Origin of the sequence: Pseudomonas sp. S06B 330, assembly GCF_002845275.2 — a bacterium.
Lineage (GTDB): Bacteria > Pseudomonadota > Gammaproteobacteria > Pseudomonadales > Pseudomonadaceae > Aquipseudomonas.
Genome location: NZ_CP088149.1, coordinates 3493646 through 3550094, shown reverse-complemented (window position 1 = coordinate 3550094; position 56449 = coordinate 3493646). Strand labels below are relative to the sequence as shown.

The 56449-nt window shown below is 60.3% G+C and carries 55 protein-coding genes and 1 pseudogene (2 of these 56 cut by a window edge); 26 read left to right on the top strand and 30 right to left on the bottom strand.

Annotated elements, in window-relative coordinates; translation table 11 throughout:
* A protein-coding gene (gene nhaB, locus CX511_RS15740) for a sodium/proton antiporter NhaB (RefSeq protein WP_101293539.1) crosses the window boundary here: on the bottom strand, positions 1-761 show its 5' portion. The gene continues 742 nt to the left of window position 1, outside the view; 761 of the gene's 1503 nt are visible here — the first part of the coding sequence; it begins with the start codon at positions 759-761; its stop codon lies beyond the left edge, outside the window.
* A 190-nt stretch (positions 762-951) separates the two neighbouring features.
* On the opposite strand from nhaB, the gene CX511_RS15735 reads away from it, so the two are divergent.
* Together CX511_RS15735 and nudC are read left to right on the top strand one after the other, a co-directional pair.
* Positions 952-1764, top strand: a complete 813-nt coding sequence (locus CX511_RS15735; RefSeq protein ID WP_045183450.1) for a crotonase/enoyl-CoA hydratase family protein — start codon at positions 952-954, stop codon at positions 1762-1764.
* A gap of 33 nt (positions 1765-1797) precedes the next feature.
* On the top strand, positions 1798-2628 hold the full coding sequence (gene nudC / locus CX511_RS15730; RefSeq protein WP_101293538.1) for an NAD(+) diphosphatase: 831 nt from the start codon (positions 1798-1800) through the stop codon (positions 2626-2628).
* Here the strand turns inward: nudC and CX511_RS15725 are convergent.
* Positions 2596-3375 carry a TSUP family transporter gene (locus tag CX511_RS15725; protein WP_045183199.1) on the bottom strand — a complete coding sequence of 260 codons (780 nt, stop codon included), beginning with the start codon at positions 3373-3375 and terminating at the stop codon, positions 2596-2598. The genes nudC and CX511_RS15725 overlap by 33 nt on opposite strands.
* 286 nt (positions 3376-3661) lie before the next feature.
* Between CX511_RS15725 and CX511_RS15720 the strand changes: the two genes are divergently transcribed.
* From CX511_RS15720 to CX511_RS15710, 3 genes are all read left to right on the top strand, one after another.
* On the top strand, positions 3662-4273 hold the full coding sequence (locus tag CX511_RS15720) for an SCO family protein (RefSeq protein ID WP_045183198.1): 612 nt from the start codon (positions 3662-3664) through the stop codon (positions 4271-4273).
* Positions 4273-4752 (top strand): copper chaperone PCu(A)C, encoded by a 480-nt coding sequence (locus tag CX511_RS15715; RefSeq protein ID WP_045183197.1) that lies wholly within the window; start codon positions 4273-4275, stop codon positions 4750-4752. The genes CX511_RS15720 and CX511_RS15715 overlap by 1 nt, the downstream gene beginning before the upstream one ends.
* 370 nt (positions 4753-5122) lie before the next feature.
* Complete coding sequence (locus CX511_RS15710) at positions 5123-7237, top strand: TonB-dependent receptor (protein WP_045183196.1); 2115 nt, start codon at positions 5123-5125, stop codon at positions 7235-7237.
* A gap of 2 nt (positions 7238-7239) precedes the next feature.
* On the opposite strand, the gene CX511_RS15705 is transcribed toward CX511_RS15710, so the two are convergent.
* The 7 genes from CX511_RS15705 to ybiA form a co-directional block, all read right to left on the bottom strand.
* Positions 7240-7767 (bottom strand): cytochrome b/b6 domain-containing protein, encoded by a 528-nt coding sequence (locus CX511_RS15705; protein WP_101293537.1) that lies wholly within the window; start codon positions 7765-7767, stop codon positions 7240-7242.
* 1 nt (position 7768) lies between these two features.
* A complete protein-coding gene (locus CX511_RS15700) occupies positions 7769-8032 on the bottom strand; it encodes a PepSY domain-containing protein (protein ID WP_045183193.1) in 264 nt (87 codons plus the stop codon).
* 58 nt (positions 8033-8090) lie between these two features.
* The gene (gene glcF, locus CX511_RS15695; protein WP_101293536.1) at positions 8091-9326 is read right to left on the bottom strand and encodes a glycolate oxidase subunit GlcF; all 1236 of its coding nucleotides are present in this window, start codon (positions 9324-9326) and stop codon (positions 8091-8093) included.
* Between the two features lie 3 nt (positions 9327-9329).
* Positions 9330-10391 carry a glycolate oxidase subunit GlcE gene (glcE, locus tag CX511_RS15690; RefSeq protein WP_101293535.1) on the bottom strand — a complete coding sequence of 354 codons (1062 nt, stop codon included), beginning with the start codon at positions 10389-10391 and terminating at the stop codon, positions 9330-9332.
* Positions 10391-11890, bottom strand: a complete 1500-nt coding sequence (gene glcD, locus CX511_RS15685; protein ID WP_101293534.1) for a glycolate oxidase subunit GlcD — start codon at positions 11888-11890, stop codon at positions 10391-10393. The genes glcE and glcD overlap by 1 nt, the downstream gene beginning before the upstream one ends.
* A 160-nt stretch (positions 11891-12050) precedes the next feature.
* The gene (locus CX511_RS15680; protein WP_045183183.1) at positions 12051-12275 is read right to left on the bottom strand and encodes a hypothetical protein; all 225 of its coding nucleotides are present in this window, start codon (positions 12273-12275) and stop codon (positions 12051-12053) included.
* Positions 12276-12343: 68 nt separating this feature from the next.
* Positions 12344-12919, bottom strand: coding sequence for a riboflavin biosynthesis intermediates N-glycosidase (ybiA, locus tag CX511_RS15675; protein WP_101293533.1), 576 nt, complete (start codon positions 12917-12919; stop codon positions 12344-12346).
* A gap of 260 nt (positions 12920-13179) precedes the next feature.
* On the opposite strand from ybiA, the gene CX511_RS15670 reads away from it, so the two are divergent.
* The 3 genes from CX511_RS15670 (at position 13180) to CX511_RS15660 (ending at position 16180) form a co-directional block, all read left to right on the top strand.
* Positions 13180-14373 carry a sugar transporter gene (locus CX511_RS15670; RefSeq protein WP_045183179.1) on the top strand — a complete coding sequence of 398 codons (1194 nt, stop codon included), beginning with the start codon at positions 13180-13182 and terminating at the stop codon, positions 14371-14373.
* Positions 14374-14404: 31 nt separating this feature from the next.
* Positions 14405-15178 carry an AraC family transcriptional regulator gene (locus tag CX511_RS15665; RefSeq protein WP_218248963.1) on the top strand — a complete coding sequence of 258 codons (774 nt, stop codon included), beginning with the start codon at positions 14405-14407 and terminating at the stop codon, positions 15176-15178.
* A 99-nt stretch (positions 15179-15277) separates the two neighbouring features.
* Positions 15278-16180 carry an alpha/beta hydrolase gene (locus CX511_RS15660; protein ID WP_045183177.1) on the top strand — a complete coding sequence of 301 codons (903 nt, stop codon included), beginning with the start codon at positions 15278-15280 and terminating at the stop codon, positions 16178-16180.
* Here the strand turns inward: CX511_RS15660 and CX511_RS15655 are convergent.
* The 7 genes and pseudogenes from CX511_RS15655 to fdnG form a co-directional block, all read right to left on the bottom strand.
* Complete coding sequence (locus CX511_RS15655) at positions 16174-17694, bottom strand: FAD-dependent oxidoreductase (RefSeq protein WP_101293532.1); 1521 nt, start codon at positions 17692-17694, stop codon at positions 16174-16176. The two genes, CX511_RS15660 and CX511_RS15655, sit on opposite strands and share 7 nt — an antisense overlap.
* 12 nt (positions 17695-17706) lie before the next feature.
* A pseudogene (locus tag CX511_RS15650) lies at positions 17707-17846 on the bottom strand (LysE family translocator); the annotation flags it as partial.
* A gap of 131 nt (positions 17847-17977) precedes the next feature.
* A complete protein-coding gene (locus CX511_RS15645) occupies positions 17978-18205 on the bottom strand; it encodes a hypothetical protein (protein WP_045183173.1) in 228 nt (75 codons plus the stop codon).
* A gap of 83 nt (positions 18206-18288) precedes the next feature.
* On the bottom strand, positions 18289-19200 hold the full coding sequence (gene fdhE / locus CX511_RS15640) for a formate dehydrogenase accessory protein FdhE (protein WP_045183171.1): 912 nt from the start codon (positions 19198-19200) through the stop codon (positions 18289-18291).
* Positions 19197-19841, bottom strand: coding sequence for a formate dehydrogenase subunit gamma (locus CX511_RS15635; protein WP_045183169.1), 645 nt, complete (start codon positions 19839-19841; stop codon positions 19197-19199). Before CX511_RS15635 ends, fdhE begins: the two co-directional genes overlap by 4 nt.
* Positions 19838-20728 (bottom strand): formate dehydrogenase subunit beta, encoded by an 891-nt coding sequence (fdxH, locus tag CX511_RS15630; protein ID WP_269216855.1) that lies wholly within the window; start codon positions 20726-20728, stop codon positions 19838-19840. The genes CX511_RS15635 and fdxH overlap by 4 nt, the downstream gene beginning before the upstream one ends.
* A gap of 16 nt (positions 20729-20744) precedes the next feature.
* Complete coding sequence (gene fdnG, locus CX511_RS15625) at positions 20745-23795, bottom strand: formate dehydrogenase-N subunit alpha (RefSeq protein WP_082071311.1); 3051 nt, start codon at positions 23793-23795, stop codon at positions 20745-20747.
* Between the two features lie 556 nt (positions 23796-24351).
* Between fdnG and CX511_RS15620 the strand changes: the two genes are divergently transcribed.
* Positions 24352-24567 carry a TOBE domain-containing protein gene (locus CX511_RS15620; protein ID WP_010227092.1) on the top strand — a complete coding sequence of 72 codons (216 nt, stop codon included), beginning with the start codon at positions 24352-24354 and terminating at the stop codon, positions 24565-24567.
* Positions 24568-24645: 78 nt separating this feature from the next.
* Here CX511_RS15620 and CX511_RS15615 read toward each other — a convergent pair whose 3' ends face one another.
* Both CX511_RS15615 and CX511_RS15610 read right to left on the bottom strand, forming a co-directional pair.
* Positions 24646-26067 carry a purine-cytosine permease family protein gene (locus CX511_RS15615; protein WP_101293531.1) on the bottom strand — a complete coding sequence of 474 codons (1422 nt, stop codon included), beginning with the start codon at positions 26065-26067 and terminating at the stop codon, positions 24646-24648.
* Positions 26068-26212: 145 nt separating this feature from the next.
* Positions 26213-27100 carry a LysR family transcriptional regulator gene (locus CX511_RS15610; protein ID WP_045183161.1) on the bottom strand — a complete coding sequence of 296 codons (888 nt, stop codon included), beginning with the start codon at positions 27098-27100 and terminating at the stop codon, positions 26213-26215.
* Between the two features lie 240 nt (positions 27101-27340).
* Between CX511_RS15610 and moaB the strand changes: the two genes are divergently transcribed.
* Together moaB and CX511_RS15600 are read left to right on the top strand one after the other, a co-directional pair.
* The gene (moaB, locus tag CX511_RS15605; protein ID WP_101293530.1) at positions 27341-27880 is read left to right on the top strand and encodes a molybdenum cofactor biosynthesis protein B; all 540 of its coding nucleotides are present in this window, start codon (positions 27341-27343) and stop codon (positions 27878-27880) included.
* Positions 27877-28902: a molybdopterin molybdotransferase MoeA gene (locus CX511_RS15600; protein WP_101293529.1), complete on the top strand. Its 1026-nt coding sequence runs from the start codon at positions 27877-27879 to the stop codon at positions 28900-28902. The genes moaB and CX511_RS15600 overlap by 4 nt, the downstream gene beginning before the upstream one ends.
* Positions 28903-29151: 249 nt before the next feature.
* On the opposite strand, the gene CX511_RS15595 is transcribed toward CX511_RS15600, so the two are convergent.
* Together CX511_RS15595 and moaA are read right to left on the bottom strand one after the other, a co-directional pair.
* Positions 29152-30051, bottom strand: coding sequence for a bestrophin family protein (locus CX511_RS15595; RefSeq protein WP_045183157.1), 900 nt, complete (start codon positions 30049-30051; stop codon positions 29152-29154).
* A 26-nt stretch (positions 30052-30077) separates the two neighbouring features.
* The gene (moaA, locus tag CX511_RS15590) at positions 30078-31082 is read right to left on the bottom strand and encodes a GTP 3',8-cyclase MoaA (RefSeq protein ID WP_082071310.1); all 1005 of its coding nucleotides are present in this window, start codon (positions 31080-31082) and stop codon (positions 30078-30080) included.
* 414 nt (positions 31083-31496) lie between these two features.
* Between moaA and CX511_RS15585 the strand changes: the two genes are divergently transcribed.
* The 6 genes from CX511_RS15585 to CX511_RS15560 all read left to right on the top strand — a co-directional run bounded on the left by CX511_RS15585 (position 31497) and on the right by CX511_RS15560 (position 37545).
* Entirely contained in the window at positions 31497-33821 is a 2325-nt protein-coding gene (locus CX511_RS15585; protein ID WP_045183153.1) for an FdhF/YdeP family oxidoreductase, read from the top strand.
* A gap of 103 nt (positions 33822-33924) precedes the next feature.
* Positions 33925-35316 (top strand): cytochrome ubiquinol oxidase subunit I, encoded by a 1392-nt coding sequence (locus tag CX511_RS15580; protein ID WP_101293528.1) that lies wholly within the window; start codon positions 33925-33927, stop codon positions 35314-35316.
* A 13-nt stretch (positions 35317-35329) separates the two neighbouring features.
* On the top strand, positions 35330-36346 hold the full coding sequence (gene cydB, locus CX511_RS15575; protein ID WP_101293527.1) for a cytochrome d ubiquinol oxidase subunit II: 1017 nt from the start codon (positions 35330-35332) through the stop codon (positions 36344-36346).
* A gap of 82 nt (positions 36347-36428) precedes the next feature.
* Positions 36429-36749 carry a YbjQ family protein gene (locus CX511_RS15570; protein ID WP_045183147.1) on the top strand — a complete coding sequence of 107 codons (321 nt, stop codon included), beginning with the start codon at positions 36429-36431 and terminating at the stop codon, positions 36747-36749.
* Between the two features lie 162 nt (positions 36750-36911).
* Positions 36912-37100: a hypothetical protein gene (locus CX511_RS15565; RefSeq protein ID WP_045183145.1), complete on the top strand. Its 189-nt coding sequence runs from the start codon at positions 36912-36914 to the stop codon at positions 37098-37100.
* A gap of 142 nt (positions 37101-37242) precedes the next feature.
* Positions 37243-37545, top strand: a complete 303-nt coding sequence (locus tag CX511_RS15560; protein ID WP_045183143.1) for a hypothetical protein — start codon at positions 37243-37245, stop codon at positions 37543-37545.
* Here the strand turns inward: CX511_RS15560 and CX511_RS15555 are convergent.
* Together CX511_RS15555 and CX511_RS15550 are read right to left on the bottom strand one after the other, a co-directional pair.
* Positions 37536-37958, bottom strand: a complete 423-nt coding sequence (locus CX511_RS15555; protein ID WP_045183141.1) for a group II truncated hemoglobin — start codon at positions 37956-37958, stop codon at positions 37536-37538. The genes CX511_RS15560 and CX511_RS15555 overlap by 10 nt on opposite strands.
* A gap of 224 nt (positions 37959-38182) precedes the next feature.
* Positions 38183-38515 carry a hypothetical protein gene (locus CX511_RS15550; RefSeq protein WP_082071309.1) on the bottom strand — a complete coding sequence of 111 codons (333 nt, stop codon included), beginning with the start codon at positions 38513-38515 and terminating at the stop codon, positions 38183-38185.
* Positions 38516-38875: 360 nt separating this feature from the next.
* Here CX511_RS15550 and CX511_RS15545 point away from each other — a divergent pair, with 360 nt between their 5' ends.
* Complete coding sequence (locus CX511_RS15545) at positions 38876-40366, top strand: DASS family sodium-coupled anion symporter (protein WP_045183139.1); 1491 nt, start codon at positions 38876-38878, stop codon at positions 40364-40366.
* 149 nt (positions 40367-40515) lie between these two features.
* On the opposite strand, the gene CX511_RS15540 is transcribed toward CX511_RS15545, so the two are convergent.
* Together CX511_RS15540 and CX511_RS15535 are read right to left on the bottom strand one after the other, a co-directional pair.
* Complete coding sequence (locus CX511_RS15540; protein WP_045183137.1) at positions 40516-41064, bottom strand: cupin domain-containing protein; 549 nt, start codon at positions 41062-41064, stop codon at positions 40516-40518.
* A gap of 58 nt (positions 41065-41122) precedes the next feature.
* On the bottom strand, positions 41123-42352 hold the full coding sequence (locus CX511_RS15535) for an MFS transporter (protein ID WP_045183136.1): 1230 nt from the start codon (positions 42350-42352) through the stop codon (positions 41123-41125).
* Positions 42353-42500: 148 nt separating this feature from the next.
* Here CX511_RS15535 and CX511_RS15530 point away from each other — a divergent pair, with 148 nt between their 5' ends.
* Positions 42501-44762: a KAP family P-loop NTPase fold protein gene (locus CX511_RS15530; RefSeq protein WP_101293526.1), complete on the top strand. Its 2262-nt coding sequence runs from the start codon at positions 42501-42503 to the stop codon at positions 44760-44762.
* A 9-nt stretch (positions 44763-44771) separates the two neighbouring features.
* On the opposite strand, the gene CX511_RS15525 is transcribed toward CX511_RS15530, so the two are convergent.
* The gene (locus tag CX511_RS15525) at positions 44772-45299 is read right to left on the bottom strand and encodes a cytochrome b (protein WP_045183132.1); all 528 of its coding nucleotides are present in this window, start codon (positions 45297-45299) and stop codon (positions 44772-44774) included.
* Positions 45296-46342, bottom strand: coding sequence for a catalase family peroxidase (locus CX511_RS15520; protein WP_101293525.1), 1047 nt, complete (start codon positions 46340-46342; stop codon positions 45296-45298). The genes CX511_RS15525 and CX511_RS15520 overlap by 4 nt, the downstream gene beginning before the upstream one ends.
* A 131-nt stretch (positions 46343-46473) precedes the next feature.
* Here CX511_RS15520 and CX511_RS15515 point away from each other — a divergent pair, with 131 nt between their 5' ends.
* The 4 genes from CX511_RS15515 (at position 46474) to CX511_RS15500 (ending at position 48970) form a co-directional block, all read left to right on the top strand.
* A complete protein-coding gene (locus tag CX511_RS15515) occupies positions 46474-46983 on the top strand; it encodes a sigma-70 family RNA polymerase sigma factor (RefSeq protein WP_045183128.1) in 510 nt (169 codons plus the stop codon).
* Complete coding sequence (locus CX511_RS15510) at positions 46980-47732, top strand: anti-sigma factor family protein (RefSeq protein WP_101293524.1); 753 nt, start codon at positions 46980-46982, stop codon at positions 47730-47732. Before CX511_RS15515 ends, CX511_RS15510 begins: the two co-directional genes overlap by 4 nt.
* 77 nt (positions 47733-47809) lie before the next feature.
* The gene (locus CX511_RS15505) at positions 47810-48145 is read left to right on the top strand and encodes a DUF2790 domain-containing protein (protein WP_045183124.1); all 336 of its coding nucleotides are present in this window, start codon (positions 47810-47812) and stop codon (positions 48143-48145) included.
* Positions 48146-48217: 72 nt separating this feature from the next.
* Positions 48218-48970 (top strand): FecR family protein, encoded by a 753-nt coding sequence (locus tag CX511_RS15500; RefSeq protein WP_101293523.1) that lies wholly within the window; start codon positions 48218-48220, stop codon positions 48968-48970.
* A 42-nt stretch (positions 48971-49012) separates the two neighbouring features.
* Here the strand turns inward: CX511_RS15500 and gloA are convergent, their stop codons facing one another.
* The gene (gene gloA, locus CX511_RS15495; RefSeq protein WP_045183122.1) at positions 49013-49534 is read right to left on the bottom strand and encodes a lactoylglutathione lyase; all 522 of its coding nucleotides are present in this window, start codon (positions 49532-49534) and stop codon (positions 49013-49015) included.
* Between the two features lie 215 nt (positions 49535-49749).
* The gene (locus CX511_RS15490; RefSeq protein ID WP_101293545.1) at positions 49750-50109 is read right to left on the bottom strand and encodes a histone-like nucleoid-structuring protein, MvaT/MvaU family; all 360 of its coding nucleotides are present in this window, start codon (positions 50107-50109) and stop codon (positions 49750-49752) included.
* Between the two features lie 364 nt (positions 50110-50473).
* Between CX511_RS15490 and CX511_RS15485 the strand changes: the two genes are divergently transcribed.
* Both CX511_RS15485 and cobF read left to right on the top strand, forming a co-directional pair.
* Positions 50474-51763 (top strand): OprD family porin, encoded by a 1290-nt coding sequence (locus CX511_RS15485; protein ID WP_101293522.1) that lies wholly within the window; start codon positions 50474-50476, stop codon positions 51761-51763.
* A 68-nt stretch (positions 51764-51831) separates the two neighbouring features.
* Positions 51832-52581: a precorrin-6A synthase (deacetylating) gene (cobF, locus tag CX511_RS15480; protein ID WP_101293521.1), complete on the top strand. Its 750-nt coding sequence runs from the start codon at positions 51832-51834 to the stop codon at positions 52579-52581.
* On the opposite strand, the gene CX511_RS15475 is transcribed toward cobF, so the two are convergent.
* Together CX511_RS15475 and CX511_RS15470 are read right to left on the bottom strand one after the other, a co-directional pair.
* Positions 52547-53866 (bottom strand): glycosyltransferase, encoded by a 1320-nt coding sequence (locus tag CX511_RS15475; RefSeq protein WP_045183114.1) that lies wholly within the window; start codon positions 53864-53866, stop codon positions 52547-52549. The genes cobF and CX511_RS15475 overlap by 35 nt on opposite strands.
* Positions 53867-53939: 73 nt before the next feature.
* Entirely contained in the window at positions 53940-54302 is a 363-nt protein-coding gene (locus CX511_RS15470; protein WP_045183112.1) for a response regulator, read from the bottom strand.
* Between the two features lie 278 nt (positions 54303-54580).
* Here CX511_RS15470 and CX511_RS15465 point away from each other — a divergent pair, with 278 nt between their 5' ends.
* A protein-coding gene (locus CX511_RS15465; protein WP_101293520.1) for a response regulator crosses the window boundary here: on the top strand, positions 54581-56449 show its 5' portion. Its footprint extends 1626 nt past the window's final position; 1869 of the gene's 3495 nt are visible here — the first part of the coding sequence; the start codon lies at positions 54581-54583; its stop codon lies beyond the right edge, outside the window.

The following is a 56449-nucleotide window of genomic DNA, read 5'->3' as shown; positions in this document are numbered from 1 at the left end:
GCCAACACTGGCAGTGATACCGGGGCGACCTTGAGGAAGAAATCAGCGAAGTGCCAGCCCATCTCATGCCCAATCAGTAGGTTCTGTGGCTCACCGACCAAGGTGCAGACACCACCCAGGGCGGTGCCGACAGCGCCATGCATCAGCAGGCTGCGCAGGAACGCGCGAAACTGTTGCAGATCATCGCGCTGCAGTTGGGCGATGTCCTGATCGCTGTCCAGGTCCGAGTCCTCGCGCGGGTTATTGCCCGAGGCGACGCGGTGGTACACCGAGTAGAAACCGACTGCGGCGCTGATGATAACGGCGGTTACCGTCAGGGCATCGAGAAACGCCGAGAGAAACGCGCAGAGAAAGCAGAACAGCAACGCCAGCAGCGCCTTGGAACGCACCCCCAGGAGGATCCGCGAGAACACAAACAGCAGCAGGTCCTTCATGAAGTAAATACCAGCGACCATGAACATCAGCAGCAGGATCACCGGGAAGTTGTGCTGCAGCTCATCGTACAGCGCCTGCGGCGTGGTCATGCCCAGCACCAGGGCCTCAGCGACCAGCAAGCCACCGGGCATCAACGGGTAGCACTTGAGGGCCATACCCAGGGTGAAGATGAACTGGATCACCAGGACCCAACCAGTCACCACTGGGCCGAGGGTGAATAGCAACAGGGGGTTGAGCAGCAGGAACAGGCACAGGGTGGCCTTGTACCAGCGCGGCGATTGTCCGAGGAAGTTGTGGGCCAGGGCGCCGGCCAGGGAGCGGGACATGAAAATGTATCCTAATAATTCAACAGGAGCGCAAGGTGCCGGATACAGGCCGTCAGATCAAGGTAAAAGTCCCGGATTTGGCACAAGCGCGGTCTTGGTCGCAAGACTAGCCTTGATATAGTCACGCGCTTAGTCCCAGCCACTCTCAAGGAAAACAAGTGTGAGCGACTACCAAGCACTCGAAGTCGAACTGACCGAATACCAGGCATTCAAGGTCGAGCTGAAGAACAGCATCGCCCACGTTCAGATCAATCGCCCGGAAAAGTACAACGCGATGAACGCGGCGTTCTGGAGCGAAATCGTCGAGATTTTCAAGTGGATCGATGAGGCGGATGCCGTGCGCGCCGTCGTGATCAGTGGCGCGGGCAAGCATTTTTCTGCTGGTATTGACCTGATGATGCTGGCTTCGCTGGCCAACGAGCTGGGCAAAGATGTGGGCCGCAATGCCCGATTGTTGCGTAAGACCATCCTGCGTCTGCAGGCCTCGTTCAATGCCGTCGACAACTGCCGCAAGCCAGTGCTGGCGGCGATCCACGGTTACTGCATCGGCGGCGCCATCGACCTGATCTCGGCCTGTGATATGCGTTATTGCAGCAGCGATGCCCAATTCTCGATCAAGGAAATCGACATGGGCATGGCCGCCGACGTTGGCACCTTGCAGCGCCTGCCACGGATCATCGGCGATGGCATCCTGCGCGAGCTGGCCTACACCGGGCGCAACGTCGAGGCTGACGAAGCCCAGCGCATCGGTCTGGTCAACCGCGTCTACGCTGACCCTGATGCATTGCTCGAAGGCGTCTTTGCCATTGCCGCTGAAATTGCGGGAAAATCCCCCATTGCCGTGGCCGGTACCAAGGAAATGCTCAGCTATATGCGCGATCACCGCATCGACGATGGCCTGGAGTACATTGCCACCTGGAACGCCGCCATGTTGCAATCCACCGATCTGCGGGTAGCCGTGGCTGCCCACATGAGCAAACAGAAACCCGAGTTCGCCGACTGATTGCAGCGGCGGGCCCGCGCAAGGAACCGGAACATGGCTGTGCGTTGGACCACCGCGGTACTGGACACAAACCTCGCTGGCGGCTGGGCCGTCGCTCGCTGCAGCGAGGGCTTTCTGGTTGACGACAACGGCGCGCTGTTTGCGCGTGACTGGCTCAAGCGCCAGGATCTGGAGGTGCTGTTCGAGCATGGCATCGGCCATTTCGACGGCCAGCCGGTGTACTTGCTCGAGCTCAAGGGGCCACGGGCCGTGGCCGGTTGCAGCTGGCGCGGCTTACGCCAGTTCATGCTCGAAGGCGATTTCGACACCTACAAGATCCTCGGTTATGCCGCGCAGATCGCCACCTGGGCCCGCGAGCACCGCTTTTGTGGCAGCTGTGGCCAGGCCATGCGGCAGATTCAGTGGGAACGGGCGATGTACTGCCAGCCCTGTGACCTGCGTAGTTACCCGCGCATCTCGCCGAGCATGATCGTGCTGATCACCCGTGGTGACGAAATTCTTCTGGCCCGCTCACCGCGTTTTGTCACGGGGGTCTACAGCACCCTGGCCGGTTTTGCCGAGCCCGGCGAGTCGGCCGAGGATTGCCTGGTGCGCGAGGTGCGTGAGGAAGTGGCGATCGAGGTGCAGAACATTCAGTACGTCGGCAGCCAGTGCTGGCCGTTCCCTCATTCGATGATGCTCGGTTTTCATGCCGAGTATGCCGGGGGTGAGATTGTCATGCAGCCGGACGAGATCGAAGATGCCCAGTGGTTCCGGGTCGATGCGCTGCCGCCGTTGCCGGCGGGGCGCTCGATTGCCCGTTACCTGATCGATCTTTACGTGGCGCGGCGCTTAGGCCTGGCCGAACCAGTGCTGCCACGCTAGGCGCACGGTCAGCGCCAGCACCACGGTGATAAAGACCGGGCGGATGAACTTGCTGCCACCGCTGATGGCGGTGCGGGCGCCGAAGAAGGCACCGACCATCAGCGCGGAGCCCATCGACAGGCCGACCAGCCAGTCGACCTGACCGGAAAAGATGAACACCGACAGTGCTGCAGCGTTGCTGACAAAGTTCATGCTGCGCGCCACGCCACTGGCCTTGACCAGGTCGATGGGGTAGAGCAGCAGGGTGCTGACGGTCCAGAACGCGCCCGTGCCAGGGCCGGCAACACCGTCATAAAAGCCCAGGGTCAGGCCCTGGGGCAGCTGCCATTTTTTCTTCACCGGTACATCGGCATCCAGCGGTGCCTTGGGCGTGCCGCCGAACAGCAGGTACACGCCGCAAAGGAAGACGATCACCGGCAACATCTTGTTCAGCCACTCCGCCGGCAAGTAATGCGCGACTACGGCACCGATCAGCGCACCGACGAAGGTGCCGACCAAGGCGTGGCGCCACTGCGCCGGATGGAACAACTTGCGCCGGTAGTAGGTGAAACTGGCCGTGGCCGAGCCGAAGGTTGAACTCAGCTTGTTGGTGCCCAGCACCAGGTGCGGCGGCATGCCGGCGGTGAGCAGGGCAGGGGTGGTCAGCAAGCCGCCGCCACCGGCGATGGCATCGATGAATCCGGCAACAAAGGCGACGGCGGCGAGAATGGCGAGGGTGGTCAGATCTACGCTAAGTTCGAAAGGCATGGCATGGACTTAAATCGTTGGGCGCAGAAGGGGCTGCGCCCGAAGGCCGTTATGGTAATGGAGATGAAGTGGGCTGTCAGGCCATGCTGCGCTCATCTGTGGATGCCTGCGTCGCTTTCAGGTTCTTGTCACAATCTGCGACAACCGGCCGCACCCCGAAAATAAAGGGATACAGACGTACGGGACGATAGAAGCTGGAACCTTGGCCGAGCGGCATGACAAAATGTCGCGCTTTCACGACAGGCCTCGCGTGCGAGGCGCAACACCTTCCCAAAAGGATGGTTACATGACTGATTTACTGACCCGGCGCCAGGTCATGGCCGGGATCAGCCTGCTGAGCCTTGGCGTTCTGGCAGGTTGCGACCCCCGTTCCGGTGGCGCGCTCGATTTCAAGTACGGCAAGGACATGAGCAACAAGATCCTCGGTCGCTCGTTCAAACTCAAGGATACTCAAGGTAACGAGCGTACCCTGTCCAGCTTCTGGGGCAGCATGCCGATGGTGTTCTTCGGCTTCACCCAGTGCCCGGCGGTATGTCCTACCACCTTGGCGCGCGCCGCGCAGATCAAAAAACTGATGGGCCGCGATGGTGGTTTCTTGCAGGTGGTGTTCATCAGCCTGGACCCTGAGCGCGATACGCCAGAAGTGCTCGATGCCTACGTCAAGGCGTTCGATCCTTCGTTCGTGGCACTGACCGGCACGCTTGAAGAGACCGCCGCAGCCGCCAAGGAATTCGGTGTGTTCTACGAGAAGGTGCCAAGTGGCGATACCTATACCATCTCGCACACCTCGACCAGCTACGTCTTCGATTCCCGTGGCCAATTGCGCCTGGGACTGTCCCATTCACTGACCGCCAAAGAGTGTACGGAAGATCTGCTCACGGTCATGGAGGTATGTTGATGCGTTACCCAGCCCAACCGTTCAAACGCACCCTGGCTGCCCTGGCCCTGATTGGCCTGGCGTTGCCAGCCATGGCCGACACCAGCGTTAAAGATGCCTGGGTTCGTGCCACTGTGCCGCACCAGCAGTCGACCGGTGCGTTCATGACCCTCACTGCCAGCAGTGACAGCAAGCTGGTGGACGTGCAGTCGCCCGTGGCTGAAATCGTCCAGGTGCACCAGATGACCATGGACAACGATGTCATGGGCATGAAGCAGGTGCACAGTGTTGACTTGCCTGCTGGCAAGGCGGTGAGCCTCGACCCTAACGGGTATCACGTGATGCTGATGAAGCTCAAGCAGCAGGTCAAGGAAGGCGAGCAGGTGCCGCTGACCCTGGTGATCGAAGATGCCAAGGGTCAGCAGCAGACCCTGGAGATCAAGGCGCCGGTACGTGCGCTTAACGCTGAGGCCATGCACGGCCATGAGCACATGCATTGATCACCCGCTAATGGCCCTGCGCACCCCGATCCTGTGGGAGCTGGTCTTGCCAGCGATGCAGGCGCCGCGCACCTGCTGACACCGCGTCGATGCTATCGCCGGCAAGACTGGCTCCCACAATGGACCTGTGCACACCGATCCTGTGGGAGCTGGCCTTACCAGCGATGCAGGCGCCGCGTACCTGCTGACATCGCGCCGATGTCCCTTACATAGTCTGTGAACAACCGCTAAACCCAGGCCGCCGTCAAGGATTCGCGGCAGGCATTACTGTGCGCGCGATCAAAATAATCACTCGTATTAGTATGTAGTTCTTATTTACAAAACGTTACCATTTACGTTCTTCTTTACAATCTTTACAAAAAAGGAACACATGGTGGCATTTTCGCGCATTCGCCCGGCTTCCCTTTCTGTGCTCAGCGTGCTGGTTTCACCCGCATTGCAGGCCGAAACCCTGGCCATACCGGCGACTTCGGTCAACAGCAATTACGAAGAACAAAGCTACAAGGCCAGCGAAAGCAAAAGCGCACTGAGAATTGACGCACCGCTGCGCGATATCCCGCAAACCGTTAACGTCGTGCCGCAAAGTGTGATCAAGGACCAGGGCGCGCAGTCGATGGAAGACGTGCTCAAGAATGTACCGGGCATCGGCCTGTCCAACGGTGACGGCCAGCGCGATCAGGTCACTATTCGTGGTTTCAGCGCCATTGGTGACATGTACGTTGATGGCCTGCGTGACGATGCGCTGTACTACCGTGATCTTTCCAACGTCGAGCGGGTAGAGGTGGTCAAGGGCCCGGCGGCAGTGCTGTACGGGCGTGGGTCATCCGGCGGCTTGATCAACAGCGTGAGCAAGAAGCCTACCTTCAGCCCGGTGCAGGAAGTCGGCGTGAGCGTTGACAGCGAAGGTAAGCGCCGCACCCAGTTTGACGCCGGTTGGGCCGATCAGCAGCAGGGCGATAAAGCCTTTCGCATCACCGGCGCCCTGGAAGACAGCGACACCTTCCGCGATGACGGTTACATCGACCGCAAGGCCATTGCGCCAACTGCCTACTTCAAGCTGTCCGATGACCTCGACCTGACCGTGGGGGCCACTTACCTGTACGACAAGCGCCTGATCGATTTCGGTATTCCAGCCCTGGGCGACCGCCCGGTGGATGTCGACCGTGACAAGCGTTTTGGCGCTGGCGACCCGGACGATGACTACGCTCGAAGTGAAGTGTTCTCTTTCACCGCTGGCGTTGATTACCGCCTCAATGACGACTTCACCCTGAGCAACACCAGTCGCTATTACCATTACGACCTGGACCGTAACAACACCCTGGCCGACACCAGCCCTACACGTTTTGTTACCGGTGCTAACGGTGAACTGCTGATCAAGTTGAACCGCGGCAACGTGCAACGCACTGAAGACGGCTGGTTCAACCAGACCGAACTCAAGCACCAGACACAGGTGGCCGGGATGAACCACAACCTGTTGTACGGCGTCGAGCTGGGCCGCCAGGTCAAGGACCAGTCGGTGTTCAGCCAAAGCAACGTGGCACAGGTACCAGTGTTCGAGGACGGCCTGAAGGACGTGCCGTTCCAGGCTAATCGCCAAACCGCCAAAGGCACGACCACACAGGACACTGCCGGCTTCTACGTGCAGGACCTGATTGAGCTGGCGCCACAGTGGAAAGCCCTGGTCGGGGTTCGCTATGACGTATTCGACCAGGAATATGCCGACGACCTCAGCGGCGCCGACCTGTCGCGTACCGACACCACCTGGAGCCCGCGTGTTGGTCTGGTCTTCCAGCCGGATCAGGTCCAGTCCTACTATGTGTCGGTGAGTCGTTCCTATCAGCCGTCTTCTGAAGTGTTTGCCTTGAGCACTGGCAACCAGGGCCTGGAGCCAGAGGAAACCACCAACTATGAGGTCGGTGCCAAGTGGGACCTGCTCGACAGCCGACTGGCGGTGACCGCCGCGTTGTTTCGCCTGGAACGCACCAACATGAAAACCGCCGATCCAGCCAACCCGGCCAATCTGGTGTTGTCCGCAGAGCAGCGTACCGATGGTTTCGAAGCGACGGTCAGCGGCCAGTTGACGGACAAATGGCAAGTGTATGGCGGTTTCGCCTTCCTCGATGCCGAGATCACCAAGTCCAATAGCCGCACCAATGGCGTGGCGAACGAAGGCCAGACGCCAACCTTGACCCCACGTACCAGTGCCAACCTATGGCTGGTACGCTCCTTGACTGAGACTTGGCGAGTGGGTATGGGCGCTAACTATGTGGATGAACGCTACACCTCGCTGGACAACGTAGTGGTAATGCCCTCTTACACGACCGTGGACGCCGCCTTGCTCTACAACCAGCCAAAGTGGGACATGGCGCTGCGCTTGCGCAATGTCTTTGACCGCGACTACTACGCTTCGGCCCACGGCTCGGTCGACCTGATCACGCCAGGTGCGCCGCGCACCCTGGAACTGAGCACTAACTACCGTTTCTGAGGCTAACGCTTGCGACGCCTGCCGGTGATCATCGACAACGGCAGGTTCTCTTTCAGGCGCAGGCTTTCGAACACGGCCGCGGTGATATGCACGCAGACCAGCGCCAGCAGGGCGTTGGCCATGTACTCATGGATATCCCGCGGTCCGTCTTCGCCCCAGAAGTAGTCGATTTCCTCCATCAGAAAACCGCTGATCCCCAAGCCGAGCAACAGCGCCAGCATCAGTACCATGACCAATGCACCGAGAGGGGAATGGCCCAGGCGATGGTAGTCCTCGCCGCTGAACAGCGCACGCAGGTGCCACTTCAACCGCGCCGGGGTTGGCCAGAAGTCGCGCCAGCGTGCTGCGGGTGTGCCGACAAAGCCCCAAACCGTGCGGATCAGCACAATCGCCACGGCGTAGTAGCCCAGCCAGCGATGCCAACCATCGCCTTCTTCGGTAAAGAAGTAGCAACTGACAAAGGCCAGCACTAACGACCAGTGACAAAACCGCAGCAAAGGATCCCAGAGGCGCAAGGTTTCGTCGTGCACGTCAGTCGATCTCTTCTTTTACCTTCTTGCCGGTCACCGGATCGAAGTAGATCTCGACTTTTTTCCCCTCTTTGTTCTTGCCATAGATCTCGTAGCAATTGCCGTCAGTGACCTTGAATTTTTTGATCTCATAGCCCTGGTTTTTCAGGTCTTGCTGAAAGTTGTCCTCATCCTGCCACTGGACCTTGTCGGCCGTGGAACATTCGGTTTTGGCCAGCACCAGTGGGCTGGCGACGAGCAGTGCAACAAGCAGAAGAGTACGCATGACGAGCCCTCGTGATAATGGAAACACGCGGCAGCACAGCCATGAAGCCTGATTGAGCTTATGTCACAGATGGCGTCTTCGCGAGTGCCTCGTCCACCAACTCGATCCAGTGTCGTACCGGTGTGCGCCCGGCGCCATCAAGATGGGCCTGACAGCCGATGTTGGCGCTGACGATCAGATCGGGGTGACCGCTTTCTAGTGCATCGAGTTTGTTATCGCGCAGCTGTTGGGCCAACGCCGGTTGCGTTAGCGAATACGTGCCAGCAGAGCCGCAGCACAGATGACTGTCGGGCACCATGCTGAGGGTGAAGCCCAGGCGCTTGAGCACAGATTCCACGGCACCGCCAAGCTTGAGAGCATGCTGCAGGGTGCAGGGGCAATGAAATGCCAGCACTTGATCACTGTGGCACACCAACCGCTCCAAGGGTTCGGCGCTGATAACCTGTACCAGGTCTTTGGCCAGCTCGCTGACGCGTCGGGCCTTAAGGGCGTAGTCCGGGTCGTGGTACAGCAGTTTGGCGTAGTCGTTGATGAAGGCGCCGCAACCGCTGGCGGTCTGCACGATGGCTTCAACGCCGGCGTCGATGGCTGGCCACCAGGCGTCGATCAGCCGTCGGGCACGTTCAAGGCCTGCGTGTTGAGCGTCGAGGTGATAGTCGACGGCACCGCAACAACCGGCCGCGGCGATTGTGACGACACTGATGCCGAGGTGGTTCAGCACCCGTGCCGCCGCCGCATTGGTGTTTGGCGACAGGCCCGGTTGTACGCAGCCTTCAAGCATCAGGACCTGTCGCGCATGGCGTAGCGGTGGACGCGGGCTGCCAGTCAGGGGGCTTCTGGGCAGTTTGGTCTTGAGTGCGGCGGGCAACACGGCATTGAGCCCGCGCCCCAGTTGGACCAGGTGGCTGAAGGTTGTCGGTCGGGCGGCCAACAGCCGCAAACCACTGCGCAGGGCACGCTGCAGCGGCGGGCGCGGTACGGTCTGCTCGACGATGGCACGGCCGATATCCAGCAGGTTGTGATAGTCGACGCCCGAAGGGCAGGTGGTCTCGCAGTTGCGGCAGGACAAGCAACGGTCCAGGTGCAATTGAGTCTTGCGCGAGGCCGGATGGCCTTCCAGCACTTGTTTGATCAGATAAATGCGCCCGCGAGGGCCATCGAGTTCATCGCCCAACAGCTGATAGGTTGGGCAAGTGGCATTGCAGAAGCCGCAGTGCACGCACGTGCGCAGGATGCTTTCGGCTTCTTCGGCGCGGGCCAGGCGTTTGGCGGCATCGCACAGGGTGGTTTGCATGGTTCAGACCTCCGGGTACATCCGCCCAGGGTTGAAGATTCCTTGCGGGTCAAGGCGCTGCTTGAGCTGTTGGTGATAATGCAACAGTGGGCTGGGCAGGGGCTGGAACGGGCTATCGGTATGCCCCGGGGTGTAGCAGGTGACATGCCCACCCAGGCGGCTGGCGAGGGTACGCAGTTGATCAGGCGTGGCATCAGATTTCAGCCAGCGTTGCGCACCGGCCCAGTCAAGCAACTGCGGGCCGGGCAGGTCCAGGTGTTCGCTGGTGTTGGGCAGCGACAGACGCCAGAGTGGGCGTGGGTCGTTGAAAAATGCCAGGCGCCGATGGTTCAGGTCCTTCCACCAGTTGGCCGCGAAGGTTTCACCCCCCAGGCGTTCGCTAGCGGCCCGCACGGAACCTTCACCGCCTTCCAGACGCAAGCGCAGTACGCGGCCGTCATGGCATGCGGCACTGATTGGGATCGGCTGCTGGCCCCATTGGGCTAATGATTGCAACGCGTGTTGGCTGTCCAGCTCAAGGGCGATATGGGCCTGGCAGCGCGGGATTGGCAGTACCTTGAGTGACACCTCAGTGATCAATCCCAGGCACCCGAAACTGCCGGCCAGCAGACGTGACAGGTCATAACCGGCGACGTTCTTCATGACCTCGCCGCCAAAGCGCAGGTGTTGACCCAGGCCAGTGATCACGCGAGTGCCAAGGACGAAGTCGCGCACCGAGCCGACCCAGGGGCGCCGGGGGCCGGACAGCCCGGCAGCGACCATGCCGCCCAGGGTGGCGCCGTCATCGCTGTGCGGGGGCTCGCAGGGCAGCATCTGTTGGTTGGCCTGCAGCGCGGCAACGACGTCACTGAGCCGGGTGCCGGCACGCGCGGTGATCACCAGCTCCGTGGGGTCATAGTTGACGATGCCACAATGGCTGCGCGTGTCGAGCCGCTGCCCTTGCAACGGGCGGCCAAGCCAGGCTTTGCTGGAGCCCCCGTGAATCTGCAGCGGTGTGCCCTGGGCACGGGCCTGATTGACCTGCTCAAGCAGGAGGGCGCTGGTGTCCCGGTTCAGAGCGGCCATCAGAAGCGCTCCAGCTCAGGGAAGGGCAGGGCACCGGCGTGCACGTGCATCGCACCGAATTCTGCGCAGCGGTGCAGCGTCGGAATGTTCTTGCCAGGGTTGAGCAGGCCAGTGGGGTCGAATGCGGCTTTGACGGCATGGAACAAGGTCAGTTCATCGCTGTTGAACTGCGCGCACATCTGATTGATTTTTTCCCGACCGACACCATGCTCGCCGGTAATACTGCCGCCGACCTGCACACACAGTTCCAGAATCTCGCCGCCAAACGCTTCGGCCCGCTCCAGTTCACCAGGCTGGTTGGCGTCGAACAGAATCAACGGGTGCATGTTGCCGTCACCAGCATGAAATACGTTGGCTACCCGTAGCGCGTACTTGCGCGACAGTTCGGTGATAGCCAGCAGTACAGGCGCCAATTCACGACGCGGAATCGTGCCATCCATGCAGTAGTAGTCCGCCGAGATGCGTCCGACGGCCGGGAAGGCATTCTTGCGTCCGGCCCAGAACCTGACACGTTCGGCTTCGTCCTGGGCCTGACGTACCTCAGTGGCACCGGCGCATTGCAGCAGTGCACAAACACGCTCGCAGTCATCGTCTACATCGGCTTCAACGCCATCGAGCTCGCACAGCAAAATGGCTTGGGCCTCGACCGGATAACCGGCATGGATGAAGTCTTCGGCGGCGCGGATGGCCAGGTTGTCCATCATCTCCAGGCCACCCGGGATGATCCCTGCAGCGATGATGTCAGCCACTGCGGTGCCCGCCTTCTGCACTGAATCGAAACTGGCGAGCAGCACCTTGGCCATCTGCGGACGTGGCAGCAACTTGACGGTGATTTCGGTAATCACCCCGAGCATGCCCTCGGAACCGGTGAACAGCGCCAGCAGGTCGAAGCCAGGCGCGTCGAGGCTGTCGGCACCGAGGGTCAAGCACTGACCGTCGACACTGAGCACCTCGAGTTTCAGCAGGTTGTGCACGGTCAGGCCGTATTTAAGGCAGTGCACGCCACCGGCATTTTCGGCGACATTGCCACCGATCGAGCAAGCAATTTGCGACGAGGGGTCGGGGGCGTAGTACAGGCCATAAGGGGCGGCAGCCTGGGAGATAGCCAGGTTGCGTACCCCAGGTTGCACGCGGGCGGTACGCGCCGCGGGGTCAATCTCGAGGATCTTGTTGAAGCGAGCCATCACCAGCAACACCCCCTGGGCCAATGGCAAGGCGCCGCCCGAGAGCCCTGTGCCTGCACCGCGCGGGACAACTGGCACCTGGTGGTGATGACACACAACAAGGATCGTCTGGACCTGCTCGATCCGCGAGGGCAGAACCACGAGCAGCGGCGTGGTGCGATACGCCGACAAGCCGTCGCACTCATAGGGCTTGAGGTCTTCATCCTCAGACAGGATATCCAGGTCCGGCAGTCGCTTACGTAGCGCTTGCAGCAGTGCCGGCTTGTCGACAGGGGGCAGGGCACCGTCGAGGCGTTCGTCATAGAGGATATTCATAAGTGGCTGACGATCCTTGTAGTGTTCTTATTGTTGGACGTTACTCAAGGTTTTGATCGCGAGGGGGCAACGACAGGTGGCGTAAATCGAAGGCATAGCACAGCGCCAGGTACGAGCGGCCCGGCGTTGCAAGGGGTGGTGCGATAGCCTGCGCCCTGGCTTAACGGAAACGGGGCAATGGGCGTTCGACGTTGAGTGAGGTCAGGGTTTTCTTGACCAGTGCCTCGTCCGCTTCGACGGCCTTGAGGCTGGCGCGGATCTTGCCGGCGACCGGCACATCACCCTGACGGTCGATCCAGTCGGCAATTTCCTTGCAGGCACTGGCCAGCGTGGTTTGCCGATGGTCGATCAGTTTCAGCAAGGTGGTGATTTCTTTATCGGACATGATGCAATCCTCCGTTCACCGGATTCAGTGTAGCAGTGCCTACCGAATCTGCCCCGAGGCGCAGCACATCAGCTCGCCAGTTGCTCGCGCACCCTCATCAGGGCATAGCCGAGCAGGTTAAGCCCTTGCCACTGGCGAGGATCAGCGGCCTCAGGCGCCTTGGCATCCAGGCCGATGCCCCAGATCCGGTCTACCGGGCTTGCTTCGACGAGCACACGGCCAGCAGTGGAAAGCAAGAAGTCGCGCAGTGCCGGGTTCTGTGCAAATTTCAGGCGGTTAGCCTGCTCGACAATCGCCTGGCGCTGAGCGTTCCAGACCTGCTCGTCAAAGCCACTGACGCTACGGCCCAGGGCCTTGGCCTTGAGCGGGGTATCGGCGCTGAGGATCTGCGTGAGTGAATGTTGGTCGTCAAACAGGCGGGCTTTGCCAGCCATCATGTAATGCTCTGCACTGGGGTAATGCACGCCATCTTCACTGAAGTGCGCTTCGAACCATTGGCTGAAGCAGCTCTTATCAGGTTTGCCAACGACGGCCTGGCGGTGGCCCCAGAAGTACAGGTAATCGGGTGCCAGGTGCTGGTCGAGTGCCGCGATCAGGCTGGCATTGTCGATTATCGTGGTAAGTGATTGCGCAGTGGAGGTCATGGTCAGGTGTCGTCCTTGAGGCGAAGCAGTTACGCCATAGTAACCTGCCAGGGCCTGCTTGGTGCAGGGCAGGATGCGTTGTGCGGTTGTGACAGGTTGGGGCCTGACGTACTATCCTTGCCAGCAAGCGATACCCCGCATACTTATACCCATTCCTCAGCGAACACGCTTCCACTCAGGCCCGATGGGCGTGGGTGCATCAGGCTGGGCGCACTGTTGTGCCTGGCGACTGCAACCGATCTGGAGTAACACCCCCACCGATGAACAACCCTGTGGATGCGCGAGCCGGCAGCTGGCTCAGTGTGATCGCTTTGGCCCTGGCGGCTTTTATCTTCAATACCACCGAGTTTGTGCCGGTGGCGCTGCTCAGTGACATTGGCGCCAGTTTTGAGATGTCCACCGCTCAAGTCGGTTTGATGCTGACCATCTATGCCTGGATCGTGGCGCTCACCTCGTTGCCGATGATGCTGCTGACGCGCAACATCGAACGGCGCAAGTTGCTGATCATCATTTTTCTGTTGTTCATCGTCAGCCATCTGGTGTCGGGTGTGGCGCAGAGTTTCGGCATGCTGTTGCTCAGTCGCATTGGCATTGCTTTGGCGCATGCCGTGTTCTGGGCGATTACCGCGTCCCTGGCGGTGCGGGTAGCGCCGCCGGGGCAGCAGGCCAAGGCGCTGGGGCTGCTGGCGACTGGCACCACCTTGGCGATGGTGATGGGGATTCCGTTGGGCCGGGTGGTGGGTGAGGCATTGGGCTGGCGCACCACCTTTCTAGCGATCGCCGGTGTGGCGCTGGCGACCTTGATCTGCCTGGTCAAATCGCTGCCGTTGTTGCCGAGTCAGAACTCCGGTTCACTGCGCAGCGTGCCGGTGTTGTTCAAGCGTCCGGCACTGGTGACGGTGTATGTGCTGGTGGCGTTGGTGATTGCTGCGCAGTTCACCGCGTACAGCTACATCGAGCCGTTTGCCTTGAATGTTGCGCAGATCAGTGGCGAGCTGACCACCGTGCTGCTGTTGCTGTTCGGCGGTGCCGGGGTATTCGGTTCGGTGCTGTTCAGTCGTTACAGTGAGCGCTTCCCTAACGGCTTCCTGCTCGCAGCCATCGCCATGCTGGCAACCTGTCTGCTGCTGTTGTTGCCGCTGTCGGGTCAGTTCGGGCTGCTCGGAACCTTGAGCGCGTTCTGGGGCGTGTCGATCATGTGCTTTAGCCTGGCGCTGCAATCGAAAGTGCTGATCCTTGCCTCCGATGCAACCGACGTGGCCATGGCGATGTTTTCCGGGATTTACAACATCGGGATCGGCGCAGGGGCGTTGATCGGCAGTCTGGTCAGTGTACACATGGGGCTGGCCAATATTGGCCTGGTAGGGGGATCGCTGGCGATGCTGGGGCTGATGCTGTGCGCCGTGGCCAGCTATCGTTTTGCCCGTGCTGATGTGCGTGTCCAGCGCCCATAATGATTGTTCCTGAAGCGGCGGGCCGAGGATTGTGAAGGACTCCAGTACGCGTCATCTGGCTGTTTTTACTCGTGCCGATGAGCGGGTCAAACCGGTATCCCGGGAGTACGCTGAGGGGCAAGTGCTGCCTGAACACTGGCACGAGGCCGGGCAACTGATCTACGCCAGCCAGGGCATCATGGAGCTGCATTGCGACCAGGACTTCTGGGTAATCTCGCCGCAACAAGCACTGTGGATGCCGGCCGGGCGGGCGCACAGTCTTCGCGCCCGCAGCCAGGTCAGCTTGCGTACCCTGTTCGTGCATGCGCAACTCGACAGCCATGCACTGGCACGGGAGCCACAGAGTTTGCTGGTGACCCCGCTGCTGCGCGAGTTGATCTTGCGTGCCTCGCCGATCGATCACGACACGCCAGCCGACAGTCACCAAGCGCATTTGATTACCCTGTTGCTTGATGAGGTGCGTTGGGCTCAGCGACTTGAGTTGCGCCTGCAGATGCCCCGCGATTCGCGCTTGCAAAAACTCTGCAGTGGCCTGCTCAGCACGCCAGGTGACAAACGCAGCCTGGCCGAGTGGGGCCAGCAGGTGGGGGCTTCAGCGCGGACGTTATCGCGCCTGTTTCACACCGAGCTGGGGAGTCACTTCCTGCTCTGGCGTCAACAGGTACGGGTGTACACGGCGATTGCCCGGCTGAGCCAAGGCGAGCCCATCGTGCGTATCGCCACTGATTTGGGTTACGACTCGGCGGGGGCATTCTCCAAGGCGTTTCGCCGATTGCTCGGGTGTTCGCCACGCGACTATCGCTGATTGGCCGATTCGAACCCTGAGCTGGCGTGTTGCAGGCAGAAGCCTGGAGCGCCCGTAGCTATCCTGTACTTCACTATCAACGCGTGTGTGGAGTGCAGTATGGACTACCGTTATACCCGCCAGGACCTTACGATTGCGGTCAATGGCATCCGATTGGCGGGCTGGTTTTACCGACCAGATACCCCACAACCCAGCGCACTGGTGGTAATGAGCCCGGGCTTTGCTGCGGTCAAGGAACAGTACCTGGACCGGTTCGCCGAGTCCTTCGCGGCCGCGGGGCTGGCGGTGGTGGTCTACGATCAGCGCAACTTCGGTGCTAGCGGCGGCGACTTGCGTGGCGACATTGACCCGCATCAGCAGATTGAGGACATGCGCGAAGTCATCACCTGGGCGAGTGCCCAGGCCGAAATTGATCCGCAGCGCATTGGTGTATGGGGCTCGAGTTACAGCGGCGGGCATGCCATCTGCCTCGGTGCCTTGGATAAGCGAGTGCGTTGCGTGGTGGCGCAAGTGCCGACGATTAGCGGCCATCAAAGCTTCCTGCGTCGTGCTGGCGAGCAGATACATGCCGTGAGAGACGCTTTCCAGCGCGACCGTGCCGCGCGCTATCGTGGAGAGCCTGCGATCTATCGGCGAGTGATTGCCGAGGCGGGTGAAGCCGGCATTTACCCTGGCGACGATGCTCAGGCGTTTTATGGTGCGGCGCGAACCCTGGCACAAGGCTGGGAAAACCGCGTAACCCTGCGTTCCAGTGAGCGTGCCAGCGAGTATGAACCGGGCATGCTGATCGAGCGTTTGAGCCCGACACCACTGCTGATGCTGGTCGCCGAGCGCGATACGGTAACGCCTGCGGACCTGGCGCTGGCCGCCTATACCCGGGCGGGTGAGCCCAAGCGCCTGTGCCTGTTGCCGGACGGGCATTTCGATCCCTACACACGGCATGCGCAGCAGGCCATCAGTGTTGCCCGAGACTGGTTCGTCCAGCATCTGCAGGTTCAATAGCGCAGGCCGTGCTCGTTAAAGTAGTTTTCGAGGACCTCGGCGCCGGCATTGCTCCAGGCCAGCGCAATGTAGGTATCCGGCCGTATGAGGTAGACCGCATCTCGCATCAAGCCCGCCGCCTGATGGGCTGGGCTCCAAATGAACACATCCACCGGTATGCCCCGGCCACTGCACCATTGCACCAGGCTGGCACTCACCGCGCCATAGACCTGCACTTGCCAGCATATGCGGTTCAGGCCGCTGTAGTTGTCGCGGCCATCTACCGCCACCCAGGGCAGGCGATCCCCACCCAGGATGTGCCCGGCGTCGCCACTGCTCAGGGGCATGTAGCGGTAGTTGAGGGCGATCTGCGAGACCGTACGAAAGAGAAACTCGCGCGCCGATTTGAACCCCAGTAGCCGTGGCAGCAGCCGGGGTGCCAGGCGGGTGCGCAGCAGGGCGGCGAGGCGGCCATCGGCGCTGACAAAGTTGAACACCTGGTCGGTGGTCGACACCAGTCGTTGGGCAAAGGCGCTGCGTTCGACTTCATAGCTGTCCAGCACGCTGGCCTGGGCTTCACCGCGCAGGACGCTGGCCAGCTTCCAGGCAAGGTTGATGGCATCACCAATGCCGGTGTTCATGCCCTGGCCACCTGCCGGGCTGTGGATGTGGGCCGCGTCACCGAGCAGGAACGCGCGCTGGCGGCAGAAGTGCTGCGCCACCCGGTGGTGCACACGGTAGGTGGAGAACCAGTTGACCTGCTGGACCTGTACGTTGAGGTGGTCGATGGCGCGCTGGCTGACGTCTTCGAAACGCAACTGCTCCGGGTGTTCGGCACGCTCATCGCGAACAGTGCCAATCAACCGTGCACGGCCGCTGTCGGCCAAGGGAAAGACGGCAAGAAAGTCCGCTTCGTCCAGGTCTACATGCAGCTCGCCGTTCAGCGCAGGGCCCGTGGCCTGGACATCCGCGACATAGAACACTTGCTGGTAGGTGCCACCCGGAAAGTCGATACCCAAGGCCTTGCGTACGGTGGAGCTGGCGCCATCGCAGCCGGCCAGGTAGCTGGCCTCGCAGTGCTCTTCCAGGCCATCAGCGTGCCGCAACTGGGCACTGATACCTTGGGCATCCTGGTTGAATCCCAGCAGCTCGGTCTCGCGCTCCACTTCAACCGTGAACGTCTGCAGGCGCTCGATGAGCAATTGTTCGTGCTCATCCTGAGGGTACATATGCAAGAAGGGATAGGGTGTAAACGTACTGCCGATGGTGTTGAAGGGGAGGCGCGCGGCGGCTTCGCCTTTGACCCAGAGATTAGCCGCGGACACTTTGTGGCCTCGTTCCAAGATGGCTGTGGTCAGGTCCAGCTGGCGATACAACTCCAGGGTCCGCGCCTGCACCGCGAGGGCTCGGGAGGTGGTGCCGGGGCCGATGGTTTTATCGATGATGCGCACTGAAACGCCTTGTTTGCTTAGCCACAAGGCCAACACCAGGCCGGTGGGGCCGGCACCAACGATCAGTACCTCACAGCGCTTCATCGCATGCGCTCCTCAGCGCTGGGTGAACGCCAGGTTCAGGCCCAGGCCGGCAAAGTATGCCGCCAACTGCGGCGCAGCCAGTCCTGCACCCGCGGCGATTCAATCACCGCGCGGCGGAACAGGCTGGCCAGCAGGCCGTACAACACCAACACCACGCGCTATGCAGTAAGGGTTGGCATTCCCCAAGTGTAAGTCTGCTGCGGGGATTTGCTCGCCGGTCGTCGGCTTGGGCGTGGCACCGCGCTCAAAGAGGCGGCGATGCTGGCCCAGGCGCAGTGGCTGATTACTCGGCTTTCGCCCGCACGATGCGCCCGCTCTTGATCTCGTCGGCGTAGGCATGCAGCTTGTCCGAGTCTTTGTACAGGCGGTTCATCAGGTGCAGTACGGCGACCACGTCGACACCGTCGATACGCTCGGCCAGCTTGCTGATCTCACCGGCGGTGCGCTCAAGGTTAGAGGCAACGCTTTTGAGGTCACGCTTGAGTTCGGCTGAGGATTTTTTCAGGGCCATGGGTTTCTCTCGGTTAATCGATGTTCGTAAGGGGCCTGTGGGTGCTGGTATCGCCAGCGATGGGCTGCAAAGCAGCCCTACGCTCAACCAGGAAACAGAAAGGGGCTAATGCCACTGCGGCCAAACCCCTCACGCTCCACCTCGGCATCCAGGGCCAGGGTGGCAAGGTCATCGGCCAGCAGTTCCTGGTCGCGGTCCTTTTCCGGGTAAAAGACTTTCAGGTAGCTGTGACAATCGTTGCAGCTTTCGGCTTTGAGCGCGGCATCCTGCCGGTCTAGCGACCAGTAGTCCAGTGCGCCGGTGGCTTCGCAGTTGCTGCACTTGACCCGGACCATGTGCCAACGGCATTCACACAGACTGCACTGCAGGTAGCGCAGCCCGGCTTGAGCGCCGGTCATGACCACGCTGGCCACCGGTGCGCTGGCGCACACCGGGCAATGCTGGCGCTGTTCACCCAGGGAGGCGCTGGCCGATCCCGGTAGGGCGCTGGCCAGTTGAGTGAAGTACAGCGACAGCGCCGCCCACAAGAACAGCGCCTGGCCACTGCCGACCTGCTCATAGTCGCCGGCCAACAAGGCGCTGGCCAGGTTTTCCAGGTGCGCTGGCGTGTGGTTGCGAAGGCCGTCCAGCGTGGTGCGCACGCTGGGGTTGGCGTCGGCGTACAGTAACTCGATCAGGCCCTGCAGCAATTGCTGCCAGTACCGGTGACGTGGGTAGTCAGCGCTGGCCAGCGGTGCCTGGCCGCTGCCCAATCGATCCGCGAGCCCGGCGGCCAGTGCCGGGGGCAGCGGCATACGCTCAAGCAATTGCTGTTGGGCGTGAACCAACTGCGCGCAAAAGCCCAGGTAATCGCCCATGGTGTGTGCGTCGGCCAGTTGCTGCAGGCGCTCAGCGCGCTTGCTGTAGCGCCCCTTGAGTGAGGGCAGCAACACCGGCGGGATCTCGTTGACCCCGCCGGTCGGTGTCTGCACCGGAGTCATCTGGATGCTGCTCATGAGTTGCCCCCGGTTTTGTCCTGCTTGTTGATCTGCCGGTACCAGCGATCATGATGGGTCTTGGCCCAAGCGCGGCTGACGTAGCCGGTGAGCATGCCGCGAATCGAGCCTTTGACCCAGAATGCCAGGTAGGCGTGGCCGATGATGAGCAGGATCAATGCGATCCCGGCAAGGGCGTGAATCAGCAAGCCGATACGAAGGGTCGGAATCGAGAACAGTGGGGCGAAGTACGGCCGCCAGATCACCACGCCGCTGAGCAGCAACAGGGTGATCAGGCCCATGATGCCCCAGAACAGCACTTTCTGACCGGCATTGTATTTGCCGATGTTCAACACCGGGTCATGCTTGCCGGCCAGCACTTGTTTGACGTTCTTGAACCACTGCAGGTCTTCGCGTTCTGGCAGGTTGTAGCGTACGAAACGCACGAACAGAAACATCAGCAGCACGAACACCACCACCCCGAAGAACGGGTGCAGAATGCGCGCCAACTGTGGCGTGCCGAACACCGCGTTAAGGCCATTGAACGAGGGGAAGAACCACGACAGCCCCGACAAGGCCACGGCGAAAAAGCAAATCACCATGAACCAGTGGCAGGCGCGATCAATAAAGCGGGTGCGCAGGATCAGTTTGTCGGTGTTCATGCGTGGGTATCCTCCTCACGTTTCTCATCCTGCTCGTCGACCTCGTTGGGGCCCACGCCGATGTAATGGAACAGGGTGCCGGCCAGCGTGGCGAAGAATGCAGCCGCCGCCACCGGTTTCATCCAGCCTTTCCAGCCCTGAATGGCGCTGCTGATGCGTGGGTCGGTGGGCAGCTTGTGGTACAGCTGCGGCTTGTCGGCATGTTGCAGCACATACACCACATGGGTACCGCCAACGCCTTGCGGATCGTAGATGCCAGCCCCGGCAAAGCCGCGGCCCTGCAGCTCGGTGACTCGTTCACTGGCCTGGTGCAGCATGTCCTGCTTGCTGCCGAAGTTGATCGCGCCGGTGGGGCAGGTCTTGACGCAGGCGGGCTCCTGGCCGACCGACACGCGGTCTACGCACAGGGTGCATTTGTAGGCTTTGTTGTCTTTCTGGCTGATGCGCGGCACATCGAACGGGCAGCCGGCGATGCAGTAGCCGCAGCCGATGCAATGCTCGGACTGAAAGTCGACGATACCGTTGGCGTACTGAATGATCGCCCCTGGTTGCGGGCAGGCTTTCAGGCAGCCGGGATCGGCACAGTGCATGCAGCCGTCCTTGCGGATCAGCCATTCGAGTTTGCCGCTTTCATCTTCGACTTCGTCGAAGCGCATCAGCGTCCAGGTTTCGGCGGACAGGTCCGCCGGGTTGTCGTAGACGCCAACGTTGTGACCGACTTCGTCACGCAGGTCGTTCCACTCATTACAAGCGACCTGGCAAGCTTTGCAGCCGATGCAGATACTCACGTCGATCAACTTGGCCACTTCGGCCTGATGGTCGCGCGTGTGCGGCGCCGGGGTCAGCACGCTGGTGGCCGAGCGGCGGACGATGTCTTGGGATTGCATGGACATGGTTTCGCCCTCAGACCTTTTCAATGTTCACGAGAAACGCCTTGTACTCCGGCGTCTGGGTGTTGGAGTCGCCGATGCCGGGGGTCAGGGTGTTGGCCAGAAAACCCTTGCGCGTGGCGCCTTCATAACCCCAGTGGCAAGGAATGCCGATGGTGTCGACATCTTGGCCATCGATCGCCAGGCGGCGGATGCGTTTGGTCACCACGGCTTTGGCTTTGATGTAGCCGCGCTGGGTGCTGACCTTGACCGTGTCGCCCTGCACGATGCCTTTGTCATGGGCGAGCTTTTCGCCGATTTCGATGAACTGTTCAGGCTGGATGATGGCGTTCAGACGCGCGTGTTTGGTCCAGTGGCGGAACAACTCGGTGATCGAGTAGGTGGTTGCCACGTAGGGGAAGTCTTCGCGCTTGCCCATGCGCTTACGGTCGCTTTCATACACGCGTGCGGTAGGGCTGTAGGTCACCTTCGGGTGCAGCGGGTTGTTTGCCAGCGGGCTTTCGGTCGGTTCGTAGTGTTCGGGGAACGGGCCATCATTCAGCGCGCCGACCGAGAACAGCCGGCCGAGGCCTTCCGGCAGCATGATGAACGGGTTGACCTTGCTGCCTGGCGCGGCAGTGATGGCGAAGTCGGGCACGTCGACGCCACTCCAGCGTTGGCCGTCCCAGCCGATCAGCTTGCGTTTCGGGTCCCACGGGTTGCCCTGCGGGTCGGCCGAGGCGCGGTTGTAAAGGATGCGTCGGTTTTGCGGCCAGGCCCAGGCCCAACCCGGGGTGCAACCCAGGCCACTGTCGGCGTTGTCACGACGGGCCATCTGGTTGCCTTGCTCGGTCCAGGAACCGGCGAAAATCCAGTTGAAGCACTGGGTGCTGCCGTCATCGCGCAGCTGCGAGAAGTCGCTGAGCAACTGTCCTTTGCGCAGGATCAGTTGGCCTTGCTCGTCGTGCAGGTCGGCCAAGGCGCGGCCGTTGGATTCCTTGGCCACTTCTTCGGGTTTGGGGTCGTACGGGTCGGCATAATCCCAGTTCATGTTGAGGATCGGCGCAGGGTTGGCACCGCCTTCTTGCTCGTACAGTTCGCGGATTTTCATGAACAGGTGGCCGAGGATCTTGCCGTCGTGCCAGGCCTCGCCGGGTGGTGCGGCACCAGCCCAGTGCCACTGCAACCAGCGCCCGGAGTTGACGATCGAGCCGTCTTCTTCGGCAAAGCAGGAGGAGGGCAGGCGGAACACTTCGGTCTGGATCGCCGCGGTGTCGACGTCGTGCTGCTCACCGTGGTTCTGCCAGAAGCTGGAGGTCTCGGTGGCCAGTGGGTCGATGATCACCAGGAACTTGAGCTTGGCCAGCGCCGCCTGGGCTTTGTTCTTGTCCGGGAAGGCCGCGACCGGGTTGAAACCCTGGGCGATGTAGCCGTTGACCTTACCTTCGAACATGCGGTTGCTGTAGTTGAGCACGTCGTAGCTGTCGTCCCACTTGGGCAGCCAGTCGAAACCCCAGTCGTTGTCTTTGGTCGCCTTGTCGCCCCACAGGCTTTTCATCAGGCTGATGAAGAACTTCGGCGTGTGCTTGTAGTAATTGACCTGGTCTTCGAGCAGCGCTGTCGGTGTGGTCTGCTTGAGGTAGGTGGCCAGCGTGGTTTGCTCATCCGACGGCAGGTTCATGTAGCCGGGCAAGCGTAGCGACAGCAGGCCTAGGTCGGTGTAGCCCTGGATGTTGGAGTGGCCACGCAGGGCGTTGACGCCGCCACCGGCCATGCCGATGTTGCCCAGCAGCAGCTGGATCATCCCGGAACCGCGGATCATCTGCGCACCATTGGTGTGGTGGGTCCAGCCCAGGGCGTAGAGGAAGGTCGCCGTGCGGTCCGGTACACAGGTACTGGCCAGGATTGCGCAGATCTGCAGGAAGTCATCTTTGGGCGTGCCGCAGATGTTGTTGACCACTTCCGGGGTGTAGCGGCTGACGTGGGCTTTGAGCAGGTTCCACACGCAGCGCGGGTGGCTCAGGGTCAGGTCGCGCTTGGCGTAGCCTTTGTCGTCCAGCTCGTAGGTCCAGGAGCTGCGGTCGTAGCTGCGCTTGTTTTGGTCGTAGCCGCTGAACAGGCCGTCGTCGAAGCTGTAGTCCTCGCGCACGATCAGGCTGGCGTTGGTGTAGTGGCGTACGTACTCGTGCTGAACCTTGTCATGGCTGATCAGGTAGTTGACCACGCCCATCAGGAAGGTCACGTCGGAGCCGGCGCGGATCGGCGAATAGATATCGGCCACCGCGGCGCTGCGGTTAAAGCGCGGATCGACGACGATGACCTTGGCGCCATTGCGAATCTTCGCTTCGATCACCCACTTGAAACCTACCGGGTGCGCTTCGGCGGGGTTGCCGCCCATGATCAGCACGACGTTGGCGTTCTTGATGTCGACCCAGTTGTTGGTCATTGCGCCACGGCCAAAGGTCGGTGCCAGGGCCGAAACGGTGGGGGCGTGGCAGACCCGGGCCTGGCTGTCGGTACCGAGAATCCCCAGGGCGCGGGTGAAGCGCTGGTCAAGCGAGCCGGTTTCGCTGCTGGCGGCTGAGGAACAGAGCATGCCGGTGCTCAGCCAGCGGTTAACCGTGGTGCCTTTGGCGTTCTTCTCGATGAAGTTGGCGTCGCGGTCGTCCTTCATCAGCCGAGCGATACGCTCGATGGCGTGATCCCAGCTGATGCGCTGCCACGTGTCTGAACCCGGAGCGCGGTATTCAGGGAACAGCAGACGTTGTTCGCTGTGCACGTAGTCCACCAGGCCTGCGCCTTTGGGGCACAGCGAGCCGCGGCTGACCGGATGATCCGGATCGCCCTCGATATGGAAGATACGCGCTTTGGCGTTCTTGGCGCCGTCACCCAGGCTGTACATGAGAATCCCGCAGCCCACCGAGCAGTAGGTGCAGTTGTTGCGGGTTTCCTTGGCGCGCAACAGCTTGTACTGACGCGACTGCGTGGCCTGGGCCATGCCGGGGGCGAAGCCCAGGGTCGCACAGGTGGCGGTGGCAACACCGGCGGTGCAGAGCTTGAAGAACTGGCGGCGGCCAAGTCCCATGAGTATCTCCTTATTTTTACGGCGGCCTTTTTCTGACGGCTGCACAAAGCTGCGGGCATAGCAATGCCCGGCAACAAGGCGTCGCAAGCGCAGTTGGCTGGGATGAGATCACGATTGGTGCAGGCCCTATCTGCCGTAGGGCTCGGTTAACGCGGATAAACGGTAGTGTATTCCCGTATGGAATGTAGGACTAATCAAGGGTGTCGATGGTGCTATCGACCAGGTCTATCGATACCGGGCAAAGCCTTGTCTTGCGTGCGTACAGCACTGGGCGGGGAGCGTCGCGCACTAGACCAAAGTTGTAGGTAGCCGCTGCCGCGAGGCGGCGATTGGGCGCGTAGCGGCCATGGAACCTGAACGTATGCGATGTGCCGGGTTGCGACTGCGCTGCAGTCGATCGCAGCCTCGTGCCTCGGCAGCGGCTACAGCAAAAGTGTTTCATATCCATTTTAGTTATATAAAAATGAATAACTATTCTTTTTTGTTTTTCTTGTAAGCGTGCATTCTGCACCTCAAGCACTGCGCGGCAGTGCACCCCGGAACGAGGAAGCAGAGCATGACCATCAAGGCGATCAACGTACGCAATCAGTTCAAGGGCACGGTCAAGGAGATCATCGAAGGGCCCGTAGTATCGGAGATCGATGTGCAGACCTCGGCGGGTATCGTCACCTCGGTGATCACCACCCGTTCGGTACACGAGCTGGAGTTGCGGGTGGGCAGTGAAGTGATTGCCTTTGTGAAATCTACCGAGGTGTCGATCGCCAAATTATGAGGCGTTGCGCGGGTTGTACTGAGAGCGGCGAACGCTTGTTGCACACCATCAAGGTGGTGGGCAACAAGTCAGTTCAACTCAGGAACCGGCCGCTTCGGGCAGGATCATCCGCGCCGGTGCCTGTGCTGCCTTGCCCCGGGCCACCAGGTAATACAACACGCTCGGCACCACCAGGCCGATGATCCACGACACATCGACACCGCCCAAGTGCGCAACCATGGGGCCGGTGTAGAGCTTGGTGGAAATGAACGGCATCTGCACCAGCACACCTATGGTGTAGACGATGATGCCGGGCATGTTCCAGCGTCCGTAACGGCCATTGGGATCGGCCAATGCTGGCACGTCATAACGTTCTTTGGTAATGAAGTAGTAGTCCACCAGGTTGACCGCGCTCCAGGGCACGAAGAAGGTCAGCAGGAACAGGATGAACAACTTGAACGCGGCAAGGAACGAGTGCTGGCCGAGCAGGGCTATCAGGGTCGAGGCACCGACGATGGCCAGCACAAAGAACAGGCGCTGGCGGCGGCTGACTTCAATATGCCCGCGAAAGCCACTAATGATGGTGGCAATGCACATGAAGCTGCCATAGGAGTTGAGGGTCGAGATGGTCACCTTGCCGAAGGCGATGCTGAAGTACAGCAACGCGGCGGTGGCACCAGTGCCGCCCAGGCCGACGATATAGGCTACCTCGCGACCGGAGAACTGGCCGTTGGCGATGGCGGCGGCAAACACACCGAGCACCATCGACGCCTGTGAGCCGACCACCGAACCCAGGCCTGCGGCAAGGAAGGTTTTGAACGACGAGGTGTTGCTTGGCAGGTAGCGCGAGTAGTCCGCCACATAAGGCCCGAAGGAGATCTGCCAGGACGCCGACAACGACACCGCGAGCAGGAACGAGGCCCAGGTGAAGTGACGGTTTTCCAGCAGTACGCCGATATCAGTGATGACCATGATGCGGCTGAACAAATAGACGAAGGCGATGATCCCCAAGACGCTGGCGATGCGGCCAATCCAGTGAATCATGCGGTAGCCGAACACTGTTGCCAGGACGATCACCGCCGCAAAGATCAGGATCCCGGCGCTGTCACTGACGCTGAGCAACTGGCCGATGGCCTGGCCCGACAGTACTGTGCCGGTGGCGGTGAAGCCCAGGTACATCAGGCACACCAGGGCAATCGGGATTGCCGCGCCATAGACACCGAATTGCACCCGGCTGGAGATCATCTGCGGCAGACCCAGCTTGGGCCCCTGGGCGGCATGCAGGGCCATCACTGCGCCACCGACCAATTGACCGATCAGCAAGCCGATCAATGACCAGAACACATCGCCACCGAGCACCACGGCCAAGGCGCCGGTAACGATTGCGGTGATCTGCAGGTTGGCACCCAGCCACAGGGTGAACTGACTATAGAGGCGTCCGTGCCGTTCGTTTTCCGGAATGTAGTCAATCGAGCGGCGCTCGATCAAGGGTTTGCTGCGCGGGGCGCTGGCCTGGGACATTGCTCGTGATCTCCGCATCTTTTTGTTGTTGGGCGGTCGGGTCGTCGGCGCAACGCAGGGCCGGCGACGCCAGCCGATATGAGCATGTACATACAACTACAGTCAAGTGAATGTATCTGAGTGTTGCGAGCTGTCTGAATGTCCTCTAGAGAGCGTCGAGCAGGGTTTTGACTTCGGCGAAACACTTTTCAGCGAGGGCCGAACGCGGCTCGCTGCGGCGCAGCAGCAGGCCAATCGGCGCATGCACGCTGGCGCTGGCAATCGGTACGATGCTGATGTGTTCGCTCAACTCGTCGAGCCCGCAGTTGAGCGGCATGATCGCGCAGCAGATGCCGGCGCAGATTGCCTGAATCAACTGGTAGGTGGAGTCGCTCTCCAGTACCGGCTGAGGATGCAGGCCGCGGCTTCTGAAGCTCAGGTCCACGGACTGGCGGTAGTGCATGCCCTCCGACAGCATGCCCAAGGGCAGGTCGCTGATGGCCTCCCAGGGCAGCTCGGTCTGCTCAAAGTGGTAATGGCGAGTGTCGTACAGCAACCCCATGCTGGTGGCGCCCAGCTCGATAACCTCGAAGAAGCTGGTGTTGATCTGGTCCAGGTAGCAGATACCCAGGTCCAGTTGGTTGCGGCTCAAACCATCGATGACCTGCTCCGAGCTCAACGACGAAAGCTGGAAGTGCAGCTCCGGGTAGCGCTGGGCCAGTGGTGTCAGGAAACTCATCGGGTTGATGCTCGACAGCGGCACCATCCCTAAACGCAGGTTACCGACGATCTGCCCGCGGCAACTGGCGGCTTCGGCCTGCAGGCCGTCATAGGCGGCCAGCAGGGTACGGGCCCAGGCCAGGATGCGCTCGCCGGCTTCAGTGAAACCTTCGAAACGTTGGCCACGGGTGACCAGTACCAGGTCCAGTTCATCTTCCAGGTTGCGCAGGCGCATGGACAGCGTCGGTTGGGTGATATGGCACAGTGCTGCGGCCTGGCCAAAGTGTCTGGTCTTATCCAGGGCGATGAGAAACTTGAGTTGTTTGATGTCCATGGTGCGGCCTGGCAAGGAATGTGGAATTGAGCATAGCGCGGTTGCGCAACCCTACTGCCAGGCGCCAAAGACGTCCAATGGGCCGTGTTGACTATGTGATAGCTACGGTCGATGAAGTGAGGCGTTGGGGCGTGTGCCAATAGAGGAAGTCGATAGGGTGTTGTGAACTATCGATTGGACGGTGTTTCTATTAGTCACTAGTTTTCCCCGACGATTATTCTTCGTTGGTGAGGCTATGACATGAGTGTGAAATTGGATGCGGCTTTTGTACCGATCAACATCGTCGTACTAACCGTCAGTGACACGCGAACCTTCGAGACCGATACCTCTGGTGAGTTGCTGGCGACCCGCGCCGTGGAAATGGGCCATCGCTTGGTGGCGCGTGAATTGGTCAAGGACGATGTCTATAAAATCCGTGCCCAGGTGGCCACCTGGATTGCCGATGAGCAGGTCCAGGTTGTGTTGGTTACCGGCGGCACCGGCTTTACTGCCCGAGACAGCACCCCCGAGGCCGTGGCCTGCTTGCTCGACAAGCGCATCGATGGATTCGGTGAGTTGTTCCGTGCCTTGTCGATCCTCGACATCGGCACCTCCACCGTACAGACCCGCGCCTTGGCCGGGCTGGCCAACGGCACCCTGGTGTGTTGCCTGCCAGGCTCGACGGGTGCCTGCCGCACGGCGTGGGAAGGCATCCTGGCCGAGCAACTCGATGCACGCCATCGCCCGTGTAACTTTGTCGCCCACCTCAAACTTGGCAACCTGTGCGAGTCGCGCCAATGAAAGGCGGTGCGCTGATCTCGGTCGATCAGGCCCTCGAACAACTGATGCTGTTCGCGGCACAGGCGCCGATTACCGCCGTTGAGGAGGTCCCTCTGGCCGACGCGGATGGTCGGGTGCTGGCCCGTGACGTGCAGGCGCGTATCGATTCGCCCCCTTGGTCGAACAGTGCTATGGATGGCTATGCCTTTAACCTGAACGATGCTGCGAGCGGCCCTTTGCCCGTGTCGCAGACGGTGTTTGCCGGTCAGGCGGGTGAACCTCTGTTACCCGGCACCTGCGCGCGTATCTTCACGGGAGCGCCGGTGCCTCGGAGCGCTAACTGTGTTCAGCTCCAGGAGAACTGTGAGGTCCTGGGAAGCGGCAAGGTTCAGATGCAAGGCGCGTTGCGTGAAGGCGCTAACATTCGCGTCCAAGGCAATGAAATTGGCGCTGGTGAACCTCTGCTGCAGGGCGGCTCGGTGTTGAGCCCGGTCGCCCTCGGGGTGTTGGCCTCCCAGGGCATCTATCGTGTTGCGGTTGTCCGTCGGCCCAAGGTCGCGCTGTTGTCCACGGGTGACGAGTTGGTGACGGAGGGCGAGGTTCCGGGCGCAGGTCAGATCCACGAAAGTAACCGGCTGGTGCTCAAGGCGCTGCTGGTTCGTCTGGGCTGCGAGGTTGTTGACCTGGGGATTGTCAAAGACGATCCGGGGCTGATCCGTAGTGCCCTCGAACAGGCTGTCACGGCCGATCTGATTATCAGCAGTGGAGGCGTATCAGTGGGCGATGCCGATTATATCGCCAGCCTGTTGCGTGAATCGGGCGAACTGCTGCTGTGGAAGTTGGCGATCAAGCCTGGAAAACCCTTTACCTTTGCCCACTTCAACAACGTGCCTTTTATTGGTTTGCCGGGTAACCCGGGATCCTCGTTGGTGACCTTCCTGCTCCTGGCCCGTCCTTCTGGTCTGATGGTTTTCTGGAAGTGCCGATGGGTACGACTTTTGAGCCGGGCGATCTGCTTGACTTCATTCCCTTCGCCAGCTTGATGGTTGTGTAGTTACCGTTGTGGGAGAGTCTGCTTTGTTGGCGACGGCAGCGGCTTGCACCACGGGCTGTAGCCGCTGCCGAGGTACGAGGCTGCGATCGACTGCAGAGCAGTCGCAACTTAGGCACCTGGTTGGACCTGACGCATCGCGGTGGCCAGGTTTTGCGGGCGTTTCACGCCCGATCGCAGCCTGACGGCAGCGGCTACGAGGGCCAGTCCCGTAAAGAGCCTGAAAAACTACCACCGCTCTTCAACTCAACACAAAGTCCACCGGTTGCAAGGGCGGGGGCAGCTCGGTATGTCCGGTTGCAGAGAGTATTTCCCGCTCAATCGTCCTGACCATGGCGTCGGTCGGCAGGTCATTTTCGTCGCGCCCAAACGGGTCCTCCAGTTCATCACTGATGGCATCCAGGCCGAAGAAGGTGTAGCTGACAATGGCGGTGAAGATCGGCGCCAACCAGCCCAGTGGCTGGGCCATGGCGAAGGGCAGCAGGACGCAGAAGATGTAGATCGTTCGATGCAGCAATAAGGTATAGGGGAAGGGCAAGGGTGTGCTCTTGATGCGTTCGCACACCGCCTGCGCTTCGGACAGCCCGCGCAGGCGCTGCTCCAGGGTCACGTAGCGCCATTCGCTGATGATGTGGTCTTCGGCCAGGCGCGAACAGACCCTGCCGGTGTCCTGCAAGATCCCGTCACTGACGTTGTGGGCAGCAAGGCTGAACACCCCAGGCACCCAGATGCGTGCAGCTTGTTGCTCATCCTCGCCGCGCAACCTGGCGTTCAGCGCATGGGCATAGCCACACAGGCCCAGCAGCAGGCTTTCGCGCAGTTTAGGATCAGCGATCACGCAGCTTTCGCGGACAAACGAACGTATTTCGATGATCACCTGGCCCCAGGCTTTACGGCCTTCCCACCAGCGCTCGTAGCAGGCGTTGTTGCGAAAGCTCATGAAGATCGACAGCGACAGACCAAGCAGGGTAAAGGGCGTGGCATTGACCCGGGAAAACAAGGTCGGGTGCAGGTTCTCGATCAGCACGATCAATGAAGCCAGCAGGGTGACCATGATGCAGCGCCGGGCAATGCGCTTGGCAATGGAGCCTTTGAGGGTAATCAGGATATTGAGCAGGTTGGGTTTGGGGTGAACGATCATGGGGGGCTCATTTGCGAAAGTAGCGGCTAGCCGCCAGTCATGTTCATGAAGCGCAGAATCTGCACATCGCCGTTGATGTCGAAGTGGTGGCGGTAAGGCTTGAGGGTCATGGCATCGCGAATGGCCTTGTCCAGCCGTGCGCTGTCGCCCGGGTGAGCGCGCAAGACTTGCTTGAGGTCGCTGGCGTGCTCGTTGCCCAGGCACAGCAACAGGCGCCCCTCGACTGTCAGGCGTACGCGGTTGCAGGTGCCGCAGAAGTTATGACTGTGGGGCGAAATGAAGCCGATGCGGATCTGCGGCGCTTCGGCCAGGCGCCAATAACGTGAAGGGCCTTGCGTGGATTCGGCCGATTCGATCAAGGTGAATTGTTCCGCGATGCGTGCGCGAACTTCATCACTGGAGCAGTAGGATTCGCTGCGCTGGTGCTCACTGATCACGCCCAGGGGCATCTCTTCGATGAAGGAGATGTCCAGTTCGCGGTCGATGGCAAAGCGCACCAGGTCGTTGATCTCGCCGTCGTTGCGGCCCTTGAGCACCACGCAATTGAGCTTGGTACGACGAAAGCCGGCGGCGCGTGCCGCGTCGATGCCGGCAATCACCTGGTGCAGGTCACCGGTACGCGTGAGTGCCTTGAAGCGCTCAGGGTCGAGGCTGTCGAGGCTGATGTTCAGGCGCGACAGACCGGCTTCGTACAAGGGTTTGGCCAGGCGCCCGAGTTGTGAGCCATTGCTGGTCATGCACAGCTCGCGCAAGCCCGGCAAAGCCGCAACCCGTGCGCATAATTCGACAATACCGCTGCGCACCAGTGGCTCGCCACCGGTCAGGCGGATCTTACGGGTGCCCATGGCCACGAAGCGCTCGGCGACCTGATACAGCTCTTCGAGCGTCAAGATGCGTTGGCGCGGTAAAAACTGCATGTCTTCAGCCATGCAATATACACAACGGAAGTCGCAGCGATCAGTAACCGACATCCTCAGATAATCAATCTTTCGATTAAAGCCATCGACCAGAGTTTTGTTGTGTGCATTCACGATGGCATTACCTCGTTTAATCGAATATCGGTTGTTGCGGTGAATGCACTCTAGGCAATTTCTTAACTAAAAGTGCGGTGTTGTATCGAGCATAGGGAGGCGCAGAGGTGGCGTCAAATTGCTTTTAGTGACCATGTGATAAGTGCCGTCTATCGGCGCTGTAGGGCTCGTATTTCGTGGGGTTTGGCCGTGATAGAGGGTTTTGATCGGTCTGTCATTACTTTCGATTGGACGCACGCGAACGGGCCCAATAGTCTGTAAGTGTGAAATAAGTTGAAAGCCAGTGGGCATTCGCCTAACTGCTATTCGAACAGCGCCAGTTAATTGTTTTGCGCGGAGTTATCCGTGTCGCAACATGGCCTGCGCTTGCCTGGAGATTAATAAATCTCTGCGTGCACATCGAGGAATCCCGTGATGAGTCAAGACGAACACATCAAAAACTATAATGCCCCGGCCGCTGGATGGGGGGCGCTGAAAAGCGTGACCAAGAGCTGGCTGGGCAGTGAAAATGCCTTCAAAAACCTGCGGGCGATGCTCAAGACCAACCAGAATGGCGGCTTCGATTGCCCTGGGTGTGCCTGGGGTGAGTCCCCTGAAGATGGCATGGTCAAGTTCTGTGAAAACGGTGCCAAGGCGGTCAACTGGGAGTCCACGGGGCGTTCGGTCGACCCGACGTTCTTCTCCCGTTACAGCGTCAGCGCACTGGCCGATCAGACCGATTACTGGCTCGAATATCAAGGGCGTCTGACCCATCCGATGCGCTATGACGCTGCCACCGATCATTACGTTGAAACTTCGTGGGACGAGGCGTTTGCCCTGGTTGCACGTCACCTCAACGGGCTGGACTCGCCCCACCAGGCCGAGTTCTACACCTCCGGCCGGGCCAGCAATGAGGCGGCGTATCTTTATCAGCTGTTTGTACGCGCATTTGGTACCAACAACTTTCCCGACTGTTCGAACATGTGCCATGAGGCCAGCGGGGTAGGGATGGGCGAAACCCTGGGCGTAGGCAAAGGCACGGTGGTCTTTCATGACCTGGAGGAGGCTGACGCAATTTTCGTCATCGGCCAGAACCCCGGCACCAACCACCCGCGCATGCTTGAACCCCTGCGTGAAGCGGTCAAGCGTGGCGCCCAGGTGGTGTGCTTCAACCCGCTCAAGGAGCGCGGTCTGGAACGCTTCCAGCATCCACAACATCCTTTCGAGATGCTCAGCAATGGTTCCGAACCGACCAATACTGCGTATTTCCGGCCTGCCTTGGGCGGCGATATGGCGGTAATGCGCGGCATTGCCAAGTTCTTGCTTACTTGGGAGCGCGAAGCCCAGGCCAAGGGCGAGCCAGCGGTTTTCGATCATGCCTTTATTGCCGAGCATACCTCGGGCCTGGACGCCTACCTGGCGCAAGTTGATGCCACCCCCTGGGCGCACATCGTTGAACAATCTGGCTTGAGTCTGGCTGAGCTGGAGCTGGCCGCACGCATGTACCGGCGAGCCGAGCGGGTGGTCATGTGCTGGGCCATGGGCGTTACCCAGCACCGTCACTCGGTGCCGACAGTGCAAGAAATCATCAACCTGCAATTGCTGCGCGGCAACGTCGGCAAGCCGGGGGCCGGACTGTCGCCGGTACGGGGTCACAGTAACGTGCAGGGTGACCGCACCATGGGTATCGACGAGCAACCACCCGAGTGGCTGCTGGATGCACTGGAGCAGCGTTTCAAGTTTCAGGTCCCGCGCCTGCATGGCCACAACGCCGTGTTGGCGATTCAGGCGATGGAGGCCAAACGCGCCAAAGTGTTTATCGCCCTGGGTGGCAACTTCGCCCAGGCCACGCCTGACAGCCCGCGTACTCATGATGCACTGCGCAATTGCGACCTGACGGTGCATATCGCGACCAAACTCAACCGATCACACCTGGTCACCGGCCGCGAGGCGTTGATCCTGCCGTGCCTGGGGCGGACTGAAATCGACGTGCAGGCCGAAGGTCCGCAAGGCGTCACCGTGGAAGACACCTTCAGCATGGTGCATATCTCCTACGGCCAGCTCAGACCGCGCTCGCCGTTGCTGCGCTCTGAACCCTCGATCATCGCTGGCATTGCCAAAGCCACGCTCGGCGACCAGCCGATCGACTGGGAATGGACCGTGGCTGATTACAGCCGTATTCGCGACCTGATCGCTGACACCATTCCAGGGTTCGAGGATTTCAATGCCCGCCTGCAGCATCCCGGCGGCTTTCATTTGAGCAACCCCGCAGCGGCGCGGCAATGGCACACCGCCACGGGCAAGGCCCAGTTCACCCCCAGCCTGTTGCCACAGCAGCTGGTTAACGAAGCCGTATTGGCGCGGGGCGACAAGCCCGACCTGGTGCTGCAGACCCTGCGCTCCCATGACCAGTACAACACCACCCTGTATGGGCTGGACGACCGTTATCGGGGCGTGTTTGGTCTGCGTGAAGTGATCTTTGCCAATGAGCAGGATATCCGCCGCCTGGGCTTTGAGCCCGGCGAGAAGGTCGACCTGGTGTCGCTCTGGGAGGATGACCGTGAGCGTCGTGTCAGCGGCTTTACCCTGGTGGCGTACGACATTCCCAGTGGTCAGGCCGCAGCGTACTACCCCGAGACCAATCCACTGGTGCCGCTGGAAAGTTACGGTGACCGGACCTTCACCCCGACCTCGAAATTCATCGCCATCAAGCTCGAAAAAGCGCGGGGCAGCAACCGCATTCCCTCGGCGACCGTGTAACCGTTTCGCGGTTTGCTCTTATTGACCTGAAGTGTTGACCGCCGGCAGTAGCCCTTGTGGCTGCTGCCTCCGGGCGTGTCGACGCGTCTCTAAGGATTTGCTCATGACTACTCTGGGTGCGTTGGACCTGGCGCGGATTCAATTCGCGTTCACGGTCTCGTTCCACATCATTTTCCCGGCCATCACCATCGGCCTGGCCAGTTTTCTGGCTGTGCTCGAAGGTTGCTGGCTGAAGACCAACAACCGGGTCTACAAAGACCTTTATCATTTCTGGTCGAAAATCTTTGCGGTCAACTTTGGTATGGGCGTGGTCTCGGGCCTGGTCATGGCCTACGAGTTCGGCACCAACTGGGCACGCTTCTCCGATTTTGCCGGCAGCGTTACCGGCCCTTTGCTGACCTACGAGGTGCTCACGGCGTTCTTCCTCGAAGCCGGCTTCCTCGGGGTGATGCTGTTCGGCTGGGACCGGGTAGGGCGACGCCTGCATTTCTTTGCCACGGTGATGGTGGCTATTGGCACACTGATCTCGATGTTCTGGATCCTGTCGTCCAACAGCTGGATGCAAACGCCGCAAGGGATCGAAATCATCGATGGCCGGGTGGCCCCGGTGGACTGGTTCAAGATCGTCTTCAACCCCTCCTTCCCCTATCGCCTGATGCACATGGCACTGGCCGCGTTCCTGTCCACGGCATTCATTGTCGGCGCCTCGGCAGCCTGGCACCTGTTGCGCGGCAATGACTCGCCGCAGATCAGGAAGATGCTGTCCATGGCCATGTGGATGATCCTGATTGCCACACCGGTACAGATCGTCGTCGGTGACGCCCATGGCCTGAACACCCTAGAGCATCAACCGGCGAAAATCGCCGCCATCGAAGGGCACTGGGAAAACACACCGGGTGAGCCGTCCCCCCTGGTGTTGTTCGGCCTGCCGGACATGGACGCCGAGACCACGCATTACGCCATCGAAGTGCCGTACCTGGGCAGCTTGATCCTCACCCACAGCCTGGACAAGCAGATCCCGGCGCTGAAGAGTTTCGCCAAGCAAGACCGGCCTAACTCCACCATCATTTTCTGGAGTTTCCGGGTCATGGCCGGGCTGGGCATGCTGATGCTCGGCTGCGCATTGCTGGCGCTGGTGCTGCGGCGCAAGGGCGCGCTGTACCGCAACAAGGTGTTCCTGTGGTTCGCGTTGCTGATGGGGCCATCCGGTCTGATTGCATTGCTGGCCGGCTGGTTCACCACCGAAGTGGGCCGCCAGCCCTGGGTGGTCTACGGCATGTTGCGCACCACCGAGGCGGCATCCAACCACAGCGCCACACAGATGAGCGTGACCCTGGCGCTGTTCGTGGTCATTTACTTCTCGGTGTTTACCGTCGGTATCGGCTACATGATGCGGCTGGTGCGCAAGGGGCCAATGGCCTTGGCCAGCCATGACGCCGCACACGCCGACAACTTGCTTGCAACTGCCCGCAGACCGCTGTCTGCCGCCGACTGAGAGGGATTGGAACATGGCAATTCAAGGTATCGACCTGTCGATCATCTGGGGTGTCATCATCGCCTTCGGCCTGATGATGTACGTGATTATGGATGGCTTTGACCTGGGGCTGGGGATCCTTTTTCCGCTGATCTCAGACGCGCTTGAACGCGATGTCATGATGAACACCGTCGCGCCGGTCTGGGACGGCAACGAGACGTGGGCGGTGCTCGGCGCTGCGGCATTGTATGGCGCATTTCCGTTGGCTTACTCGGTCATCCTCGAAGCCTTGTACCTGCCACTGGTGCTGGTGCTGGCCGGGCTGATCTTTCGCGGGGTAGCGTTTGAGTTTCGCTTCAAGGCGGATGCGCACAAGCGCCATTGGTGGGACAAGGCATTTATTGGTGGCTCGATCCTGGCGACGTTCTTTCAGGGAGTGGCGATCGGCACCTACATCAACGGCATCCCGGTGGTCGACCGTCAGTTCGCCGGCAGTGCGCTGGACTGGTTGGCGCCGTTCCCGCTGTTCTGTGGTGTGGGCCTGATCCTGACCTATGCGTTGTTGGGTAGCACCTGGTTGTTGATCAAGACCGAAGGCATGCTGGAGTCGCGTATGCGTCACTACAGTCGTCCGCTGGTTTACCTGCTGGCGCTGGTCATCGCAATCATCTGTGCCTGGACGGCATACCTGCATAAGGACATTGCCCAGCGCTGGTTCGGCGCCAGCCATGGGGTCGGTTCTGCGTTCATCGCCTTGTTGGCGCTGGCAGCGGTGGTGGTCATTCAGAAGACCTTGCGCAGGCGCCATTCGCACTTGCCGTTCATGGCGGTCGTTGCCCTGGTGTTCCTCGGTTACCTGGGCCTGGCATTGAGTATCTGGCCGAACATCGTGCCACCTGGCATTAGCCTATGGCAGGCGGCGTCGCCGGCGTCCAGTCAGTTGTTTGCCTTGATTGGGGCGCTGTTCATCATTCCGATCATTCTGGTGTACACCTTCTGGAGCTATCACGTGTTCCGCGGCAAGGTGAAGGTGGGAGATGCTTATCACTAGGGTAAAGCCTGACTTTGCTACCATGGGTGTTTTTCACCGCAGCCGATGGCGGCGGTGGTTGGCAATGGGCTAGGAGAGCAAGATGATTATCACCACCACAGGCACTGTCGAAGGTCGGCAAATCGCCGCGTACCTGGATGTGGTCAGCGCCGAATCGGTCCAGGGCATCAACGTGGTGCGCGATGTGTTCGCAAGCTTTCGCGATTTTTTCGGCGGACGCTCGCAGACCTTGGAAAGCGCCCTGAAAGAGGCCCGGGTACAGGCTACCGATGAGATCAAGGCGCGCGCCCGTAGCCTGCAGGCCGATGCCGTTGTTGGCCTGGACTACGAAATCAGCATGCCGTCAGCCCGTGGCGGGATGGTGGTGGTGTTCGTGACCGGCACGGCGGTCAAGCTGCGTTAACCCATCAGGTGCGACAAAATAGCCCGGCCATTGGTCGGGCTTTTTGTTTTTTGCCTGAGCGGTCCGTAAATGACCGGCTAGTCTCAGAATCACTTGGGTTGGTACTTTTCTGGGCAATCATCTGCTTGCCGGTACCGGTCCTCTGTCAGTGGGAGGCAGGGCATGAGTGAGTTCTACATCGAGGACAACGGCGACGAGTTCCCCATCAACAGCCAGGTGCGTTGCGGTCAGGCGGCCTTCCGTCTGGGCTTTGCCCATATGACCCAGGACGACGCAGACCAGGCCAAACCGTGTCACCTGCAGCGCACCAAGAAGGGCCGATTCATGCCCAGGGTTCCTGTGAAAAAGTGAACCGGTTCACATCACCCCGCCGATTGTCGCGGGGTTTTTTATGCATTGTTTGACCTTGCTCAACGGTTGGGGCATGGGCGCTCGCATGTGACGCGCTTGTATGCCTTACTTGTCCGGCTGCTATCAATACAGGGGGTAAGCGATGCGTATCAGGGAAGAAACATACTGGAAATGGGCCGACGCGCAGCTGCACAGCCGTTGCCATGACGAATTGCTCAGCGACGGCACCAGCATCGATGTTCAGGTCAGGTTATCGCGCACGGGCGCCACGCAATTGTTCCTCGGCGTGTACGCCAGTCATGGCAAGGCGATGGTGGAAGAGTATTACGACCACCGCCCCGGCGAAACCATGACGCGGGCCATGGTCTGGGGAGTGGACCGCGCCAGGGCACTGCTCACCGGGGACTTTCCCGTAGAGCAGGCGCCATTGCGGCGTCAAGCCTGAGGGTGGCGGTTGCGGCTGGCCTGGACAATGCGCTGGGCCGGTACGCGCAATTGACGCAGGAGGTATTCGGCAAATTCTGCAGAATAGCCTTGTAGGGCAATAGCCTGCCCCATGCAACTCAACCAGATTTCGCTGTGGGACTCTTCGATCGGCCAACGGGCATGGAACGCCGGAATCGCGATCGAGCCATAGCGCTCACCAAACAGCGCCGGGCCGCCGAGCCAGCCGCTAAGAAAACAGGCCAGTTTGTCTCGCGAGCTGTCGAGGTTGTCCGGGTGCATCTGGCGCACCGGGCGGGCCTCGGGTGTCTGGTCCATCAATCGGTAGAAATCATCGACCAGCCGGCGCAGGCCATCAATGCCGCCTGCGGCTTGGTAGGAGGCATCGCCGGTGCCGAATGCGGGACTGTTCATGGCAAAGGCTCCTGAGCAAAAGGGGGCATTGTAGCTAGATGCTGTCGTCAATAAAAAAAGGTTCTTCACGAATTATCGTGGGGTGTTCTGGGGCTGGGACACTTCAGTGAGTGCGCGGTGTCTGCATCGCTGGCAAGGCCAGCTCCCACACAGTCATGTTGATCATGCTGAACCATAAAAAAAGCCCGGCGCTTGCGCACCGGGCTTTGTTGTAGCAGCTGTTTTCAGCAGAGGCGGTCGATCACCGCGACGCCAGGTTTGTTTTGCAGCGTCGCCCATTCATGTTGCAGGGTCTGCAGAACACGCCCGACGTACTGGGTGTCGGCGGCGGCTTTCTTGCCGACGTAGCCCTGGCCACGGCGGTACATCTTCAACCGGGCGCGCATGTTCGGTGTACGTTGCTCGAACTGCGCTTCATCGGTCAGTGGCCCCAGGCTGTCCAGGCGCACTTCACCTGATTGGCAAACCCAGAGAATGTGGCTGTCGAGTGTGTCTCTGCGCGCAGCGAACAGCTGGGCCAGTTCGTCAACAGTCGGTTGATTGTTCAGATTCATCATAAAGCCCCCTAGATCATTTAGTTGAGTTCAAACTCGGCGCACGTCATGTAGCGTTGAAAGAAAGCTGCTACAGCAGCGTCACAACTGGGGGCTTTTACCCGCTGCCTTTTGGGCAGTACCCATCCGCATACAGCTCATGGATCCTTCGAGCTGCCTGGAACACCCTTGCCAGTGTCCCCGATCGGGGAGACGACCTCATCATGCAAGGGCCGACGAATGGCGTCAATAGGTTTTGTAGTGATTTTTTAGCGGCACTACATCTTGTCTGACAATACGTGATTCGCCGCTGTTGATGCGTATCAGTTCGTGATGCTGGGAAGTAGACGATCATGGTCACTCATGTATTGCAGGGAGATTCTCATGAGTTCGTCGGCGAGCGCACCAGGTGCGCAATCCACCCCGGTTAAGGTTCCGATTGGCCTGTTGCTAGGGATTGCTGCCCTGATCGGCGTGTTGTTGTTACCGCTGCCGGCTGACTTGCCGGTGGCCGGGCACCGGGTTCTGGCTATCCTGGCCTTTGCGGTGGTGGTGTGGATCAGCGAGGCGGTGTCGTATGAAGCCAGTGCGATCATGATCACTTCGCTGATGGCCTTTCTGCTCGGTACGGCGCCGACAGTCGCCGACCCGTCGGTGACGTACGGGTCCTCGGCGGCTATCAGCCTGGCCCTGACCGGCTTTTCCAACAGCGCGCTGGCCCTAGTGGTCGGCGCCTTGTTCATTGCCGCAGCAATGACGCACACCGGGCTGGATCGGCGTATTGCCTTGGTCACGCTGTCCAGCGTCGGTGTCAGCACCCGACGCATTTTGCTGGGCGCGGTGGCGGTGACCATTTTGCTCAGTCTGGTGGTGCCCAGCGCCACGGCCCGCAGTGCCTGCGTGGTGCCGATCATGATGGGGGTGATTGCTGCCTTTGGCGTCGACAAGCGCTCCAACATCGCCGCCGGGATCATGATTATCGTTGCCCAGGGCACCAGTATCTGGAACATCGGTATTCAGACCGCCGCGGCGCAGAACCTGCTCACCGTGGGTTTCATGGACAAGATGCTGGGGGCGCGGGTGTCATGGATCGACTGGTTGATTGCCGGGGCGCCGTGGGCGGTGATCATGTCCGCCGTGCTGATCTTCATCGTCCTCAAGTTGTTGCCTCCGGAGAGTGACAGCATTCCGGGTGGTAAGGCGGCGGTGAGCAAGAACCTGGCGGAGTTGGGGCCCATGAGCGGGGCGCAGAAGCGCTTGCTCACGGTGTCGGTGCTGTTGCTGCTGGCATGGGCCACAGAGGGCAAGTTACATCATTTTGATACCACCTCGACCACCTATGCGGGGCTGGTGATTCTGTTGTTGCCGCGCATTGGGGTGATGACCTGGAAAGATGTGCAGGCGCGGATTCCGTGGGGCACGGTGATTGTCTTTGGCGTCGGGATCAGCCTGGGCACTACCTTGTTGACCACCCAGGCCGGGCAATGGCTGGGCGCACAGGTGGTGGCCAATACCGGGCTGGATCAACTGGGTACCTTGGGGGTGTTTTCGATCCTGGCAGCGTTTTTGATCCTGATCCATCTGGGCTTTGCCAGTGCGACGGCGCTGACCTCGGCGCTGTTGCCGATTCTGATTGCGGTGCTACAGACCTTGCCGGGGGATTTCAGCCGCCTGGGGATGACCATGGCGTTGGGCTTTGTCGTCAGCTATGGCTTCATTCTGCCGATCAATGCGCCGCAGAACATGGTGTGTCTGGGGACGGAGACCTTCAGCGCCAAGCAGTTTGCCCGGGTGGGCATTCTGGTGACGGTGATTGGTTACCTGCTGATGCTGGTGTTTGCCGCCACCTGGTGGCATTGGTTGGGCTGGATGTAGGTTGGCCATCTGTAGCCGCTGCCGCCAGGCTGCGATCGACTGCAGAGCAGTCGCAACGCGAGCACCGCGTCGGGGCCTGGCGAATCGCGGCGGCCAGGTTTTACGGCCGTTTCACGCCCGATCGCTGCCTGACGGCAGCGGCGTAATGATCAGAAGTTCGCCGGGGTGTTGGCGCTGATGATTTCTGCTTCGTCCTGGCCGATGTTCTTGAAACTATGGGGCAGGGTGGTGGGGAAGTAGTAACCGTCACCCGAGTTGAGGACACTGACCTGGCCATCCACGCGCAATTCGATGGTGCCACGGGTCACCAGGCCGCACTCTTCGCCTTCGGAGTGGACAATCGGCTCGTCTCCGGAATCGGCACCAGGTGCGTACAGTTCGCGCAGCATGCGCATTTGCCGACCTTCAACGCTGGCACCCACCAGCAGCATGCGCAGGCCACTGTTGCCCAGGTCGGGCTGTTCGGTAGAACGGAACACGAAGCGCTCTTCGCGTGGCGGCTCGTCGAAGCTGAAGAACTCTGCGAGGGACATGGGGATGCCTTCGAGCAGTTTTTTCAGGGAACTGACCGAGGGGCTGACGCGGTTCTGCTCGATCTGGGAGATCGTCGAATTTGTCAGCCCGCTACGACGGGCCAGCTCCCGCTGGGAGAGTTTGTTGCGTTCACGCACCAGTTTGAGTCGTGTCCCCGTGTCCATAGCCGCCTTATATATCGAAAATTTTTTGGCGGAGCATTAAAGCACATTCCGTGAAGCTTTAGCGGTCCGCCTGTAGGGACGCGTGACGCGGGTGCGGCCACAGCCCGACCAGTAGCAGCAGTACGGCGACGATCAAGTACGGCAGGCGGGGGTCGGCAGCATAGATCAGGGTCCCGGCCAGGGGGCCGATGACCACGCCCAGGCCTTGTGCGGCGCCAATGGAGCCGGCGGTGGCGCCTTGTTCGGCGGCGTCCATGGCGTTGGCGGCCAACGCCGAAAAGGCCGGAAATACCCAGCCCATGCCACATGCCGAGACAAAGAAGCTGGCCCACAACAGCGGCGCACTCGGGGCAAAGGCGGCAGCGGCAAAACCGAGCGCTGAAAGGCAGGCGCCGAAGCGGATCATACGCAGCGGCGGCCATTGCAACCTGCGCACCAGTATTTGCGCCAGAATCAGCGCTACACCCACCATGGTCAGGGCGATACCGGCGGTTTGAGCCGCGTCCGCCGGGTTCATGTGCAAGCGGTCCAGGGCGAAGAAGCCTACCGTGATCTGCGCCACTGAAACGCCGAGCATGGCCACGAAGGCCACCATCAGCGGCCGGCGCAAGCGTGGATCGGTCAAGCGTACCGGACGGGGTGGTTGCTTGAGGTGCAGTTCCTGACGCTTGAGTTTGCGCAACAGCACCACGAACGCCAGCATTGGCAATAACGCCATCACGTAGAACGGCAGGCTCAAGCTGTGGCGCGCCAGCAAGGCTGCCAGGGCCGGGCCAAGCACCAGGCCAACGGCGTTGGCGGCCCCCAGTGAGGCCAAGGTGCGGGCGCGGTGCTGCGGCGCGACATTGTCGGCAATCAACGCCGCACCGCCCACCGGCAGGGCGGCGTAGAAGGCACCGATCAAGCCACGTCCGATCACCAGGCCGATGAACGCTAGAGTGGCGCTCGGCAATAGCTGTAAGGCGCTATCGATGAACAGGCACAACGCCCAGTACGCCAGCGTAAAACCGGCGGTGCCGAGTAACAGTACTCGGCGCCGTCCCAAGCGATCACTGGCCTGGCCCCAGGGGCGCGCCAGTAGCATCCAAACCACCCCGGCTACTGTCACTGCCGCCCCAGCCTGCCAAGTGGCCAGGCCGAGGGTGCGGGCAATCGGCCCAATCAGCGACACAAAAGCCATCATCGCCATGGTGCAAGCCATGTTGGCGATCAGCAGCGGGCGCAGGTCGAAGCTGGCCTCGTCAGTGCTGGTCGGGATGGGTTGAATGGGGTCCTGTGCGCTGTTCATGGCTATCCAAGGCTGTGGAGACAAGCCCGGTATTGTGCCGCAGGCTGAACAAGATAGCGGGCAAAGAATGCGCAATTATGTTTTTTTAGCTGATATCGATCACGGGTTGCGTATGCTGGCATTTTGATTTTCGAGTCGGCAGGCAAGGATGAAGTTGAACAGGGTTTTTTTTCGCCGCGCAGACGCCACACACGCCCCAACGGTGGGCGCGGAGCTGGCCAATACCCAGGCTGGCCATGACGCGGCCAGGTCCAAGGGCGAAGAGGATGGCCTGGACCGGCTGTGGCTCGCGCAGTCCATGTATCGCACAATCAAGGCTACGCCGGAGGGGTACTCGACGCGTATTGGTTTGTATGGGGAGTGGGGCGCTGGCAAGACGACGGTCCTGAACTTCCTCAGTGAGATCGCGCAAGCCAAGGGGGATGTGGTTGTCCATGTCTCCGCCTGGCGGGCAGTGGATGCGGACAGTTTCGTGAAATCCCTGGGCGATGCGATGAGGGTCAAGATCAAGACGTTGAAAATCGCAGAACCTTGGCACTTGAAATGGAAGCACCGGGTCGCCAAGGCTTCGTCCGCCCTGGCCAACCTGTCCCAGATGACCGGTCAAGCTGCTGGCAAAATAGATAACGACATGGGAACGATGTTCACCATGGGAGCGGCCCTGACCGGAACGGCCGCTACGCATATCCAGCAACGCCTGGAGCTTGACGCTGCTGACCTTGAACCATTGCGAGCCTTGCTCAAGGAGCATCATGTCATTGTCTTTATTGATGACCTTGATCGCGCCGATCCGGTCATTTTGCCAAAAACCCTAATGGCATTGCGCGAGTACCTTGATCTGTCTGGATTCGCGTTTGTCTTGGCATTCGACAAGGCCATCGTCACCCAATCGCTGAAGGCCTATTCACGGGCCTTTTCCTCGTCCCGCCAGGCATTTCTGGACAAGATCATCGACTTTGAGTTCGAGCTCAAGGCGCTGCCTGGACGTTTGTCGACCCAATTTGCAGCCGATACCCTGGCACAGTACTGCGCCTTCATCCCTGAGCAGGACAGAAGCCGCGCCGCCGAGTGGTTCCCAGACAATCCGCGGCTGACACGCACCCTTGCCCGGGAGTTGGGCAGCCTCAAAGCGGTAGCGCTGCGCCATGGTCAGGGTGAACTGAGGTGGGAAGCGATCATTCTGCAGTCGGTGTTGCGCCGTGAGGCACCGGTGTGTGCCGCGATGGTTGAGGCGCGGCTGCTGGGGAAGGGGACTCCGACCTTGGTGTTGGCCCTCAATCAACACAGCAAGAGCGAAGCGATGGAGCTGCTCGTTCAGGCGATCACAGCGTCTGGCTTCAAGCACGGCAGCGAAGCGTTTGATCGCTACACTCGCCTGGTCGTCAAATTGCAGGGGTTGCGTGCGTTTGATACACCTGAGCGAATCCGGTCAGAAATGTTACTCACTTCGCGTGAGCCCTGCTTTACCCAGCAGGAGTTTCTCCAGTTGATCGAACGCTGGCAGCAGTCTCCAGACAATCGGACGCTCGTTGAGGCCTTGAATACGGCTGCTGACGTCGCGTGCACCAGCCCATTGCGGTCTGCGACGATACTGATTGACCTGACGTTGGATCACTACAGTCTGTGTATAGAGCTGATAGCCCAACAAAAATCCGTTGCACAGCGTAGCCACTGGGTCGATCAGGCAGAGCAAACCGCGAGGTTTCTTTGGGGACTGTTGAACACCAGTGACATTAATGACCTGTACACGGCGAGCACCCAAACCACCCTCAGCCTACGGATGCTTGAGCTATTTACCCGCTTCGCACGGCGAGACTGTCCACTGGATGAGCTCTGGTTGCGCTGTATCGAAGGGTGGATGATGCAGCTCCTGGCAGCGCGTTGCCAGGAACAAACCGAGCTGTTCTTTCGCTGCAAAGCCTATGAAAGCAAGGGGCAGGGAGCAGCGAGCATGCCGCCGATTGTTCAGTGTGTGCATACGGTCACGGCCAAGGCAGCGGTTGACGATGCTATCGGATTGTTCAGCGTCACCAACGCGATTCACCTGTGCAGCTATGAGAAGGAACCCTCGCACCGCCTGGAAATGCTCCGCGATGAGCACTCAATGCTGTATTCCAAGCCGCACAAGGCCAGGCTACTCAGGTTATTTGAAGGTGTTGAAGGACGGGAACAACAGTACGTTCTCGCCAAAAATGCCTTGGATTACCTGAGTTTGTTAATTGACCGCAACCATGATTTGAAACGATTTTTTCAGGTTCATCCCGATGTCCTGAGCGGCTGCTGGCGCCTGATTATTGGGGAGGGTTGGCAACAGGAGACCCTGCAACAGTTGCATTGGCTGCGTGACCGGCTACACAACCGGGGCGTTGATGTAACCGGACTACCTGATCCCTGTAGTGCGACCGCCTAGCCGCCCTGGCTAGCGACGTCCAGGCCACATGCTGCGCAGCACCCCATCGCGCCGCACCAAACCGTGCACCAGCGCCGCGCCCAGGTGCACCAGCACCGTGGCGAACAGCAGGTAAGCCAACCCGCCATGGGCCCGGCGCAGTACGGCATACAGCTGCAGGTCATGGGGCAGTATTGCCGGCAGTTGCCATGGCAGTGGATTGCCACTGGCCGAGAGCATGCCCCAGCCGATCAACGGCATCGCCAGCATCAGCGCATACAGCAGCAGGTGGGAGGCGCCAGCCGCTAGTTTCTGCAGCGTGGGCAGGTCGGCGGGTAAGGGCGGGTGGGGCAAGGTCAGGCGCAGGACGATGCGCACCAACACCAACAGCAGGAGCGCCAAACCAATGGCTTTGTGCAGGCCAAGCAACCAGGTGTGGCGCGGCGATAAGTCGGCGATCATGCTGACGCCAACGAACAGCATGGCCAGGATCAGCACCGCCATGAGCCAGTGCAGCAAGCGCGCCAGGGGGTGGAAGGCAACCGGTACAGGTCTCATGGGTGTGCTCCCAATTGCGCCGCTTCGCGGCTGCGGCGGTTGAAGGATTCGGCATACGCCGCCGAACGGGCCGCCAGGATCGGGTCGGCAGAGGGCTTGATTCCCGCAGGCAGAATCGTTGGGTCAAAGTTGAGGTCGCGACAGGCGCCTTGTTCAGGGCCGTCTACCTGCTCGATCACCAGGGTACCGGCATCGACGGTTGGCCGTTCGGCAGGCCAGGGCCGGGTCGGATCATCGACAGGGTCACCCGCCTCGGCCAGGGTCAGGCGCAAGGTCCAGCGCAATGGCCCTTGGCTCAGACGTTGTTGCAGGTCGTGTTGCAGGTAATCCCGGTCGTCGACTTGACCTTGCAAGGCGGCAAACGGCGTTTGCGGTAACAGGCTCCAGCGCACATAGCGGCTGTGGCCGCTGTGATCGATCAAAGCAAAGGCATTGATGCTGTTGAAGCTGGAATTGGCAAAACTGTCGGGGGCCTTGTAGTCCTTGGCCCATTGACGAAATGCGGCGCTTTCCGGATGCGCGGCGAAGAAGGCTTGCACCCGCGCCGGGTCTGGTTTGCCGCTGGCCGGGTCCGGGGTCATGGCCACTACCTGCTGGTAGAAGGCTTCTGGGGTGCTCACTGCGAGCACCGGCGGCGTATTCATGCCAGTACGCCAGACCTGGCCATCGTCGCTGGTCAACTGCAGTGCCAGGCTCCGGGTCGGCACGCTGGTGTCAGCGCTGTAAGGATTGCTGCCGCCAATGGCGAAGCGACCGATCACCGGCACCCGTTCCTGGCTGAACACGCGCGCCTGGGACAGCGGCGCAGCCTGCTTGCTACTGAGGAAGTAACCGCTGACACAAAGGCCTTTGGCGTGATTCTTACGGTATCCAGGGTAGTGGCCAGCCTGCGCCTCGAAGGTATCGATAATGCGTTTCGGGGTCAGGCGGTCGCTGCCGATCCAGCCGGCGGCATAGGCAAAGCTTGCGGCCAGGGCGCTCAGGCCCAGGCCAATTGCAACCAGACGCAAGGTGCGGGGTCGACCGTGTAACGGCGTGCTCATGGCGGCGATCCGGGTCAGTGAATGAGCCAGTACGACGGCTGGGCAACGTTTTTATTCCGCGGCCATGGAATAAGTTTTTCTGCGCAGCGTCTGTCTCTTACACTGACCACCTGCAGGCCAAGACCCCGGCAATGAACGAACTCGATGACGACCAATTACGCGAAATGCTCGAGCGCCTGCGCCGTTTCGCCCTGTGCCTGACCCGCGAGGCCAGTAGCGCTGACGATCTGGTCCAGGCCACGGTCGAGCGCGCCCTCAGCCGTCGACTGCAGCAGCGTGAACAGGACAGCCTGCGCGCCTGGCTGTTCGCGATCCTTTACCGGCAATTTATCGACGGCAAACGCCGGGAGCGACGTCATGCGCGCTGGCTGGCCTGGTTCGGTCGGGGTGAAGAGGCCGGCAACGCCACCGAAGACATTGTGCTCGCCCAGTCTGGCCTGGCGGCCTTTGCCCGTTTACCCGCCGAGCAACGCGCGCTGTTGTTGCTGGTCAGTGTTGAAGGCCTCAGTTACAAGGAGGCCGCCCAGGCGTTGGAAGTGCCCATCGGCACAGTGATGTCGCGTTTGTCGCGGGCGCGTACGGCGCTGCGCGAACTGGCCGAGGGCTCGACAGTGTCCCCGGCGTTGCGGAGGTTGAAATGAGTCAGTTGATCCCGTCAGAAGGCGAGTTGCACGCCTATGTCGATGAGTGCCTGGACCCGGAGCGTCGCCGGGCGGTGGAGTTGTATCTGGCCGCCAATCCCGAACAGGCCATGCGGGTTGACGGTTGGCGCCGTGATGCCCGGCAATTGCGCGCGGCGTTGTCCGGGTTGGCCGGGCAGCCTGCCAACCCACGGCTTGATCCAGCCTATATACGCGGTGAGCGGCGTCGGCGTCAGCAGCGACGCTGGGCCAATACGGCGGTGCTGTTGCTGGCGCTGGGTATGGGTGGGCTGGGAGGCTGGCACATGCGCGACGCGAGCCTTGTCGCCAGCAATTTGCCAATGGCTGATGCACTGCAGGCCCATAGGCTGTTCGCCGATGCTGGCACCTTGGACCTCAGCGCCCGTGATCCGCTGCGGTTGCAGGCCTGGCTCGGGCAGCATTTTCGCCATGTTGGCAATCTGCCTGACTTGTCGGCTTATGGCTTCACGCCGCTGGGTGCGCGGTTGCTGAGCAACGAGCAGGGGCCAGCGGCCTTGCTGGTGTTCGAAGACTCCCAGGGGCAGCGGATCAGCCTGTTTCTGCGCTCGCCGGGCGAGCGTTTTGCGCGTATGCCCAGCGGTGAACGCATCGATGGGCAATTACAAGCGCGCTACTGGTCTCATGGTGATTACAACTATGCCTTGGTCAGCAATGCTTCCGACCATCGCAGTGCGCAACTGAGCAAGGCGCTGGATATCGCCTTGTAGCCGGTCATTGCGACCCGGCGTAAGCTCGATGCTGTGTGATCCAGCAGTTTGATCCATCACCAGTGAGGTAAGGCGAAATGAAGCGCAAGCAAGGTTTGGTAGTGGCAGCGTTGGTGCTGCTGGCCGGCCAAAGCGCGCTAGCCTCGGCACCGGAAGTGAAGGATGCGCGTCTGGTTGCCCATGAGCAGGCAGTGCAGGCCTATGCAGCAAAAACCGGCAAGTCAGTCCCTGCTGTTCAGGACTACAGCTACGGCACAGCCATCGATGTCGCCCGGCTCATCGAACAGACGCCTATGGCGCGTGGCTGCGAAGCGGCGCCGATGTTGATGACGTTTGAAGACACTTCCGGGCAGCTGGTAACCCTGCGTTATCGGCTCGAAGGGCAGTGTCCGCGATTCCAGGCCACGCGCTGAAGAACGGAATCACTGGATGATCCGGTGATGGCCATTTAGTATTTGGCGCTTCTAGCGTCAGAGAGAGAGGCCATGCAAGCACCGACAGGAAGTCCGCAGCATAACCGCCGCACGTTGCTCAAGCGCGGCGTGGCGTTGGCTGCGCTGGTGCCGGGCGGCTGGGTATTGAGCCAGCAGTTGCTGACCGTCTGGCGTGCTGATTTGCACACTGCCGTCGGTGAGCGGCGTGGCGTGCGTCTGGCGGATGGCAATGTGTTGCAGTTGAATACCGGTACGGCTGTAGACGTGGATATGGTCCGTCATCGTCTGAAGTTGATCGAAGGTGAGATTGCCCTCAGCGTCAATCGCGCGCAGCCCACCGACGTGGACTTTGGCCTGGGGTGGGTGAGCATCGGGCAGGCGCACATCAGCTTGCGTCGCGATGCCGACCGCTGCCAGATTTCAGTGCTGCATGGCACGGTTCAGGTGAAGCCAGAGCAGGGCATAGAGCTGGCGCTGCATCAGGGTGACCAACTGACCCTGTACAACAACGGCAGCGGCGCGATGGGGCGATTTGATCCTTATGCGCCGGACTGGCGCGATGGCGTGTTGAGCGTCCGTGATCAGCCACTGGGTCGCTTCTTGCGTGAAGTCGGTCGTTATCGACCGGGCATCCTGCGCTGGGAGCCAGCGCTGGATGCACTCTCGGTCACCGGCACGTTCCAATTGAACGATACCGACCGGATATTGGCTGAGCTGACGACCAGCCTGCCGGTGGCCGTGCAAGCCCGCAGTCGATATTGGGTCACGCTGGTGCCGCGACAAGGCACGCCGCGTGAGGCCTGACGCTCGGTCGTTTCACGGCCAATCGCAACCTGTCGGCAGCGACTACAGTTCGGTTGGTTGGATGATCTCAACCCAGTAGTCGTCCGGGTCCTTGATGAAGGCCAGGTGCTTCATGCGGCCGTCACTCAGGCGTTTCTGGAAGGTGACGCCCAGTTGTTCGAAGCGTTCGCAGGCAGCGCGGATATCCGGCACCGAAATGCAGATATGGCCAAAGCCACGCGGGTCGGTATTGCCATTGTGGTAGGCAAAGTCCGCGTCATTTTCAGTGCCGTGGTTGTGGGTCAGCTCGAGAATGCCTGGGATCGATTTCATCCACTCGGTGCGCTGGGCGGCATCGGCAGGAATCTGTGCCTTGTCGACCAAGGCGAGGAAATACAAGCTGAACTCGGCTTCCGGGAAGTCGCGTTTTTCTACCAGGCTGAAACCCAACACGCGCGTGTAGAAGTCCAGGGACTTGGTTACGTCCTTGACCCGCAGCATGGTGTGGTTGAAAACAAAGTGTTTGGTTGCGGCATCCGGTTGCGCGGTGACACCGGCAAGGGTGTCGAGTTGATTCAGGCTCATGGCTACTCCGCTTCAAGAGGCTGGCAACAGTGGCCAGCAAAACAGTCAGAGCGACATGATACGGATCTGAATCGATTGCGCAAACGTATTGCGCCCCGCCTGGAAGGGGCGGGGCGCAAGAATTAGAAGCCCGCCGAGGCGGGCGTATGGGGCGCTAGTCCGTTAGCAGCCTTCATCCTGATCGAGTCGATGTGAAAAAAGTGTGAAGAACGCTTTCACGAACGCAGCCAGCTGTCTACCGTTTTTGCACCGTACTGTTCTTTCCACGCTTTGAGGCCGCGGTGGTTGCCACCTTTGGTCTCGATCAGCTCGCCGGTATGTGGGTTCTCATACACTTTGACCACCCGTGCGCGGCGGGTTTTGGGTACGGCTACCACACCTTTGGCCACGGCTTTGGGGTCGAGGATGGAAATGATATCGCGCAGGTTTTTGCCGTAGCTATTCATCAGATCGACAAGTTTTCGTTCGAACTCGATTTCGCGCTTGAGGCCGGCATCCTTTTTCAGCGCCTCCAGTTGCGCCATCTGTTCTTGAAGCGCTTTTTCGGCAGCACGAAACTCTGCAAGTCTGGACACTGTCATCACTCCTTTATGTCGTCAGTGGCCCGGCAGGGGTAAAAACAGGAATAACCTGAATAACGCTGCCAGCACTGGGGTGGGCACAACATCGCACTAATTAAGAGTGTAGTAGTCTGCGCGCCGGGGGTAAACATTTGAAATTTAACATCGCTGCAATGGAACTTTCTTACTTGCCCGCGCGTTAATACCAAACAACTAGTCGGTAACCCGTAGAGCGCCTTAGACAAAGGTCCAATGGCCCGGTCTAGAGCGGTTTGGAGATAATGCCTGGTCAGCTTCGAGGTTTATTGGCGCTGGATGCGTTGCCGGTGCCTGGACGGCTGCCGGTTGTTTTTTGTCATTCTTTCGGATTGTGCTTCTCATGTTTGCCCCATTTCCCCTTGCACCCGAGCGCGGCCTTGCTGGCCTGCTCGCGATGTTGACTGCCGCTTCGACTCAGGCTGCCGGTTTTGTTGAAGACAGCAGTGCCAAAGTCGAAGCACGCAATGTCTATTTCAATCGTGACTTTCGCGATGGCCATGTCAGTTCCAGCCAGGGCGCGTCGAAACGCGAAGAATGGGCACAGGGATTTATCCTCAATGTACAGTCCGGCTATACCCAGGGCCCCGTCGGCTTTGGCGTCGATGCCTTGGGCATGCTCGGGATCAAACTCGATTCCAGCCCCGCCGACAGTAACAGTGGCTTGTTGCCGTCCAGTGGCAACAACCCGCGTGAGTCAGTCGACCAATACGCGAAAATGGGCCTGACCGGAAAAATGCGCTATTCGCAGACCGTACTCAAGTACGGCTCGCTGCTGCCGGATATGCCACTGCTCAAGTACAACGACGGCCGCTTGCTGCCCACGATGTTTCAGGGGGCGATGCTCACCTCCGAACAAATCAACAACCTCAAGTTCAGCATTGCCCGTTTGGACAAATACACCGCGCGCGATTCCACCGATCGTCAGGACATTCGCGTGCACTGCAAGAACAAACGCTATGCCTGCAACATTGAAGCCGATCATTTCGACATGGCCGGCGTCGATTACAAATTCAGTGAGCGGCTTAGTGCTCAGTATCAGGTCGCCAAGCTGGAGAACATTTACCGCCAGCACTTCCTGGGGGTAGTGGCCAGTCAGCCGCTGAACGTCGGCAGCCTGTCCGCCGACCTGCGCTTGATCAAAAGCGACGACATTGGCAACGCCCGCGCGGGTGATATCGACCATCGCGCGTTCAGTGGCATGCTTGGTTACAGCCTGGGCGGCCACAAGGTCAGCGCCGGTTGGCAGCGCATGTACGGTGAAAATTCGATGCCGTACCTCGATGGCAGCAACCCGTACCTGGTCAACTATGCCCAGGTCAACGACTTCGCCGCCGCCCAGGAGCGTTCCTGGCAGTTACGCTATGACTATGACTTCAAGGCCGTTGGTGTGCCTGGCTTGACCTTCTTCACCCGCTACATCAACGGTGACCACATCAAGGTGCCGGGCAGCCTGGCCGAGGGCAAAGAGTGGGAGCGTGACAGCGAGCTCAAATATCAGGTCCAGAGCGGCACCTTCAAAGATGTTAGCGTGCGCCTGCGTAACTCTACCTACCGCAGCAACTACGAGAAGTGGGCGCGGGACATGGACGAAACGCGGGTGATCGTCAGCTACAACTTCTCAATCTGGTAAGCGACGCATTGCTACAGCCCCTTGGTCGGTCGACAATGGCGACTGGCCAAGGCGGGGAGTGATGCGCAATGAAACAGCTGCTGTTGATCGGCATCGGACCGGGCAATCCGCGCCAGATCACCCTTGAGGCGGTTGATGCGCTCACTCGTGTCCAGGTGTTCTTTGTCCTCGACAAGGGGCGTGTCAAGGATGAGCTGCTGCAACTGCGTAAAGACATCCTCGAACGCTACATCTCACATGCGCACTACCGTTTGGTGCAGGTCGAAGATCCGTACCGAGAGGGGGCTGCCAGCAACTACGTCGGTGCTGTGCAGGCCTGGCACCAGCAACGGGCCACGCTCTATGCCCACTTGATCGAGACCGAGCTGGCGGAGGGTGAGTGCGGGGCATTCCTGCTCTGGGGTGAGCCGACGCTGTATGACAGTACCTTGCGTATCCTTGATCTGGTTAAAGCCCTTGGCGTCGGGATCGAGCTGGAGGTGATCCCTGGTATCAGCAGCGTGCAAGCTCTGGCCGCCCGCCATCGCATCCCCTTGAACCGCATTGGCGAGCCCCTGACCTTGCTGCCAGGGCGACGACTTGCCGAACAGGCGCGGATCGACAACCTGGTAGTGATGCTCGACGGCCACTGTGCGTTCGCCGCCCTCGACGATCCGCAACTGTGGATTTACTGGGGGGCATACCTTGGCACCGGCGATGAGATTCTCATCGCCGGGCCGTTGCACGCGGTTCGCCACCAGATACTTGAGCTGCGCGCGCAGGCGCGCGCGCGCAAGGGGTGGATCATGGACACTTATCTGCTGCGTCGACCGCTGTAGCCAAGCGATTCTTCGCTTCGATCCATTGCGCCATGTACTGGGTGCTCTTGTGTTGGTGGTGACGCAGCATGGCACCGGTGAAGTTGAACAGCCGGTGCTGGTCCAGATCGCTCAGAGCATATTCGATGCGTTCGACCAGGGCAGCGCTGTGTTGGCGGTGGTCATAGCGGGCCTTGAGCAGTTGTAAGCCATGTTGTTGCGCTTGCTCCCAGCGGGTCTGGTCGTTGTACAGTTGTGCCGCAGCGTCGGCCAGGCCTTCGGCGGTGCTGGCCACAGCGCCAGGCCAGGGCAGGGCACCGTGCATGGCTTCGGCGCCGATCGGGGTGGTGACGCTGGGGGTGCCGCAGAGCATGGCATCGGTGAGTTTGCCCTTGATCCCGGCACCGAAGCGCAGCGGCGCCAGGCAGATCCGCGCATTGCCCATCACCTCCAGGGCGTCTTCAGCCCAGTTCATGATGTGGAAGCCTTCGCCAGGCTTGTGCAATGCCGTGGCTTTGGGCGGTGTGTAGGCACCGTAGATGTGCAACTGTGCCTGCGGCAGGCGGCGACGGATCATCGGCCAGAGGCTGTTCTTCATCCACAGCACGGCATCCCAGTTAGGGGCGTGGCGGAAGTTGCCAATGCTGAGGAAGTGGGCCCGTTGCGCAAAAGGCTTGAAGGGCTCGCTGGGCACGTCGACCATCAACGGGCACCAGTGCAGCAAATGCTCGGGAACACCGAAGCCGTTGATCAGCAGGTCGATCTCGACATCGGAGATCATCAGGCTCAGGTCGCTGCGGTAGATCGCCGCCAGTTCGCGCAAGGTCAGGTCGGCCGTGGCCATTTGCCGATACAGCTCGGGGCCGGGCGTGGCGAACAGTGCGCGGAAATCGTTAGGGTCTAGCCCTTCGATCAGGCGTCGGCGCAGCAATTGCTGGCGAGCGTCGCGCAGGCTTTGCAGGTCGGAGGTTTCCAGCACGCGCAAGGCGCGGGGGCAGTGTTTTTCCACACGCCAGCCGAATTGCTCTTCCATCATGAAGCGGTCGAACAGCACGACATCCGGGGCCAGCTCGCTGACAAAGTGATCGAAACTGCTGTCGTTGAGAGTGATGGCCTGCTCGGCGATGCCCAGCTCGGCAAGGTCGGCCTTGTGCTCGCCGACGGTTGCCGGGCTGCTGAAGGTCACCCGCCAGCCACGCTGCACGAAGCTTTCGAGGATCTGCATCATGTGCCCGCCGGCGGCCGAGGAGCGCGGTTCGGGCCAGACATAGCCGATGACCAGGACGTTGAGGGCGGGTGTGAGCATGTGCGAAAAGCGCCTTGGCAAAAACGCCTATTAGAACAGATTGGCGCCACGCTGGGAGCCGGCATTGCCGTCCTTACTCCGCCAGAATGCTTCGTACCTTGTCGCGCAACTGATCGATGCTGAACGGCTTGCCGATCAGGTGCATGCCTTGCGGCACTTGGACGCTGTCGCCATAGCCACTGGCGAACAGGATCGGCAGCGTCGGCCTGGCGTCGAGGGCCTTGCCCGCCAACACCTTGCCATCCATATCCGGCAGGCCGATGTCGGTCATCATCAGGGCCAGCGATTGCTGAGGATTATTGAGAACCCTCAAGGCCGCCGCGGCGTTATCGGCCTCAATGACGGCATAGCCCAACGCTTCAAGTACATCGACGATCAGCATGCGTACGATGGCGTCATCCTCGACAACCAGAAGGGGTGGGTGAGATGAGGGCATGGTGAAAGTCCTGTACAAATGTCTGTTGATACTCTGTAAGCCAGGGGATGCCTGAAGTTCCCTGCGTGCTTTGCAGCATAACCATCCCTGCGCGTGCAGGGAACGATTAGCGCTTGCAGGTCTCAAATGCTGGCTAAATGCCCTGCCAGAAGTGCAAAAGCTGCTTAGACTGGTGTGTAGACAGCCACTGAAACGGCTGTCGACGTGGAAAAGTAGAACTATTACTCGAATAATCCGCCACACTCTTTTGTTTGATTCACTTGCTCGGACCTTTTGAGATGATTCAGCCAGCCTCGATAGATCAGCAAAGCTTTCGCAAGTTGCTGAGCCGCAACATCGCCCTGCCCCTGGGGGTAGGCCTACTCAGTGCGGTGGTGTTCGTGGTGGTGATCAATTACCTGTTGTCGGCCATCCAATGGGTGGAACATACCGACCGGGTGATCAATAACGCCAACGAAGCGGTCAAGCTGTCGATTGATATGGAAACCGGCATGCGCGGCTTCCTGATCACCGGCGACGAACGTTTTCTCGATCCCTACGAGGTGGCCAAGCCCCAAGTGCTGTCAGGGTTGATGGGGCTGCAGCAACTGGTCAAGGACAACCCGCAGCAAGTTGACCGCCTTGATCGGTTGATCGGCTTGCAGCAAGAGTGGAATGCCTTTGCCGCCCAGATGATCAGCCTGCGTCGCGAGGACGGTGATTACCGTGAACCGATCCGCGTCGGCCGCGGCAAGCGCATCACTGACGAGATCCGCAAGGAGTTCGAAGCCTTTACCGGCATGGAACAGCAGTTGCGGGTGGCGCGTAATGAACAGGTCAGCAGCCTGACCATGGCGGCGATTTCGGTGTACTTGTTGTTTATCGTCCTGCTCAGCGCCTTGTTGGCCTACCTGGGCCGGCGCGACTTGCTGGCATTGTCAAACAGCTACACCAGTAACCTGCAAGCCCAGCAGCGCTCAACCCAGCGTTTGGAGCAACAGGCCTGGTTGCGCAGCGGTCAGACGCAACTGGCCGAACAGGTGCTTGGCCAACTGACGTTACCGATGCTGGGCAACAATATCCTGCGTTTTTTCGCCGGTTATCTGGGCAGTGTGGTCGCAGCACTCTACGTGCGAGACGAACATGGTGGCCTGCGCCGTGTGGCCAGCTATGGTTTCTCCAGTGAACAGGAGGCCCGCGAGCAGGTGGTGGGTCAGCAGGAGGGCATACTCGGTCAGGCGCTGAGTCAGGGGCGTCTGTTGCGGCTTGATCATGTGCCCGATGATTACTTCAAAGTCAGTTCCGGATTGGGGGAAGGTTTACCGCGCAGTGTGCTGGTGATGCCGTCAAGCAATGACGGGCAGATCAACGGTGTGGTCGAACTGGGTTTCCTGCGGCCATTGACCGACCGCGATATCGAGCTGCTGGAATTGGTTGCCGATAACCTTGGCACCTCGATTGAGAGCGCACGTTACCGTCAACGCCTGCAGGAGGTGTTGGCCGAGACCCAGCAGCTAAACGAAGAGCTGCAGGTCCAGCAGGAAGAGCTGAAAACGGCCAACGAAGAGCTCGAAGAGCAATCGCGAGTGCTCAAAGAGTCACAGGCGCACCTTGAGACCCAGCAGGCCGAACTCGAACAGACCAACGAGCAACTGGCTGAACGCACCGACGCCCTGGCCGAGCAACGTGATGCCCTGGACCGCAAGAACGGTGAATTGAATCAGGCGCAGCTCGAATTGCAGACGCGCGCCGAAGAGCTGCAGCGCTCCAGCAAATACAAGTCAGAGTTCCTTGCCAACATGTCCCACGAGTTGCGCACGCCACTCAACAGTTCGCTGATCCTGGCCAAGCTGCTGGCGGAAAACCCGCAGGACAACCTCAGCGCAGAACAGGTCAAGTTTGCCGAGTCGATTTATTCGGCAGGCAATGACCTGCTCAACTTGATCAATGACATCCTCGATATCGCTAAGGTCGAGGCCGGCAAACTCGAAGTACGGCCGGAGACCACCCAGGTGGTGCGCCTGACCGAAGGCTTGCAGAGCCTGTTCGAACCGCTGGCCCGCGATAAGCAACTGAGCTTCAGCGTGGTCATCGAGCCGCAGGTCCCTGCGACCCTGTATACCGACCGCCAGCGTCTGGAGCAGATCCTCAAAAATCTGCTGTCCAAT

Bases quoted from the DNA above. Each gene is read 5' to 3' on its own strand.
- CX511_RS15520 (WP_101293525.1), bottom strand. From the start codon at position 46,342: ATGAGCACGCCGTTACACGGTCGACCCCGCACCTTGCGTCTGGTTGCA.
- CX511_RS15530 (WP_101293526.1), top strand. From the start codon at position 42,501: ATGAAGTTGAACAGGGTTTTTTTTCGCCGCGCAGACGCCACACACGCC.
- CX511_RS15585 (WP_045183153.1), top strand. From the start codon at position 31,497: ATGAGTCAAGACGAACACATCAAAAACTATAATGCCCCGGCCGCTGGA.
- CX511_RS15660 (WP_045183177.1), top strand. From the start codon at position 15,278: ATGGACTACCGTTATACCCGCCAGGACCTTACGATTGCGGTCAATGGC.
- moaB (WP_101293530.1), top strand. From the start codon at position 27,341: ATGAGTGTGAAATTGGATGCGGCTTTTGTACCGATCAACATCGTCGTA.
- CX511_RS15645 (WP_045183173.1), bottom strand. From the start codon at position 18,205: ATGGCCCTGAAAAAATCCTCAGCCGAACTCAAGCGTGACCTCAAAAGC.
- CX511_RS15725 (WP_045183199.1), bottom strand. From the start codon at position 3,375: ATGCCTTTCGAACTTAGCGTAGATCTGACCACCCTCGCCATTCTCGCC.
- CX511_RS15600 (WP_101293529.1), top strand. From the start codon at position 27,877: ATGAAAGGCGGTGCGCTGATCTCGGTCGATCAGGCCCTCGAACAACTG.
- CX511_RS15570 (WP_045183147.1), top strand. From the start codon at position 36,429: ATGATTATCACCACCACAGGCACTGTCGAAGGTCGGCAAATCGCCGCG.
- CX511_RS15515 (WP_045183128.1), top strand. From the start codon at position 46,474: ATGAACGAACTCGATGACGACCAATTACGCGAAATGCTCGAGCGCCTG.
- CX511_RS15565 (WP_045183145.1), top strand. From the start codon at position 36,912: ATGAGTGAGTTCTACATCGAGGACAACGGCGACGAGTTCCCCATCAAC.
- CX511_RS15485 (WP_101293522.1), top strand. From the start codon at position 50,474: ATGTTTGCCCCATTTCCCCTTGCACCCGAGCGCGGCCTTGCTGGCCTG.
- CX511_RS15555 (WP_045183141.1), bottom strand. From the start codon at position 37,958: ATGAACAGTCCCGCATTCGGCACCGGCGATGCCTCCTACCAAGCCGCA.
- CX511_RS15720 (WP_045183198.1), top strand. From the start codon at position 3,662: ATGACTGATTTACTGACCCGGCGCCAGGTCATGGCCGGGATCAGCCTG.
- CX511_RS15475 (WP_045183114.1), bottom strand. From the start codon at position 53,866: ATGCTCACACCCGCCCTCAACGTCCTGGTCATCGGCTATGTCTGGCCC.
- CX511_RS15505 (WP_045183124.1), top strand. From the start codon at position 47,810: ATGAAGCGCAAGCAAGGTTTGGTAGTGGCAGCGTTGGTGCTGCTGGCC.
- CX511_RS15525 (WP_045183132.1), bottom strand. From the start codon at position 45,299: ATGAGACCTGTACCGGTTGCCTTCCACCCCCTGGCGCGCTTGCTGCAC.
- fdhE (WP_045183171.1), bottom strand. From the start codon at position 19,200: ATGAGCAGCATCCAGATGACTCCGGTGCAGACACCGACCGGCGGGGTC.
- glcF (WP_101293536.1), bottom strand. From the start codon at position 9,326: ATGCAAACCACCCTGTGCGATGCCGCCAAACGCCTGGCCCGCGCCGAA.
- ybiA (WP_101293533.1), bottom strand. From the start codon at position 12,919: ATGACCTCCACTGCGCAATCACTTACCACGATAATCGACAATGCCAGC.
- CX511_RS15715 (WP_045183197.1), top strand. From the start codon at position 4,273: ATGCGTTACCCAGCCCAACCGTTCAAACGCACCCTGGCTGCCCTGGCC.
- gloA (WP_045183122.1), bottom strand. From the start codon at position 49,534: ATGAGCCTGAATCAACTCGACACCCTTGCCGGTGTCACCGCGCAACCG.
- CX511_RS15655 (WP_101293532.1), bottom strand. From the start codon at position 17,694: ATGAAGCGCTGTGAGGTACTGATCGTTGGTGCCGGCCCCACCGGCCTG.
- CX511_RS15560 (WP_045183143.1), top strand. From the start codon at position 37,243: ATGCGTATCAGGGAAGAAACATACTGGAAATGGGCCGACGCGCAGCTG.
- CX511_RS15550 (WP_082071309.1), bottom strand. From the start codon at position 38,515: ATGATGAATCTGAACAATCAACCGACTGTTGACGAACTGGCCCAGCTG.
- CX511_RS15670 (WP_045183179.1), top strand. From the start codon at position 13,180: ATGAACAACCCTGTGGATGCGCGAGCCGGCAGCTGGCTCAGTGTGATC.
- glcD (WP_101293534.1), bottom strand. From the start codon at position 11,890: ATGAATATCCTCTATGACGAACGCCTCGACGGTGCCCTGCCCCCTGTC.
- cydB (WP_101293527.1), top strand. From the start codon at position 35,330: ATGGCAATTCAAGGTATCGACCTGTCGATCATCTGGGGTGTCATCATC.
- CX511_RS15580 (WP_101293528.1), top strand. From the start codon at position 33,925: ATGACTACTCTGGGTGCGTTGGACCTGGCGCGGATTCAATTCGCGTTC.
- cobF (WP_101293521.1), top strand. From the start codon at position 51,832: ATGAAACAGCTGCTGTTGATCGGCATCGGACCGGGCAATCCGCGCCAG.
- CX511_RS15710 (WP_045183196.1), top strand. From the start codon at position 5,123: ATGGTGGCATTTTCGCGCATTCGCCCGGCTTCCCTTTCTGTGCTCAGC.
- CX511_RS15500 (WP_101293523.1), top strand. From the start codon at position 48,218: ATGCAAGCACCGACAGGAAGTCCGCAGCATAACCGCCGCACGTTGCTC.
- nudC (WP_101293538.1), top strand. From the start codon at position 1,798: ATGGCTGTGCGTTGGACCACCGCGGTACTGGACACAAACCTCGCTGGC.
- CX511_RS15595 (WP_045183157.1), bottom strand. From the start codon at position 30,051: ATGATCGTTCACCCCAAACCCAACCTGCTCAATATCCTGATTACCCTC.
- CX511_RS15635 (WP_045183169.1), bottom strand. From the start codon at position 19,841: ATGAACACCGACAAACTGATCCTGCGCACCCGCTTTATTGATCGCGCC.
- fdxH (WP_269216855.1), bottom strand. From the start codon at position 20,728: ATGCAATCCCAAGACATCGTCCGCCGCTCGGCCACCAGCGTGCTGACC.
- CX511_RS15680 (WP_045183183.1), bottom strand. From the start codon at position 12,275: ATGTCCGATAAAGAAATCACCACCTTGCTGAAACTGATCGACCATCGG.
- CX511_RS15510 (WP_101293524.1), top strand. From the start codon at position 46,980: ATGAGTCAGTTGATCCCGTCAGAAGGCGAGTTGCACGCCTATGTCGAT.
- CX511_RS15620 (WP_010227092.1), top strand. From the start codon at position 24,352: ATGACCATCAAGGCGATCAACGTACGCAATCAGTTCAAGGGCACGGTC.
- CX511_RS15615 (WP_101293531.1), bottom strand. From the start codon at position 26,067: ATGTCCCAGGCCAGCGCCCCGCGCAGCAAACCCTTGATCGAGCGCCGC.
- CX511_RS15535 (WP_045183136.1), bottom strand. From the start codon at position 42,352: ATGAACAGCGCACAGGACCCCATTCAACCCATCCCGACCAGCACTGAC.
- CX511_RS15470 (WP_045183112.1), bottom strand. From the start codon at position 54,302: ATGCCCTCATCTCACCCACCCCTTCTGGTTGTCGAGGATGACGCCATC.
- CX511_RS15545 (WP_045183139.1), top strand. From the start codon at position 38,876: ATGAGTTCGTCGGCGAGCGCACCAGGTGCGCAATCCACCCCGGTTAAG.
- fdnG (WP_082071311.1), bottom strand. From the start codon at position 23,795: ATGGGACTTGGCCGCCGCCAGTTCTTCAAGCTCTGCACCGCCGGTGTT.
- CX511_RS15610 (WP_045183161.1), bottom strand. From the start codon at position 27,100: ATGGACATCAAACAACTCAAGTTTCTCATCGCCCTGGATAAGACCAGA.
- CX511_RS15700 (WP_045183193.1), bottom strand. From the start codon at position 8,032: ATGCGTACTCTTCTGCTTGTTGCACTGCTCGTCGCCAGCCCACTGGTG.
- CX511_RS15540 (WP_045183137.1), bottom strand. From the start codon at position 41,064: ATGGACACGGGGACACGACTCAAACTGGTGCGTGAACGCAACAAACTC.
- glcE (WP_101293535.1), bottom strand. From the start codon at position 10,391: ATGGCCGCTCTGAACCGGGACACCAGCGCCCTCCTGCTTGAGCAGGTC.